At 71.7% G+C, this 55,804-nt stretch carries 53 protein-coding genes (2 of these 53 cut by a window edge); 23 read left to right on the forward strand and 30 right to left on the reverse strand.

Annotation, left to right across the window (positions count from 1 at the left end):
* On the reverse strand, window positions 1–717 hold the start of the coding sequence (locus HGK34_RS02530; RefSeq protein ID WP_201845008.1) for a glycosyl hydrolase family 95 catalytic domain-containing protein. The gene continues 2,502 nt to the left of window position 1, outside the view; 717 of the gene's 3,219 nt are visible here — the first part of the coding sequence; its start codon is at window positions 715–717; its stop codon lies off the left edge, out of view.
* A 253-nt stretch (window positions 718–970) separates the two neighbouring features.
* On the opposite strand from HGK34_RS02530, the gene HGK34_RS02535 reads away from it, so the two are divergent.
* Window positions 971–1,642, forward strand: coding sequence for a FadR/GntR family transcriptional regulator (locus HGK34_RS02535; RefSeq protein WP_201845009.1), 672 nt, complete (start codon window positions 971–973; stop codon window positions 1,640–1,642).
* A 28-nt stretch (window positions 1,643–1,670) separates the two neighbouring features.
* On the opposite strand, the gene HGK34_RS02540 is transcribed toward HGK34_RS02535, so the two are convergent.
* From HGK34_RS02540 to HGK34_RS02570, 7 genes are all read right to left on the reverse strand, one after another.
* A complete protein-coding gene (locus tag HGK34_RS02540) occupies window positions 1,671–2,672 on the reverse strand; it encodes an ABC transporter substrate-binding protein (protein ID WP_201845010.1) in 1,002 nt (333 codons plus the stop codon).
* Window positions 2,673–2,754: 82 nt separating this feature from the next.
* Entirely contained in the window at window positions 2,755–3,783 is a 1,029-nt protein-coding gene (locus HGK34_RS02545) for an ABC transporter permease (protein WP_201845011.1), read from the reverse strand.
* Complete coding sequence (locus HGK34_RS02550) at window positions 3,780–5,306, reverse strand: sugar ABC transporter ATP-binding protein (RefSeq protein ID WP_201845012.1); 1,527 nt, start codon at window positions 5,304–5,306, stop codon at window positions 3,780–3,782. The genes HGK34_RS02545 and HGK34_RS02550 overlap by 4 nt, the downstream gene beginning before the upstream one ends.
* A complete protein-coding gene (locus HGK34_RS02555) occupies window positions 5,303–5,743 on the reverse strand; it encodes an RbsD/FucU family protein (protein WP_201845013.1) in 441 nt (146 codons plus the stop codon). Before HGK34_RS02555 ends, HGK34_RS02550 begins: the two co-directional genes overlap by 4 nt.
* On the reverse strand, window positions 5,737–6,603 hold the full coding sequence (locus HGK34_RS02560; RefSeq protein ID WP_201845014.1) for an amidohydrolase family protein: 867 nt from the start codon (window positions 6,601–6,603) through the stop codon (window positions 5,737–5,739). Before HGK34_RS02560 ends, HGK34_RS02555 begins: the two co-directional genes overlap by 7 nt.
* The gene (locus HGK34_RS02565) at window positions 6,600–7,574 is read right to left on the reverse strand and encodes an aldo/keto reductase (protein ID WP_201845015.1); all 975 of its coding nucleotides are present in this window, start codon (window positions 7,572–7,574) and stop codon (window positions 6,600–6,602) included. Before HGK34_RS02565 ends, HGK34_RS02560 begins: the two co-directional genes overlap by 4 nt.
* Window positions 7,571–8,872 (reverse strand): L-fuconate dehydratase, encoded by a 1,302-nt coding sequence (locus HGK34_RS02570; RefSeq protein ID WP_201845016.1) that lies wholly within the window; start codon window positions 8,870–8,872, stop codon window positions 7,571–7,573. Before HGK34_RS02570 ends, HGK34_RS02565 begins: the two co-directional genes overlap by 4 nt.
* 145 nt (window positions 8,873–9,017) lie before the next feature.
* Here HGK34_RS02570 and HGK34_RS02575 point away from each other — a divergent pair, with 145 nt between their 5' ends.
* Window positions 9,018–9,866: a fumarylacetoacetate hydrolase family protein gene (locus HGK34_RS02575; protein WP_201845017.1), complete on the forward strand. Its 849-nt coding sequence runs from the start codon at window positions 9,018–9,020 to the stop codon at window positions 9,864–9,866.
* Between the two features lie 102 nt (window positions 9,867–9,968).
* The gene (locus HGK34_RS02580; RefSeq protein ID WP_201845018.1) at window positions 9,969–10,727 is read left to right on the forward strand and encodes an SDR family NAD(P)-dependent oxidoreductase; all 759 of its coding nucleotides are present in this window, start codon (window positions 9,969–9,971) and stop codon (window positions 10,725–10,727) included.
* Between the two features lie 55 nt (window positions 10,728–10,782).
* Here the strand turns inward: HGK34_RS02580 and HGK34_RS02585 are convergent, their stop codons facing one another.
* Window positions 10,783–11,481 (reverse strand): MBL fold metallo-hydrolase, encoded by a 699-nt coding sequence (locus tag HGK34_RS02585; protein WP_201845019.1) that lies wholly within the window; start codon window positions 11,479–11,481, stop codon window positions 10,783–10,785.
* On the reverse strand, window positions 11,478–13,133 hold the full coding sequence (locus HGK34_RS02590) for an FAD-dependent monooxygenase (RefSeq protein WP_201845020.1): 1,656 nt from the start codon (window positions 13,131–13,133) through the stop codon (window positions 11,478–11,480). The genes HGK34_RS02585 and HGK34_RS02590 overlap by 4 nt, the downstream gene beginning before the upstream one ends.
* 113 nt (window positions 13,134–13,246) lie before the next feature.
* Here HGK34_RS02590 and HGK34_RS02595 point away from each other — a divergent pair, with 113 nt between their 5' ends.
* The gene (locus HGK34_RS02595; RefSeq protein WP_201845021.1) at window positions 13,247–13,843 is read left to right on the forward strand and encodes a TetR/AcrR family transcriptional regulator; all 597 of its coding nucleotides are present in this window, start codon (window positions 13,247–13,249) and stop codon (window positions 13,841–13,843) included.
* On the opposite strand, the gene HGK34_RS02600 is transcribed toward HGK34_RS02595, so the two are convergent.
* The 3 genes from HGK34_RS02600 to HGK34_RS02610 all read right to left on the reverse strand — a co-directional run bounded on the left by HGK34_RS02600 (window position 13,795) and on the right by HGK34_RS02610 (window position 16,953).
* Complete coding sequence (locus HGK34_RS02600; protein WP_201845022.1) at window positions 13,795–15,615, reverse strand: GNAT family N-acetyltransferase; 1,821 nt, start codon at window positions 15,613–15,615, stop codon at window positions 13,795–13,797. The genes HGK34_RS02595 and HGK34_RS02600 overlap by 49 nt on opposite strands.
* 138 nt (window positions 15,616–15,753) lie before the next feature.
* Window positions 15,754–16,320, reverse strand: a complete 567-nt coding sequence (locus tag HGK34_RS02605; protein ID WP_201845023.1) for a dihydrofolate reductase family protein — start codon at window positions 16,318–16,320, stop codon at window positions 15,754–15,756.
* A 72-nt stretch (window positions 16,321–16,392) separates the two neighbouring features.
* Entirely contained in the window at window positions 16,393–16,953 is a 561-nt protein-coding gene (locus tag HGK34_RS02610) for a TetR/AcrR family transcriptional regulator (protein ID WP_201845024.1), read from the reverse strand.
* A gap of 129 nt (window positions 16,954–17,082) precedes the next feature.
* Between HGK34_RS02610 and HGK34_RS02615 the strand changes: the two genes are divergently transcribed.
* Complete coding sequence (locus tag HGK34_RS02615; protein ID WP_201845025.1) at window positions 17,083–17,925, forward strand: alpha/beta fold hydrolase; 843 nt, start codon at window positions 17,083–17,085, stop codon at window positions 17,923–17,925.
* A 209-nt stretch (window positions 17,926–18,134) separates the two neighbouring features.
* Here HGK34_RS02615 and HGK34_RS02620 read toward each other — a convergent pair whose 3' ends face one another.
* Window positions 18,135–19,043, reverse strand: a complete 909-nt coding sequence (locus HGK34_RS02620; RefSeq protein WP_201845026.1) for a M15 family metallopeptidase — start codon at window positions 19,041–19,043, stop codon at window positions 18,135–18,137.
* A gap of 49 nt (window positions 19,044–19,092) precedes the next feature.
* On the opposite strand from HGK34_RS02620, the gene HGK34_RS02625 reads away from it, so the two are divergent.
* The gene (locus HGK34_RS02625) at window positions 19,093–19,653 is read left to right on the forward strand and encodes an RNA polymerase sigma factor (RefSeq protein ID WP_201845027.1); all 561 of its coding nucleotides are present in this window, start codon (window positions 19,093–19,095) and stop codon (window positions 19,651–19,653) included.
* Window position 19,654: 1 nt separating this feature from the next.
* Window positions 19,655–20,512, forward strand: coding sequence for a hypothetical protein (locus HGK34_RS02630; RefSeq protein WP_201845028.1), 858 nt, complete (start codon window positions 19,655–19,657; stop codon window positions 20,510–20,512).
* 46 nt (window positions 20,513–20,558) lie between these two features.
* On the opposite strand, the gene HGK34_RS02635 is transcribed toward HGK34_RS02630, so the two are convergent.
* The 3 genes from HGK34_RS02635 to HGK34_RS02645 form a co-directional block, all read right to left on the reverse strand.
* Window positions 20,559–21,941 carry an L-serine ammonia-lyase gene (locus tag HGK34_RS02635; RefSeq protein ID WP_201845029.1) on the reverse strand — a complete coding sequence of 461 codons (1,383 nt, stop codon included), beginning with the start codon at window positions 21,939–21,941 and terminating at the stop codon, window positions 20,559–20,561.
* Complete coding sequence (locus HGK34_RS02640) at window positions 21,938–23,392, reverse strand: MFS transporter (RefSeq protein ID WP_201845030.1); 1,455 nt, start codon at window positions 23,390–23,392, stop codon at window positions 21,938–21,940. The genes HGK34_RS02635 and HGK34_RS02640 overlap by 4 nt, the downstream gene beginning before the upstream one ends.
* A gap of 74 nt (window positions 23,393–23,466) precedes the next feature.
* Entirely contained in the window at window positions 23,467–24,894 is a 1,428-nt protein-coding gene (locus HGK34_RS02645; protein WP_201845031.1) for an amidase, read from the reverse strand.
* Between the two features lie 83 nt (window positions 24,895–24,977).
* Here HGK34_RS02645 and HGK34_RS02650 point away from each other — a divergent pair, with 83 nt between their 5' ends.
* Window positions 24,978–25,601, forward strand: coding sequence for a TetR/AcrR family transcriptional regulator (locus HGK34_RS02650; protein WP_201845032.1), 624 nt, complete (start codon window positions 24,978–24,980; stop codon window positions 25,599–25,601).
* Window positions 25,598–26,461 carry an alpha/beta fold hydrolase gene (locus HGK34_RS02655; protein ID WP_201845033.1) on the forward strand — a complete coding sequence of 288 codons (864 nt, stop codon included), beginning with the start codon at window positions 25,598–25,600 and terminating at the stop codon, window positions 26,459–26,461. The genes HGK34_RS02650 and HGK34_RS02655 overlap by 4 nt, the downstream gene beginning before the upstream one ends.
* 7 nt (window positions 26,462–26,468) lie before the next feature.
* Here the strand turns inward: HGK34_RS02655 and HGK34_RS02660 are convergent, their stop codons facing one another.
* Window positions 26,469–27,497 carry a LacI family DNA-binding transcriptional regulator gene (locus HGK34_RS02660; RefSeq protein ID WP_244666338.1) on the reverse strand — a complete coding sequence of 343 codons (1,029 nt, stop codon included), beginning with the start codon at window positions 27,495–27,497 and terminating at the stop codon, window positions 26,469–26,471.
* 145 nt (window positions 27,498–27,642) lie between these two features.
* Between HGK34_RS02660 and HGK34_RS02665 the strand changes: the two genes are divergently transcribed.
* Genes HGK34_RS02665 through HGK34_RS02675 form a run of 3 tightly spaced genes read left to right on the forward strand, consistent with a single transcriptional unit; the run spans window position 27,643 to window position 30,578 of the window.
* Window positions 27,643–28,734 (forward strand): substrate-binding domain-containing protein, encoded by a 1,092-nt coding sequence (locus HGK34_RS02665; RefSeq protein WP_201845156.1) that lies wholly within the window; start codon window positions 27,643–27,645, stop codon window positions 28,732–28,734.
* 6 nt (window positions 28,735–28,740) lie between these two features.
* Entirely contained in the window at window positions 28,741–29,772 is a 1,032-nt protein-coding gene (locus HGK34_RS02670; RefSeq protein WP_201845034.1) for an ABC transporter permease, read from the forward strand.
* Window positions 29,769–30,578: an ATP-binding cassette domain-containing protein gene (locus HGK34_RS02675; RefSeq protein ID WP_201845035.1), complete on the forward strand. Its 810-nt coding sequence runs from the start codon at window positions 29,769–29,771 to the stop codon at window positions 30,576–30,578. Before HGK34_RS02670 ends, HGK34_RS02675 begins: the two co-directional genes overlap by 4 nt.
* Window positions 30,579–30,665: 87 nt before the next feature.
* Here the strand turns inward: HGK34_RS02675 and HGK34_RS02680 are convergent, their stop codons facing one another.
* Window positions 30,666–31,001, reverse strand: a complete 336-nt coding sequence (locus HGK34_RS02680; protein WP_201845036.1) for a branched-chain amino acid transporter permease — start codon at window positions 30,999–31,001, stop codon at window positions 30,666–30,668.
* Window positions 30,994–31,725: an AzlC family ABC transporter permease gene (locus HGK34_RS02685; RefSeq protein ID WP_201845037.1), complete on the reverse strand. Its 732-nt coding sequence runs from the start codon at window positions 31,723–31,725 to the stop codon at window positions 30,994–30,996. The genes HGK34_RS02680 and HGK34_RS02685 overlap by 8 nt, the downstream gene beginning before the upstream one ends.
* A 64-nt stretch (window positions 31,726–31,789) precedes the next feature.
* Between HGK34_RS02685 and HGK34_RS02690 the strand changes: the two genes are divergently transcribed.
* Both HGK34_RS02690 and HGK34_RS02695 read left to right on the forward strand, forming a co-directional pair.
* Window positions 31,790–32,242 (forward strand): Lrp/AsnC family transcriptional regulator, encoded by a 453-nt coding sequence (locus HGK34_RS02690; protein WP_201845038.1) that lies wholly within the window; start codon window positions 31,790–31,792, stop codon window positions 32,240–32,242.
* Window positions 32,243–32,271: 29 nt separating this feature from the next.
* The gene (locus tag HGK34_RS02695; RefSeq protein ID WP_201845039.1) at window positions 32,272–32,946 is read left to right on the forward strand and encodes a cation efflux transmembrane domain-containing protein; all 675 of its coding nucleotides are present in this window, start codon (window positions 32,272–32,274) and stop codon (window positions 32,944–32,946) included.
* Window positions 32,947–33,030: 84 nt separating this feature from the next.
* Here HGK34_RS02695 and HGK34_RS02700 read toward each other — a convergent pair whose 3' ends face one another.
* The 9 genes from HGK34_RS02700 to HGK34_RS02740 form a co-directional block, all read right to left on the reverse strand.
* Window positions 33,031–33,294 carry a DUF6510 family protein gene (locus HGK34_RS02700; protein WP_201845040.1) on the reverse strand — a complete coding sequence of 88 codons (264 nt, stop codon included), beginning with the start codon at window positions 33,292–33,294 and terminating at the stop codon, window positions 33,031–33,033.
* 1 nt (window position 33,295) lies between these two features.
* Window positions 33,296–34,057 carry an FAD-binding oxidoreductase gene (locus HGK34_RS02705; RefSeq protein ID WP_201845041.1) on the reverse strand — a complete coding sequence of 254 codons (762 nt, stop codon included), beginning with the start codon at window positions 34,055–34,057 and terminating at the stop codon, window positions 33,296–33,298.
* A complete protein-coding gene (locus tag HGK34_RS02710; RefSeq protein WP_201845042.1) occupies window positions 34,054–34,647 on the reverse strand; it encodes a molybdopterin-dependent oxidoreductase in 594 nt (197 codons plus the stop codon). The genes HGK34_RS02705 and HGK34_RS02710 overlap by 4 nt, the downstream gene beginning before the upstream one ends.
* 220 nt (window positions 34,648–34,867) lie before the next feature.
* Window positions 34,868–36,373, reverse strand: coding sequence for a family 43 glycosylhydrolase (locus HGK34_RS02715; protein WP_201845043.1), 1,506 nt, complete (start codon window positions 36,371–36,373; stop codon window positions 34,868–34,870).
* The gene (locus HGK34_RS02720; protein ID WP_201845044.1) at window positions 36,370–38,631 is read right to left on the reverse strand and encodes an RICIN domain-containing protein; all 2,262 of its coding nucleotides are present in this window, start codon (window positions 38,629–38,631) and stop codon (window positions 36,370–36,372) included. Before HGK34_RS02720 ends, HGK34_RS02715 begins: the two co-directional genes overlap by 4 nt.
* Window positions 38,632–38,810: 179 nt before the next feature.
* A complete protein-coding gene (locus tag HGK34_RS02725; protein ID WP_201845045.1) occupies window positions 38,811–40,172 on the reverse strand; it encodes an ABC transporter substrate-binding protein in 1,362 nt (453 codons plus the stop codon).
* Window positions 40,173–40,239: 67 nt separating this feature from the next.
* Window positions 40,240–41,139, reverse strand: coding sequence for a carbohydrate ABC transporter permease (locus tag HGK34_RS02730; RefSeq protein ID WP_201845046.1), 900 nt, complete (start codon window positions 41,137–41,139; stop codon window positions 40,240–40,242).
* A complete protein-coding gene (locus HGK34_RS02735; RefSeq protein WP_201845047.1) occupies window positions 41,139–42,065 on the reverse strand; it encodes a carbohydrate ABC transporter permease in 927 nt (308 codons plus the stop codon). The genes HGK34_RS02730 and HGK34_RS02735 overlap by 1 nt, the downstream gene beginning before the upstream one ends.
* On the reverse strand, window positions 42,062–44,215 hold the full coding sequence (locus tag HGK34_RS02740; protein ID WP_201845048.1) for a beta-galactosidase: 2,154 nt from the start codon (window positions 44,213–44,215) through the stop codon (window positions 42,062–42,064). Before HGK34_RS02740 ends, HGK34_RS02735 begins: the two co-directional genes overlap by 4 nt.
* 181 nt (window positions 44,216–44,396) lie before the next feature.
* Here HGK34_RS02740 and HGK34_RS02745 point away from each other — a divergent pair, with 181 nt between their 5' ends.
* Window positions 44,397–45,449 carry a LacI family DNA-binding transcriptional regulator gene (locus tag HGK34_RS02745; protein ID WP_201845049.1) on the forward strand — a complete coding sequence of 351 codons (1,053 nt, stop codon included), beginning with the start codon at window positions 44,397–44,399 and terminating at the stop codon, window positions 45,447–45,449.
* Window positions 45,450–45,465: 16 nt separating this feature from the next.
* On the opposite strand, the gene HGK34_RS02750 is transcribed toward HGK34_RS02745, so the two are convergent.
* Complete coding sequence (locus tag HGK34_RS02750) at window positions 45,466–46,227, reverse strand: GntR family transcriptional regulator (RefSeq protein ID WP_201845050.1); 762 nt, start codon at window positions 46,225–46,227, stop codon at window positions 45,466–45,468.
* Between the two features lie 206 nt (window positions 46,228–46,433).
* Between HGK34_RS02750 and HGK34_RS02755 the strand changes: the two genes are divergently transcribed.
* The 8 genes from HGK34_RS02755 to HGK34_RS02790 form a co-directional block, all read left to right on the forward strand.
* Window positions 46,434–47,525: a transaldolase family protein gene (locus HGK34_RS02755; RefSeq protein ID WP_201845051.1), complete on the forward strand. Its 1,092-nt coding sequence runs from the start codon at window positions 46,434–46,436 to the stop codon at window positions 47,523–47,525.
* A gap of 157 nt (window positions 47,526–47,682) precedes the next feature.
* Window positions 47,683–48,651, forward strand: a complete 969-nt coding sequence (iolC, locus tag HGK34_RS02760) for a 5-dehydro-2-deoxygluconokinase (RefSeq protein ID WP_201845052.1) — start codon at window positions 47,683–47,685, stop codon at window positions 48,649–48,651.
* A complete protein-coding gene (locus tag HGK34_RS02765; RefSeq protein ID WP_201845053.1) occupies window positions 48,638–49,549 on the forward strand; it encodes a Cgl0159 family (beta/alpha)8-fold protein in 912 nt (303 codons plus the stop codon). Before iolC ends, HGK34_RS02765 begins: the two co-directional genes overlap by 14 nt.
* 24 nt (window positions 49,550–49,573) lie before the next feature.
* Window positions 49,574–51,124 carry a CoA-acylating methylmalonate-semialdehyde dehydrogenase gene (locus HGK34_RS02770; protein ID WP_280517830.1) on the forward strand — a complete coding sequence of 517 codons (1,551 nt, stop codon included), beginning with the start codon at window positions 49,574–49,576 and terminating at the stop codon, window positions 51,122–51,124.
* A 143-nt stretch (window positions 51,125–51,267) separates the two neighbouring features.
* Window positions 51,268–52,179: a 5-deoxy-glucuronate isomerase gene (gene iolB, locus HGK34_RS02775; RefSeq protein ID WP_201845054.1), complete on the forward strand. Its 912-nt coding sequence runs from the start codon at window positions 51,268–51,270 to the stop codon at window positions 52,177–52,179.
* Between the two features lie 20 nt (window positions 52,180–52,199).
* The gene (gene iolD, locus HGK34_RS02780) at window positions 52,200–54,083 is read left to right on the forward strand and encodes a 3D-(3,5/4)-trihydroxycyclohexane-1,2-dione acylhydrolase (decyclizing) (protein ID WP_201845158.1); all 1,884 of its coding nucleotides are present in this window, start codon (window positions 52,200–52,202) and stop codon (window positions 54,081–54,083) included.
* Between the two features lie 56 nt (window positions 54,084–54,139).
* Window positions 54,140–55,198: a Gfo/Idh/MocA family protein gene (locus HGK34_RS02785; RefSeq protein WP_307815701.1), complete on the forward strand. Its 1,059-nt coding sequence runs from the start codon at window positions 54,140–54,142 to the stop codon at window positions 55,196–55,198.
* 50 nt (window positions 55,199–55,248) lie between these two features.
* Window positions 55,249–55,804, forward strand: the 5' portion of a protein-coding gene (locus HGK34_RS02790) for a sugar phosphate isomerase/epimerase family protein (protein WP_201845055.1). The gene runs 323 nt beyond the window's last position; only the first 556 of its 879 coding nucleotides appear in the window; its start codon is at window positions 55,249–55,251; its stop codon lies beyond the right edge, outside the window.

Below are 55,804 nucleotides of genomic sequence, written 5' to 3' on the forward strand. Positions count from 1 at the left end.
GAAGTCCGATCGCGGCGACGAATAGCGCAGGGTGAACGACACCTCGCCGGGTTGATCCGCACCCAGCCGCCCGACGATCACGTCGCCGGGGTTGCTGGCGAAGTACTCACGGGTGTGGTGGACACCGTTGTGGGTGTAGCTCACCGCCGCCACGCCCTCGGCGATGTCCAGCTCGCGGCGGTACCCGGAGTACGGCGTCTGGTCCGCCATGTCGAGATGCAGGTCGCCGAACGTCTGGTACGCACCGAACGCGGTCTTGGGCTGGCCGAGCTTGCCCACGACCCAGGTCGGACTCGCCGAGCCGTTCTGGTCGATCGCGGCGACGACCTCGTCGATGGCCCCGGGCCGGGGCGAGGTCCAGTTGCCGAAGTTGTAGCCGGACGCCCCCGGGCCACCGGTCCACAGGGACTTCTCGTTGAACTGCAGCCGCTCCGACGCCACACCCCCGAACACCATCGCTCCCAGCGCACCGTTGCCGATGGGCAGGGCCTGGGTCTCCCAGTCGGTCGCGGGCTCGTCGTACCAGAGCGTGTCGGGGTCGGCGTCCGCCTGCGCGGCGACCTCGGCGGCCTGCGCGGGCAGCACGACCATCGGGGTGCCGAGCAGAAGGGCCAGTGCTGCCGCGGCCGCGGACCGCCCGGCGCGGCGTGGTGGCAGGGTGCCCGAGCGGGTGGGGCGTGTGGCGCGCGGGGCGCACGACCGTACTTCGTCAGTCATCTTCGGCCTCCGAGTCAGGGACGTCGTCGTCCTCGTCACGCCGCCCGTGCACGCGGGCGACGCTCGCAGGCATTCAAGCAACGTGTTCGGAGCTTTGTCAATGAAACACCCGATGTCTAAGGTGTTCCGTGAGCAACTTTCCGCAGACATCTCCCATGATGGGACCGATCAGAGCACTTCTTCCCTCACATAGATCGGATGTCTGGAGGCCAGGTGATCTGATGTCTCGCGCGGAAGGAGATACGATCCGACCATGGCCGTCACCGACGAAGCGATCCTGCGCATCAAGGGGATGATCCTGGCGGGCGACCTCGCCCCCGGGGATCGACTCCCTCCCGAGAAGGAACTGAGTGAGCGGCTCGGACTGTCGCGCTCGTCGTTGCGCGAGGCGGTCAAGGCACTCGACCTGATCCGCGTGCTGGACGTCCGCCGCGGCGACGGCACGTACGTCACCAGCCTCGAGCCCCGGCTGCTGCTCGAGGCGATGTCGTTCGTCGTCGATCTGCACGACGACCAGTCGGTGCTCGAGATCTTCGCGGTCCGCCGGATCCTCGAGCCCGCGGCGTCCGCGCTCGCCGCGCGGCACGCCGATGCGGAGGCCCTGACGCGCCTCCGCGGGCTCGTCGCGGGCGTCGACGACGGCGCCGACGTGGAGAACCTGGTCGATCACGACCTCGAGTTCCATCGGGGCATCGCGGAGGCGACGGGCAACACGTACCTCGCGAGCCTCATCGACTCCCTCTCGAGCCACACGGTCCGCGCGCGGATCTGGCGCGGTATCACGCAGGAGAACGCGGTGGACCGCACGCTGCGGGAGCATCACGCGATCCTGGACGCGATCGCGGCGGGCGACGCCGACCTCGCGTCCGCCCTCACGATCGTGCACGTCTCAGGGGTGGAGCAGTGGCTCCGCGGCGCTCTCTGAGCCGCCGCGGAGCCCCCGGGTCCGCCTTCTACTCGTAGAGCACGGCCTGGATCTCGTCGTCGTCGATGTTCGACGTGTCGTACCAGTAGAAGCCGGTGTCGATGGTCTCGGGCAGTTCCTTGCCGTCGATCGCCTCCACGGCTGCCTTGACCGTCTCGTAGCCGATGCCGACGGGGTTCTGCGTGATCGCGCCGAGCATGAGACCGTCGCGGATGGCATCCATCTGCGCCTGGCCGGAGTCGAAGCCTACGACGGCGAGCGTCGCGGGATCGATGCCGAGCTCCTTGACCGCCTGCACGACGCCGATCGCCGAGCCCTCGTTCGAGCCGTAGATGCCCTTGAGGTCGGGGTTGGCCGAGAGGATCGCCTTCGCGAGGTCGGCCGACTTGGCCTGGTCACCGCCGCCGTACTGGATGTCGACGATCTCGATTCCGGGCTCGTTCGCGTCCATGTAGTCGACGAAGCCGTCGCGGCGCTGCTGGCCGGTGACCGAGGTCTGGTCGTGCACGACCATCGCGACCTTGCCCTCGTGCCCGACGGCGTCGGCGAGGTGCTCGGCGGCCGCGGCGGCCGCGGCGAGGTTGTCGGTGGCCGCGGTGGTCAGCGGGATGTCGCTGTCCACTCCCGAGTCGAACGCGATGACCGGAACCCCCTGGTCGTTCGCCTGCTGCAGGAGCGGGCCCGCCGCCTGGCTGTCGAGCGCCGCGAAGCCGATCGCGGCGGGGCTCTTGTCGAGGGCGGTCTGCAGCATCTGGATCTGCTGCTCGACGTCGGCCTCGGTGTCGGGCCCCTCGAACGTGATCTCGACGTCGTACTCGTCGGCCGCCTGCTCGGCCCCGGTCTTCACGGCCTGCCAGAACTGGTGCTGGAAGCCCTTCGAGACGAGCGCGACGTACGGCTTGTCGCCGCCCGAGGCGGCGGTCTCGCCGCCGGTGTCGCTCGCGCAGCCCGCGAGGGCGAGCGCGGCGACGGCCAGGCCGGCGACGGCGCCGGTGGCGCGCTGGGGGAACTTCGTGTGCTTGTGGAACATGGTCACACCCTTGTGAATCTCGCTGTGTCGTGGATTGATGGGTCTGGATCGGTCGGGTCCGGGCCTCGGGGAGCCCGGACGTCTAGGCCCGCCGGCGTCGCAGCATGTCGAGGTAGACGGCGATGAGGATCACGACGCCGACCGCGACGGACTGCCATTCCTGCGGGACGGAGATGATGCGCAGGCCGTTCGTCAGCGTGGCCATGATGAGCGCGCCGATGACGGTGCCGACGATGGACCCCTTGCCGCCCTGCAGCGACGTGCCACCGATGACGACCGCGGCGATCGCCTCCAGTTCGAGGCCCATCCCTCCTGTCGGCTGCGCCGAGGAGAGGCGGGAGGCGGAGAGCACGCCTGCGAGCCCGACGAACAGGCCCGACAGCGTGTAGATGGTGAGCTTCCAGCGCCGCACGTTGACGCCCGAGAGCGCCGTGGCGGCCTCGTTCGAGCCGATCGAGAACGCGTAGCGGCCCACGATGGTCCTGGACAGGAGCAGCGCGGCGGCGACGATCATGACGACGAAGATCGCCACGCCCATCGGGAAGCGCAGGCCCGGGACGATCGACAGGTTCATGATGTCCTGGAACTCGGGGGTGTCGTTGAAGTAGATCGGCTTCGTGCCCGAGATGACGAGCGACAGGCCCGCGGCGATGAGCATCATCCCGAGCGTCGCGATGAACGGCGGGATGCCGAGCACCGAGACGTTGACACCGTTGATGAGGCCGAGCAGGGCGCCGAACAGGACGGTCGCCGCGACGCCCGCCCACAGGGGCCACCCCCAGTAGGTGAGGAACACCCCGGCCATCACGCCGCAGAACACCATGCCCGTGCCGATGGACAGGTCGATGCCACCGGTGATGATCACGAACGTCGTGCCGAGGGCCAGGATGCCGGTCACCGTCGCCGCGGTCAGGATCGAGACGAGGTTGTTCGCGGTGAAGAAGTGCGAGCTCGCGAACGAGAAGAAGACGACGATGACGATGAGGCTGGCGGCCGCGAGCAGCTGTTGCAGCGACCCGCGCAGGCGGGCGAAACGCGCGGGGCCGGCATCGAGCGCGGAACCGGCCGCGGCGGAGCCGTTCTCGCTGGTCGTCAGGCTGGTGGGGCTCATAGCAGGGTTCCTTCGGCGCTGAAGCGGGTGGCGTGGTCCATGACGATCTCCTGGGTGGCGTCGGCGTTGTCGAGCACGGCGGTGAGTCGTCCCTCCGCCATGACCGCGATCCGGTTCGCGAGGCGGAGCACCTCGGGCAGCTCGGAGGAGATCATGACGACCGCCTTGCCCTGGTCGGCGAGCTCGCGCAGCAGCACGTAGATCTCCTCCTTCGCGCCGACGTCGATCCCGCGCGTCGGCTCGTCGAAGATCAGCACGTCGCAGTCCTTCGCGAGCCACTTGGCGATGACGACCTTCTGCTGGTTCCCGCCGGACAGGTTGCGCACGAGCTGCCCGGTGGACGGGGTCTTGATCCGCAGCTTCCGCACGTACTCCTGGCCGGTGGCTTCGATGCGCCCGCCGCGCACGAAGCCGAGCGCGCCGACGTAGTCCCTGAGGGAGGCGAGCACGACGTTCTCGCGGACGCTACGTTCCAGGAGCACGCCGAGATGCTTGCGGTCCTCCGAGAGATAGCCGATGCCCAGGCGCGCGGCGTCCGCGGGGTTCCGGATGTCCGCCTCACGCCCGTGCACCGTGATGACTCCCGACTCGCGCCGGTCCGCACCGACGATCGCGCGCGCGACCTCGGTGCGTCCCGCGCCCATCAGGCCGGCGAACCCGAGGATCTCGCCGGCGTGCACGTCGAAGCCGACGTCACGCAGCAGGTGTTTCGTCGACAGGCCCCGCACGGAGAGGACGGGTTCCGCGCCGGACGGGACCGGCGCGGGCCGTTGCTCGCCGCCCAGTTCGCGGCCGACCATCAGCGAGATCACCTCGCGCTGGTCGGTCGCCGCCGTGTCGAGCGTGTCGATGTAGCGGCCGTCGCGCAGCACGGTGATGCGGTCGGAGATCCGGGAGAGCTCCTCCATGCGGTGGGAGATGTAGATCACGCCCGTCTCGGGCGACCGGAACCGGTCGATGAGCTCGAACAGCACGTCGACCTCGGCGTCGTTGAGCGCCGCCGTCGGCTCGTCCATGATCAGGACCTTCGCGTCGAACGAGAGCGCCTTCGCGATCTCCACCATCTGCTGGCGGGCGACGGTCAGGCGGGAGACGGGCTCGGCCGGGTCGAGGGCGAGGCCCAGATGGTCGAACAGGTCACGGGCGCGCCGGTTGAGAGCGCGGTCGTCCAGGAACACACCGGCCGACCGCCGCTCACGGCCGATGAAGATGTTCTGCGCGACCGTGAGGTCGGGCATCAGGTTGAACTCCTGGTGGATGATGCTGATGCCCAGCTCCTGCGCGTGGCGCGGCCCCTCGATCGCGAGCTCGCGGCCGTTCAGGCGGAACGTGCCGGCGTCGGGCGTGTGGATGCCGGCCAGGAGCTTCATGAGGGTGGACTTGCCGGCGCCGTTCTCACCGACGAGCGCGAGGACCTCGCCGTGGCGCAGGTCCAGCCGCACGTCGTCGAGCGCCTGCACACCCGGGAAACCCTTGCTCACGCCGTCGAGCTCGAGCAGCGGCGTGGCGGCCACGGCGCTCATCGCGCGGCCTCCCGCGGCGTGTACTCGTTCACCACGCCCTTGCGGAGGATCAGGTTCCCGTAGGGGCGCAGCTCGCCCGTGCGGACGACGAGCCCGGCGCGGGCCGCCCGCTCGTAGAACGCGTGGCGTTCGAGTTCGCCGATACGCTCGACCGTGGCTTCGGCGGCGGCCACCAGGTCCCTCTGCACCGGGGTCGTCTCGCCGCCCTCGGCGGCCATCAGCAGCACCGACTCGCCGTCGTAGCCGTCCAGCGGGACGACGGTGCGGATCGCGGCGACGACGTCGGCGGCCGCAAGGCCGGGTGTCTCGACGAGGTTCCGGGCGAGCCGCCTGGACGGGAAGTTCGCGTCGGCCACGACCAGTTCGTCGCCGTGCCCGAGGTGGTCGAGCGCGGCGAGGAGATCGCCGACGAGGACCGGGGAGATTCCGCTCAGCACTGGTTTCTCTTCCTTGAGATCTCGTTGAGTCCGTAGATGTGCTCGGCGTTGCCGCCGAGGACGGCGTCCCGCTCGCCGGGGGCGAGCCGGTCCAGGCAGGCTCGCATCACGTCCCAGGTGTGCCGGTACCCGCCGTGAGGAACCGACATCGGCCAGTCCCCGCCATACATGACGCGATCCGCCCCGAACGCCTCGAGCGCGACGTCCAGCAGCAGGCCGACGCCGGCCTCCGTGAACGGCACGCCCGGCAGGTGCAGGCCGGAGAACTTCACGACGGCGTTCGGCGCGGCGGCGAGGCGATCGAGCTGGGCCCGCCACTCACCGAGGCCGTGGCCGCCGGCCGGTGGTTTGCCGAGGTGGTCGAGCACGACGGTGAGCTCCGGGAGGTCCCGTGCCAGGCGCGCGGCCGCGTCCAGGTGACGCGGCCAGGCGTCCGGCACGTCGAAGGTCAGGCCCTGGGCGGCGACCCGGCCCAGCGACGCGCGCACGTCGGGCAGATCGAGGAAGTCGTCACGGGGGTCGTCGTGCACGAGATGACGGACGCCGCGCAGCAGCGGCTCCCCCTCGAGAGCCACGAGCGCCGCGGCGGCGCCGGGTTCGCTGTCCAGCGGCACCCAGCCGACGACGCCCGCGACCCAGTGGTGCGCCCGGGCGACCTCGAGCATGAATTCGGTGTCGCTCGTGGTGTCGTCGGCCTGCACGAGCACGGCGGCGTCGACGCCGGCGGCGGTCAGCTCGACCTCGGCGTCGCCCGGGCCGAAGCTGCGGTGGAGCGGCCCCAGCTCGGGCGTGATCCACGCGTAGTCGCTGCGCGGGAGGTCCCAGAGGTGCAGGTGCGAGTCGATCACCCGGCCGGTCATGGGATCAGTCCTTCGTCGCGGAGGCCCGACCAGAGCTCCTCGGGGATCGTGGCGTGGCTCCGCTCGGCGTTCTGCCGGACCGAGCCGGCGCGGGCCGACCCGACCACGACCGATCGAACGGCGGGGTGGCGCAGCGGGTACCGGAGGGCGGCGGTGGGCAGCGGCACGCCGTGGCGGCGGCAGGCCGCCGCGAGGTCGCGGGCTCGGCGCAGGACGTCGTCGGGCACCTCGCCGTAGTCGTAGTGGGCGCCGGCTGCTGGTTCGTCGGTGGCGAGGAGGCCGGAGTTGTAGGGTGCCGCGGCGACGACGCCGACGCCGCGCTCGGTGCACAGCGGCAGGAGTTCGGCGAGGGCGGGCTGTTCGAGCAGGGTGTAGCGGCCCGCGATCATGACGAGGTCGAGGTCGCCCTCGCGCACCGCCCGTACGGCGGTGCCGACGTCGTTGGTGCCGATGCCGATCGCGTCGACCACGCCCTCCTCGCGGAGCCGTGCGAGTGCGGGCAGGCCTTCGGCGAGTCCGCGGTCGAGGTCGTAGGCGTCGGGGTCGTGGAGGTAGGCGATGTCGATCCGGCCGAGCCCGAGGCGCCGGCACGAGTCCTCGATGCTGCGGCGGATCCCGGCCTCGCTCGGGTCGAAGCGGCGCACCATGTCGTCCGGCACCGCGAACCCGTGGGCGAGGTCGTCGCCGCCGGTGAACCGGGGGTTCGGGTCGAGCGCGCGGCCGACCTTCGTCGAGACGACGACCTCGTCGCGCGGCCGGGCCCGCAGGAAGGCGCCCAGCCGGCGTTCGGACAGGCCGAGCCCGTAGTGGGGTGCGGTGTCGTAGTAGCGGATGCCGCTCTCCCACGCGGCCTCGAGTGCGGCGGCGGCCGCGTCGTCGGACACCTCGCGGTACAGGTTGCCGATCGGCGCGGCGCCGAAGCCGACCGGGCCCAGCCGTTCGGGTGCGGTCACGGCGGGAGCGCGCGTCATGCCCGCGCCTCGACGTCCGCCCCGGCCCAGGTGTGGGCGGCGATCGACGCGGGTCGCATCTCGGTTCCCGCGCCCGCCGCCATGGGGGTGACGTACCGGCCGCGCACGACCTCGGTGGGCGTGACGAAGTGCTCGTGGAGATGGTCGACGTACTCGATCATCCGGCCGTCCATGGTGCCCGACACGGCGACGTAGTCGAACATCGACAGGTGCTGGACGGCCTCGCAGAGGCCCACGCCGCCGGCGTGCGGGCAGACCGGCACCCCGAACTTCGCGGCCAGCAGGAGGTTCGCGATGTTCTCGTTCACGCCGCCCACGCGGGTGGCGTCGATCTGCATGACCTGCATGGCGCCCGCCTGGAGGAGCTGCTTGAACACGATGCGGTTGGCCACGTGCTCGCCGGTGGCGACGGGCACGGGGCTGACGCCCCGGGCGATCGCGGCGTGGCCGAGCACGTCGTCGGGGCTCGTCGGTTCCTCGATCCACGCGGGCCCGAACGGTGCGAGCGCGTTCACCCAGGCGATCGCGTCGGCCACGTCCCAGCGCTGGTTGGCGTCGATCGCGATGGGGAAGTCCGGGCCGACGGCGCGGCGGGCGATCCCGAGCCGGCGCACGTCGTCGTCGAGGTCGGCGCCGACCTTGAGCTTGATCTGCCCGAAACCGTCGGCGACGGCCTCGCGGCAGAGGCGCTCCAGCTTCGCATCGGAGTAGCCGAGCCAGCCGGGTGTCGTCGTGTAGGCGGGATACCCGGTCTCGATCAGGTGCGCGGTGCGCTCCGTGCGGCCGGGTTCGGCGTCGCGGAGGATCGCCAGGGCCTCGTCGGGCGTGAGGGCGTCGGTCAGGTACCGGAAGTCGACGAGCGACACGAGTTCCTCGGGGTCGAGGCTCGCGAGGTGGAGCCAGAGCGGCCGGCCCGCACGCTTGGCCCGCAGGTCCCACAGGGCGTCGACGACGGCGCCGATGGCCATGTGCATCACGCCCTTCTCGGGACCGAGCCAGCGCAGCTGGGAGTCGTGGGTGAGGCGTCGCGACGCCGCCCCCATGTCGGCGAGGAGTTCCTCGACGTCGAGCCCGACCAGGTGGGCGCGCAGGGCGTCGATGGCCGCGACCTGGACGTCGTTGCCGCGGCCGATCGTGAACACGAACGCGTGTCCCTCCAGGCCGTCGGCGGCGTCGGTGCGAATCGTGACGTAGGCCGCCGAGTAGTCGGGGTCGGGGTTCATCGCGTCCGACCCGTCGAGTTCGAGGGAGGTCGGGAAGCGGATGTCCCGGGTGTCAACGCTGACGATCGTGCTCATGGCGTCCTTTCGTGGGCGGGCCGAGCATAGACATCAGATGTCTTGAGCGTCAAGGACTCGATCCTGTGCAAGAATCTTCAGGAATCGGCGCACCGGTCTCTGAAGAGTTCAGATGTTCGCCGCCCACTCGATGGAGAGGAAGAGCATGAGATTCGCCCGCCTCGGCAGCCCCGGAACCGAGACTCCCGTCGTGTTCGACGGCGATCAGGCGTACGACCTGAGCGGCCTGACGGCTGACGTCGACGGCACATTCCTCGCGTCCGACGGCGTCGCGCGCAGCCGGTCGGCACTCGCGGCCGGCACACTGCCGCTGCTGCCCGAGGCCGCCGCGATGCGGATCGGCGCGCCGATCGCGCGGCCCTCCGCCGTCTACTGCATCGGCATGAACTACGCGGCGCACGCCGCCGAGTCCGGCTCGGAACCGCCGACGGACCTCGTGATGTTCATGAAGGCACCGAACACGGTGGTCGGCCCGTTCGACGACGTCGCCATCCCGCCTGGCAGCACGAAGACCGACTGGGAGGTCGAGCTGGGCATCGTCATCGGGCACCGCGCGAGCTACCTGCCCTCGCTCGCCGAGGCCCGGAGGCACATCGCCGGGTACGTCCTGGCGAACGACCTCTCCGAACGCGACTGGCAGATCGCCGTCTCCGGCGGCCAGTGGTCGAAGGGCAAGAGCGCCCCCGGGTTCTGCCCGACCGGACCGTGGTTCGTCCCGGCCGGCGACGTCCACGCCGACGACGTGCGGCTCCGGAGCTTCGTGAACGGCGAGCCCCGGCAGGACTCCCGCACCAGTGACCTGATCTTCGGCATCGACCGGATCGTGTACGAGCTCAGCCAGGTGCTCACCCTCGAGCCCGGCGACCTCGTCCTCACCGGAACCCCCGAGGGCGTCGCGCTGTCCGGCCGCTTCCCCTACCTCGCTCCGGGCGACGTCGTCGAGCTCGAGATCGAGGGGCTCGGCCGCCAACGGCAGCGCGTCGTCGCCGCGTGAGAGCGGGGGCGGACACATCGCGCTCGGTCCGGACACGACCCGCGCTCGGCACCGCCGCACGCCTCACTCGGACAAGCCTCACTCGGAAAGGAACCTCCTCCCATGAACCAGGACCTCACCGGACTCGTCGCGATCGTCACCGGCGGCGCGTCCGGCATCGGCGCCGCGATCGCCGCACGGCTGCGTGCCGGCGGCGCGGCCGTCGCCGTCTTCGACCTGCGGCCCGACACCGCCCCGCACGCCGACCTCGCCCTCGCCGTCGACGTCGCCGACGACGCGAGCGTGCGTGCCGGGGTCGAGCGCGTGGCCGCCGAGTTCGGTCGCATCGACATCCTCGTGAACAACGCGGGAATCGGCGCGCAGGGCACCGTCGAGACCAACACCGACGACGACTGGCACCGCGTGCTCGACGTGAACGTCGTCAGCATGGCCCGCGTCAGCCGCGCGGCACTCCCCCACCTACGCCGGTCGCCCTCGGCCTCGATCGTGAACACGTCCTCGATCGCCGCGACAGCCGGGCTCCCCCAGCGCGCCCTCTACAGCGCGAGCAAGGGCGCCGTCGCCGCACTCACCCGCGCGATGGCCGCCGACCACCTGCGCGAGGGCATCCGCGTCAACGCCGTCAACCCCGGCACCGCCGACACTCCCTGGGTAGGCCGCCTGCTCGACTCGGCGCCCGATCCTGACGCGGAACGTGCCGCCCTGGAGGCCCGGCAGCCGCACGGCCGGCTGGTGGCCGCAGGCGAGGTGGCCGACGCCGTCGCCTACCTCACGAGCCCGGCCTCCGGTTCGACGACCGGCGTCGCGCTCGCCGTCGACGGCGGGATGCAGGAACTGCGGCTCCGGCCCTCGACGGCGTGACCTCCCGGCCGGGCCACGGCGGGACGGGCCGCGGCACGGGCCGGGAGCCCTGGGGTCAGCGGCGCGCGATCCGACCGAAGCCTCGCACCGAGTCCGCGGACACGGGACGACCGTGCCCCGGCAGCAACCTGCCCGGCTCCCGCGCCAGCACGGCGCGCACGCTCCTGGCGAGCTGGGCGGTGTCCTGGGCGAAGAACGGCAGCGCCGGGCGGTCACGCACCAGCATGCCGCCGGCCAGGAGGTCACCGACCAGGACATCGCGGCCGGTCCGGTGCAGCAGGCTGACGGAGCCCGGCGTGTGCCCGGGGGTATGCAGCACCGTCAGCGGCGCGCCGTGCTCCCCGAGATCGAAGCCGTCCTCCAGGACGACGTCCGGCCGGAACGCCGGGAAGGCCGGGCTCATGGTCCGGCGCAGCAGGCGCCCGAAGGGCCGCAGCGGCTCGTAGAAGTCGGAGCGACCACCCGCGGCCCAGTCAACCTCCTCCTGGTGCACGGCCACCGGCACGCCCAGCAGCCGGCGCAGTTCGGCGGCGCCTCCGGCATGGTCGGGGTGGCAGTGCGTGAGGACGATCAGGGAGATCTCCTCCCGTTCGACGCCGGCCCGCGCCAGGCCGCGCAGCAGCCGCCGCCCGCTTCCGGCGGGCCCGGCGTCCACCAGCACGGTCCGGTCACCCCGGACGGCGTAGGCGGTGGACTGGAGCAGGTCGACGGCAACCGTGCCCTCCGAGCCCCGTGCGTGCCGGCGCCCCCTCATGACCGGCCCGCCGGGGAAGGAGCACCCGCGCCGGCGTGCCCGGCCGGGACAGGGTCGAGGTACAGGGCGAGGCAGTCCTGGATCCGAGCGGGATCGGGCGGCCCGGCGTATCCGATGTGCCGGTCCGGCCGGATCAGGTAGGCCGTGATGCCGCGCCCGTAGAGCGGGGCGGCGATGCGTTCGCGGTCGAGCAGCACCGGGAGCCCCGAGGGCGCCGTGGTGCTCGCGACGTCCCAGGAGGTCGTCAGCAGTCGCACCGCGACCGCGCCGGGCCGGTGACGTTCGGTCAGGGCAGCCAGCTCGCGGGCCGGTCGTTGCAGACCAGCCCGGTCGTCCCCGGCGAGCAGCAGCGTGTGCCGGTCGCTCGGCAGCGTGTCGTGCAGGCGCACGGCCCGGTTGGTGACGCCGTCGAACAGCTCCGGGTCGGGCAGCCGGTCCCCCGCCCGCAGGTGCCGGACGCGCCCGCGGACCGCGAGGGTGCCCCGGTAGCTGTGGGCGAGCTGCGAGAGCCGGCGCGCCATCGTCCGCCGCAGGGGCGGGGTGGCGCGCAGCACCTTCATGACGGCGTCGCGCACGTGCCGGCGAGGGTCCTGGCGCAGGAGCATGGCCTGGGCCCCGAGGTGGGTGAAGGCCACGACCCGCTCGGCCACACGGTGCCGTTCGGCCTCGTAGCTGTCCAGCAGGCTCTCCGGCGCGGTTCCGGCGATCACGGCCGCCAGCTTCCAGCCGAGGTTGACCGCGTCCCCGACCCCGAGGTTCAGGCCCTGGCCACCGAACGGGGTGTGCACATGACCGGCGTCGCCGGCCAGGAACACCCGCCCCCGGCGGTAGCCGACGGCCTGCCGGTGGGCGAGGTTGAAGGTCCAGAACTGGTCGACCGACCGGATCGTCCCCCGGATGCCGGTGCGCGCCAGGGCGTGCTGGGCGTCGGCGAGGTCAGGCTCGATCAGTGCGCCGTCCCCGTCGCGGCGCTGCGTGTAGGCCAGCCGGTAGCGTCGCTCGCCGGGCAGCGGGAAGACGCCGTAGATGCCGTCCTTGTCGCCGCTGAAGGTCATCTCGTTGCGGGGCAGGGGCCAGTCGACGACCGCGTCGCCCAGCACCCAGTCGTCGGCGTAGGCGGCGCCCACGAAGTCCTTGCCGATCAGTGAGCGCACGGTGCTCCTGGCACCGTCGCAGCCCACCACCCAGTCCGCCGCGATGCTCTCGGTGGCGCCGTCGGGCGTGGTGACCGACGCGACCACCCCGTCGGCGGTCTGCTCGAGGGCGGTGCAGGCGGTGTCGCGCTCGACGTGGACGCCCGTCTCGGCGAGCCGGTCGATGAGGAGGTGCTCGGTACGAGCCTGCGGGATGTCCACCATGTGCGGGTAGGCGGTGTCGGCGAGGTCGCGGAAGTCCACGGCGATGCGGTCCCGGTAGCCGGTGCGCAGGGTGAGGACGTCGACCCGCTGGCCCTCGGCCAGTACCGGGCTCGCCACGCCCAGGTCCCGGAAGTGTTCCAGGGTGCGGGCGTGCAGGGCCGCGGACTTGGTGAGCTCCAGCACTCCGGCGTGCTTGTCGATGATGCGGCAGGCGATTCCGTGGCGGCGCAGCTGGATGGCCAGGACGAGTCCGGTGGGTCCTGCCCCGACGATCAGCACCTGGGTGTGCGGCATGGGCGGCCGCCTCCTTCTGTTCGATGCGATAAAAAGCGAGTGCTCACTCTTTTTAGTCGAGCGTCGCCGCGTGCGTCAAGAGCGAACGCTCGCTTTTTGTATAGGCTGTCCGCATGCCCAGGGTCAGTTCGGAGTACCTCGCCGCCCGACGCCGCCACATCCTGGCCGCAGCAGCCAGACGCTTCGTCCGCGACGGCTTCCACCAGACGTCGATCCAGGACGTCATCGACGAGGCGGGGCTCTCCCCCGGTGGCGTGTACCGCTACTTCCGCAGCAAGGACGACATCATCGTCGCCATCTCCCTCGAGGCGATCGGCGCGGTGCAGGAGGTGGTCCAGGACGCGGTGCGCACCCACCGACCGCTTGCCGAGCTCGTGGCCGCGCTGCCACAGGCGATCGCCGAACTCGACCAGGCCGACGACCGCATGCGGCTGGCGGTGCAGGCGTGGGGCGAGGCGCTGCGCAACCCGACCCTGGGCGAGGCCATGCGGGAGGGTGCCGCCACGGTGGTCGCGGTGCTGCGCGAACGGATCCTGGTGGGACAGCAGGACGGCGACGTCGCCGCCCAGGTCGACCCCGACGCCGCGGCCCACGCCCTGCTCTCCCTGATCCAGGGCTTCATCCTGCAGCGCGCCTGGAACCCCGAGCTGTCGGCCGACGTCTACGGCTGCGGGGCCGGCGCCGTCGTCGCCGGCATGCTTGCGGCCTGACCGCGGGATCCGGCGATGGTCCGGACGATGCCGACCATGTCGAGACCACCGTCGCCGCGCCGCACCGCTTCCTCGTACAGGGCCCGGCACAGCTCGCTGAGAGGTGCCGCCGCACCGGCGTCGGCGGCGGCGTCGACGATGAGCCGCGCATTCATGTGCACGTCGGAGATCGCCGCCTGCGCGTCGAGATCACCGGAGACGAGCTTGGCGGTCTTCACACGGGAGATCGGGGACGACATCTGGCCCGCATCGAGGATGCCTCGCAGCTGGTGCGGGTCCAGCTCGTGCCTCTGCGCGAACTGGAACGCCTCGGCGAGGCCGGTCACCAGGGCGATGAGGAACACGTTGACGGCGAGCTTCATCGTGATCCCGGAGGGCACGGGCCCGCAGACCACGGCCTGCGAGCACAGGGGGTCGAGCAGCGGGACGACCCGCCGCACGACATCGGGGTCCCCGGCCACCATCGCGACCAGCCTGCCCTCCTGCGCGGGCAGCCGGGAGCCGGAGACCGGGGCCTCGACATAGTTCCCGCCGGCGTGTTCCACCTCGCGGGCGAGAGCCGTGGAGTACTCCGGGGACAGGGTTCCCGTGTTCACGATCGTGCGGGCGGCGACGAGCGCGGCCAGCCCCCCGGGCTCGCCGCGCAGGACCTGGTCGACGGCGGCCTCGTCGCGAAGCATCACCAGGACCGTCTCGCACTCGGCGAAGACGTCGGTGACACTGCCGGCCACACGGACGTCCGCGGGGAGGCCGTCCCCGGCCTGCCTGGGCGTGCGGTTCCAGACGGTCAGCGGCGTACCACCGGCAGCGAGCCGCCGGGCCATGGGAAGCCCCATGATGCCCAGGCCGATGAAGCCGACCCGGGCCGGCGCGGCTCCGGAGTCCGCGCGCAGGGACTTCTCGAACCAGTGGTGCGCGTACGGCTCGTCGTTGAACGAGGTGACCTCGCGGTACCCGGCAGCGCGATACAGGCCGATCGCCTCGGTCAGGGATCGGTTGGTCTCCAGCCGGACGGCATCGGCCCCGAGCGCGGCGGCCGCGTCCTCGGCCGCCGCGAGGAGCCGGCGCCCGATCCCCAGGCCGCGCACCTCGGGCGAGACCCAGAGCCGGCGGATCGCCGCGGGCGAGCCACCGTCCGCGGCGACACCGATGCAGCCGACGGCGCGATCGTGCAGCGTCGCCAGCAGGAACTGCCCGGAGGGCGGGCGCATCGCCTGGTCGGCGGCGGGAAGGGACAGCTCGGGCCGGAACCCGCCCTCGAACCGCTCGTCGAGCGTGCGGTAGTACGCCTCGATCGCGCGCCGCGCCTCGGCCGCGCCCGGGTCGGCCGGGGCGATCGCGACCGCCGAGGCCGTGAACAGGCGCCGCACCGTCGTGGTCGCCTCCGCGAGTTCGTCCCGCTGGCGCTCGTCGAGCGGCTCGAGGATCGACTCGACCAGGTCGTCCGAGAGCGCGTCCAGGACGGACAGCTCGGCGAGGCCCTCCGGGGTGAGCACCGCACGGCGTACGCGGCTGTCCCGCGCCGAGGCGGACACGGTGACGAGCCCCTCCTTCTCCAGGGCGCGAAGCTGTCGGCTCACGTAGCCCGAGTCAAGGCCGAGCCGCGTTCTCAGCTCACGGACCTCGACGCCGGCGGCGCCGATCTCCCACAGCAGCCTGTCGAGGCCGAGGGGCCGGTCGCGCGCGAGGTAGCGGTCTTCCAGCACACCCAGCCTCTCCGTCACGACGCGGTTGAAGGCACGAACGGTCTGGATCTGGCTCTTCGGGTTCACGATCTCTGACTATAGTCAGAAATATCTCCGGCGTAACCCCTGGAACCGGGTGAAGCAAGCACGCGCCCGACGATTCCGGCCACACGCGCGGCATCACCGAGCCGGGCATGCGGGCGGATCGGAGCCGGGTCCAGGACGTCAGCGCGTCCCGTACACGAGGCGCACCACGCCGTCGGAGAAGGTGTCGACGCCGTCCAGGATCAGGTTCAGCCGCAGGCCTTCGGGCATCGCTGCCGTCCCGCCGCCGACCGCGACCGGACTGACGAAGAGCTGCACCTCGTCCACGAGACCGGCGCGCAGTGCGTGCGCGGCGAGCCCCGCTCCCCCGATGGTGACCACGCCCTCGGTGCGCTCGACCAGTTCCCGCACCGCCGCCGGGTCGAAGGAGTGCTCGAGCCGGGTCCGAGGGGTATCGACACCTGGCAGGGTCGTGGAGTAGACGACCTTGTCGTACCCCCGCCAGATCTCCGCGTACTCCCGCTCGACGGGCGCAGCCGGCGCCTCCCCGAGCGTGTCGGTGACGTCCTGCCAGACCTTCAGCACCTCGTACATCCGGCGTCCGAGCAGCGACACGCGCGTCTCGCGCTCGAGCTCGTTGACCGCGGCGTGCACCTCCGGCGAGGGCCGCGCCCAGTCGAACACGCCGTCGGCATCGGCCGTGTAGCCGTCGAGCGAGGTGATGGCGGCATACCTGAGTGTTCCCATGCAGGACCGACGACGCCGGCAGCAGGAACTCATCGGCGCGCGGGCACCTCTGGACGCCGGTGCGCGGCGAGGTCACCGCATCGCGGCATCGATCAAGGTCTCCGCGGCAACACGCGCCTGCCGGGCGGCATCGGGCACACCGGCGATCGCCGCGGTGGTCTGGGCACCCTCGGCCAGGATCGCGAGCTGCGGTGCGAGCTGCGGCGGGGCCCCGAGCGCCTCCACCAGGCCGGCCACATAGGCCTGGAACGCCGACTTCTGCTCGCGCACGGCGCCGGCCACGGCGTCCGAGCTCGCACTCAGCTCGCCGTGCGTGTTGATGAACGCGCAGCCACGGAACTCCGGCTCCCGGAACCAGGCGTCGAGGAAGTCGAAGATGGCCAGGATCCTCTCCCGCGCCGTCGTCGCGCGCAGCGCGGCCGCCGCCAGGCCCGCGTCCCAGATCTCGGTGCGGTACCGCAGTACCGCCACGATCAGCTCGTCCTTCGAGGCGAAGAGCGAGTAGATGCGCTTGAGCGAAACCCCCGCGGCGCTGCGGACCGCATCCATGCCCACCGCCTGCACCCCGCGCGTGTAGAACAGCTCGTCCGCCGCCCGGACGACCTTCTCCCGGGCCGTCGCCTCGTCGATCATGCGCCCCTCTCCCTCATCGGTTTCCACTGTCCTGCCGCTACCGCTTGCGCGGAGAACGATCGTTCTCTACGATAGCAAACACGGGCGGAGAACGACCGTTCTCCGCCGGGAGCCTGGAAGGGAACGATCATGGGATACGTCAGCGTCGGCACCGAGAACAGCACCACGACCGAGATCTACTACGAGGACCACGGGACCGGGCAGCCGGTCGTCCTCATCCACGGCTACCCGCTGGACGGCAACAGCTGGGAGCTCCAGGCGCGCGAGCTGATCGCCGCCGGCTACCGCGTCATCACCTACGACCGCCGCGGCTTCGGCCAGTCGAGCAAGGTCGGTACGGGGTACGACTACGACACGTTCGCCGCCGACCTGAACACGCTGCTGGAGACGCTCGACCTGCGCGACGTCATCCTGGTCGGCTTCTCCATGGGCACCGGGGAGCTGGCCCGGTACGTGAAGAACCACGGCCACGAGCGCGTCGCGAAGCTCGCGTTCCTCGCCTCGCTGGAGCCGTTCCTCGTGGCGGCGGACGACAACCCGACCGGCGTGCCCCAGTCCGTGTTCGACGACATCTCCGCCGCCGCCCGGGCCGACCGGTACGCGTGGTACACGCAGTTCTTCAGCAACTTCTACAACCTCGACGAGACGCTCGGCTCGCGGATCAGCCAGGAGGCGGTCACCGCCAGCTGGAACACCGCGACGAGCAGCGCTCCGGTGGCCGCCTACGCGGTCGTTCCCACCTGGATCGAGGACTTCCGGGACGACGTCGCGGCCGTGCGCGCCTCGGGCAAGCCCGCGATGATCCTGCACGGCACCGCGGACAACATCCTCCCGATCGACGCCACCGGCCGCCCGTTCCACGAGGCGTTCCCCGAGGCGACGTACGTCGAGGTCGAGGGCGCCCCGCACGGCCTGCTGGTCACCCACGCCGCGGAGGTCAACGAGGCGCTCCTGAGCTTCGTCCGGTCCTGAGCTACCGGCACCGTCCGCGACCGGCACCGTCCGCGACCGGCAGGGCCCGCGCGCCACGAGCGCGCGGGCCCTCGCGCGGCGCGCCCGGTGGCCGCCCGCCTGCGTCCGGGCACCGGCGAGCGGACCGTAGCGGCCGGACGGGAGCCGCCGGGCACCGGCGCCCGAACCCGGCGGCAGAACCCGGCGGCGCCCTGACGACGCTTCGAGCCTCAGCGTGCGTACCCGCCGCCGGGGACGTCGAACGCCTCCTCCAGGGTGGTCGTGCCGGTGTCGCGCAGGTGGGCGGCGAGCTCCCCGCCCACCCAGCGCAGGTGCCACGGCTCCGGCGCGTAGCCCGTGGTCTCCACGTTCGAGGGCAGGTAGCGTACGAGGAACCCGTGCTCGGCGGCGTGCGCGGCGACCCAGCGCCCCTCGGGCGTCTCGGCGAAACACCCCTCGAAGTCGCACCCGGGCCTGCTGGAGCCGCCGACGTCGATCGCGAGGCCCGTCTGGTGCTCGCTGTGCCCCGGACGGGCGGACACCGCATCCGCCTCGTCCGCCCCGAGCTGCGCCACCCACGCGTCGTACACGGCCGCCTGCTTGGCATACCCGCGGTAGGCGCTGCGCAGCGTCAGGTGCACCCCGTCGGCGTCCGCGGCGTCCAGCAGCGCCGCGACATCCCCCGCGGCATCAGGCCGTACGAGGTAGCCGCGGACCGTCGTCAGGTCGGGCTCGTAGTCGAGCGGGTCGAGAGCCGTGCGCTTGTTGACCACCACCCACCTGCTCGCGGGGTCGGCGGTCGAGTGCTCGGAGAGGTCGAGGGCGCCGGCCTGCTCCCGGCCGGCACCCCCGACGGCGCCCCCCACGGCGCCGGCGTCGTCCGCGGCCGGAGCGTCCGGGGACGACGGCGACGACGGCGACGACGGCGACGACGGCGCGAGGGTCCCGTCCTGTCCCGGCGGGTCACCGCCGGCAGCCCTGGCCGTGGCGTCGGTACAGCCGCCCAGGAGCAGCGTCGCGGCGAGCGCCGCGACCGCAGGGCCGGTCTGTCGGGTACGGGTGAGGAAGGCGATCACGTCTGCGGCAGTGTGCGTCCCGGGGAGGCCGATGACAGCGACGAGCTGTGACGTGGGCGACATCAGGGACGTGTCATGAGCAGGTCGCCGCCGGACACTCTGGGGCAGAACCATGTATCCCGCCATCCCGGAGCCCGTCCTGGCCACGAACACCGGGGCGTGGCGTGTCGGCCCCGTTCCGCTCACGCCCGCCGACACCGAGGAACTCTTCGCCGCGCACGCGCACGGCGTCTACCGCTATGCCCGCGCGCGGCTTCCCGTCGCCGAGGCGGAGGACGTCGTGGCCGAGGTCTTCGCCATCGCGTGGCGCAAGGGTGAGCTGCCGGACAACCCACGAGCGTGGCTGTTGAGCGTGGCTCGCCGCGTGATGGCGAACCAGCTGCGCGCACAGCACCGCCGGACGGCCCTGGCCGAGCGGGCGCGCACCCATCCGTCACCTCCCGGGCACGACGACACCCGCCTGGTCGGTGAGCTCGACGAGCTGCGCCGGGCGCTGGACCTGCTGCGGCCTGCGGACCGTGAGGTGATCGCGCTGCTCGCGGCCGCGGAGCTGTCGACGGCGGAGGTCGCCCGGGTCCTCGGCTGCTCGACGGCGACGGCGGCCACCCGGGTGCACCGGGCACGGCGGCGCCTGCGCGCCGCGTACGGACGGCTGAACGAGGAGGGATCCTGACATGGACCAGGACGCACTGACCCGGGCCCGCCTCGCCCTGCGCGGCGTCGATCCGGAGATCGACCTGGCGCGGGTGTTCGCCGAGTCGCGGACGCGCACACCTGCCGCGGACCTGCGCGAGGACTCCCCGCCGCAGGCTCCGGTCGAGATCGTGCTGCGAGGTGGCGGACAGGAGGCCCGTGCCGACCGCTCCGGCACGCGTATCTGGCGCGTCCTCGGCTGGAGCGCCGGGGCCGCGGCCGCCACCGCACTGGTGGTGGGCCTCGCCGTGGACGCGGCCTGCCCGCCCGCCCCGGACGTCGTTCCCGGGTCGCCCTCGGCCACGAGCCGGTCGGGCGCCTCGTCCGAGGCGCCGCCTGCCGGGCTCACGACGGGTGAGGTGCTCAGCCGCGCAGCGAAGGCGACGTCCGGCACGGGGTGCACCGTGCAGACCCGGTCCACGCTGGACGGCGAGTCGCTGCTGCGGTCCGACGAGGCCGGGCCGTCCACGGTGAGTGCTCCGAAGAACGCGCTGGACGAGCATCCCCTGGCCGTGCTGCAGAAGGTGTCGGTCCGGGCCGTGTTCGACCTGCCGATGCTCGATGCCGCGGACAGCCACCTCGACGGCCTCCTCATGGACGAGCTCGACGGACGGCCCGTCCTGCGCGTCCGGATCACGCCCACGGCTCCGTCGCCGGCGGGAGGCGACGTGACGCGGCTCGACCTGCTGATCGACCCGGATACCTGGCTGCCCCGCCGGGCCGAGGTATCGGCCGGCTCGGCCCAGGCCGACTACCTGGTCCGGAGCGACTTCGCCTGGACGGGATGCACCGTCCCGGATCCGGCCGTGCCCCACGATGCCGCCACGGCCCGGCCCTGACCGCGCGGCGGCGCCTCACGGCGTGGCGCTCCCGCGAGAGCTGCGCTCAGCACTCCACGACGTTGACGACGAGACCTCCCTGGCTCGTCTCCTTGTACTTCGCCGACATGTCCGCCCCGGTCTGGCGCATCGTCTCGATCACGGTGTCGAGCGACACGCGATGCGTCCCGTCTCCGCGCAGGGCGAGCTGGGCCGCGGTCGCCGCCGTGGAGGCCGCGACCGCGTTGCGCTCGATGCAGGGGATCTGCACGAGCCCGCCGACGGGATCGCAGGTGAGCCCCAGATGGTGCTCCATCGCGATCTCGGCCGCGTTCTCCACCTGCGCGGGACTGCCGCCCATGACCGCGGTGAGGCCTCCGGCGGCCATCGCGCAGGCGCTTCCGACCTCCGCCTGGCATCCGCCCTCCGCGCCCGAGATCGAGGCGTTCGCCTTGATCAGCGACCCCAGTGCGGTCGCGGTGAGCAGGAAGGTCCGCAGGCCGTCGCGAGGGTCGGCGTCGGCGCACACGAGGTCCGCCCAGTACCGGGCCACGGCGGGCAGGACGCCGGCGGCACCGTTCGTGGGTGCGGTGACGACCCTGCCTCCGGACGCGTTCTCCTCGTTCACGGCCAGAGCGAAGGTTCCGAGCCACTCGCCGGGGAGCGCCGCGGCGGACGCACCGCTCGTGAGCTCGCCGTGCATCGCGGCCGCGCGCCGCGCGACCCCGAGCGGGCCGGGCAGCACCCCTCGAGCGCTCAGTCCCGCGTCGATGCACTCGTTCATGGTCCGCCACAGCTCGTCGAGCCCGGCGTCGACGGCGCCGCGCGGCCGCCGCGCCTCCTCGTTGGCCCGGGCGATCTCGGCGATCGACAGCCCGTGTCGCGTGCAGTGCTCGAGCAGAGCGCTCGCACTGGCGAACTCGAAGGGATCGGCGGGCGACGTGGCGGCCTCCTCACGCTCACCCTCGCGCCGGATGAAGCCTCCGCCGATCGAGTAGTAGGTCTCGGTCGCGAGAGCCGCCCCGGAGCCGTCGAGCGCGACGAACGTCATGGCGTTGGGATGCCCGGGGAGGCGGGTGCCGGGCTCCAACGTGATGTCCTTCCTGGCGAAGGCGACGGGATGCCGGCCCGCGAGCGCGAGCTCCGTCCCTTCCGGCCAGTGCTGCCAGGCGTCGCGCACCGCGTCCGGATCGACGGTCTCGGGAGACGATCCCCGGAGTCCGGCGACGACCGCGTCAGGAGTCCCGTGGCCGACTCCGGTGGAGGCGAGCGAACCGAACAGCCGGCACCGGACGCCGGCGACCCGTGCCAGCAGGCCGGCGTCCGCGACGCGGTCGGTGAAGCTCCGCGCGGCGCGCATGGGACCGACGGTGTGCGAGCTCGAGGGGCCCACCCCGACGGAGAACAGCTCGAACACGGAGACGTACGCCGACGGGCGCCGCGCGGTCATGCCCGCACCGCCGTCGGCGCGTTCCGGTGGGCGTCCTTCGGCAGCAGCATCGCCGTCGCGGCCCCGCCGAGGGCGATGCACATCACCAGCAGGTAGGCGACGCGGAACCCTTCGGTGCCCGGCATGCCGGACCCGGTGGGATCGCTCGCCGGGACGATGGAGGCGACCACCTGGGTTGCGAGTGCCCCGCCGACGGCACGGCCGATCGTCACGAACGCGGTGGCCACGCCGACCTCGTGCTCGGGCGTGCCGGTCGCGGCCGCGGAGAAGGCGACGGTCGACGCCGATCCCGCACCGACGCCGGCGCACACCAGTGCCCACACGATCGCGGCCGGGGCCGGAGAAACGGCGGCGACGAGCGCCCCGGTGGCCAGGACGAGCATCCCCGCCACGCCCACCGCCCGGACGCCGAGGCGTGCGGCGGCGCGGCCCGCGAGCGGGGACGCGACGAACCCGGCGCCGAAGGCGGCCGCCAGGAAGAAGCCCGTCTGCGTGGCGCCCGCGCCGAGTCCGGACTCCTCGACGGACCGTGAGATCTGCTGGGGTACGAGAAACACCAGGGAGGCATACCCGGCGCCGATTCCGACGCCGACGGCCACGGAGCCGCCCACGGCACGCGATCTGAGGGTGTCGAGGTCGATCATGGGTTGCGCGACGCGGCGTTCGACGAGCACCCAGCCGGAGACGAGCGCGCCGGCAACGACGAACAGCGCGAGAGTCGCGGGCGCGAGCCACCCCGCGGACGACGTGCTCGCCAACCAGGCGACGGTGGCCAGGAGCGCGAGCGCGAGGGTGCTCGCTCCTGCCCAGTCGACGCGGGTCGGACCCTCCGGCTCGCGCGTACCCAGCCGCACGCGGGAGGCGAAGAACACCACCGAGCCGACGACGACGACCGCCGTCGGGATCCCGAAGAGCACCGTCCGCGACGTCGCCTCGATGATCGGTCCGGCGACCAGCACGCCGAGGCCGGCACCGGCGACCGTGAGTGCGACCAGGCCGCCGCTCGCCGTCTTGATCCCCTCGTCCGAGTACAGGCCTCGCACCACGACGAAGGCGGCCGGCAGCACGCCGAGTGCGAAGCCCTGGAGCGCCTGGCCGAGGACGAACAGCGGGAAGCCGGGTGCGAGGGCGCTGACGAGGCCGCCCGCCGTGACGATGCTCACGAGCACCGCCAGGGTCCGCCGGGCACCGTGGACGTCGGCGAACCGCCCGGCGAGCGGCGTGACGACAACGGTCACGAGGGGCGGCGCGACCTGCGCGAGGGCGCCGGTCGCGGCGTCGACCCCGAACGCTCGTTGTAGGTGCGGCAGGGCAGGCAGGAGGAAGCTCTCCAGCGCCGCACCGGCGAGCACGACCAGGGCGAGCCCGGTGACGGCGGTGCGCCGGCCGCGGGCGGCGAGCGGTGCGGCACCGGGTGCGGCATCGGGTGCGGCATCGGTCGGTGGCGTCATACGGTGATCCTTCGTTCGGTGTGGTTCCGCCGGTGCGTTCCGGCGTGGTCCACGGCGTCCGGGCGCGGGCGCCGTCACGGGGTGCGGTCCCGCCACGGACGCTCGTTCTCCAGGACGCCGGCCACGGCGAGCAGCAGATCGTCACGCCCCCATGTGGCGGTGAGCATGACGCCGAGCGGGACGCCGTCGTCGGTCCAGCCGAGCGGGAGGCTGATCGCGGGGAAGCCCGTGGCGTTCGCGATGATCGTGTTGCCCGTGAACCGGGTCATTGCCTCCAGCTCGGCGGCGGGGTCCGCGTCGTTCCGGAGCGCTCCGACGGGGACGGGTGGCTGGGTGACGGTCGGGGCGATGACGATGTCGGCGTCCCCGAAGCGTTCCGCCCAGGCCGCGGCACGGGCCTGAACCGTGAGGATCGAGGCCGCCAGCTCCCCGGAGTCCGTGGCCCGGGCCCGTTCTCGCAGATGGCGCACGATCGGCCGCAGCCGGTGCTCGGCCTCGTCGCCCCCGGGCAGCGGCTTGGCCGCCGCGAGAGCGCCGAACATGCGCGAGAAGCCCGAGACGAGATCCTCGTCGACGGGCTGGGTCCGGTGGTGGACGCGGTGGCCGAGCCCCGCGAGGGCGCGTCCTGCGTCCGCACAGGCGCGCGTGATCCGCTCGTCCACCTCACCCCCGGAGATCGATCCTTCCGCGACCACCACCACGAGACGTTCGGCCCGCTCGTCGCACGCCCCGAGGAAGCCGCCGCGGCGAGCGGGATGGACCGTGCCCACGGGTGCTGCCACGGCCATCGCGTCGAGCAGCGCCGCCGCGTCACGGACTGTGCGGGCGAGCGGCCCCTTGGTGGTCAGGCCGAGGCCGTCCGCGCCGATGAGCCCGCCGGTCAGCAGGCCGCGGCTCGGTTTGAGGCCGACGACGCCGCAGGCGCCGGCCGGCGACCGCAGCGATCCGGCCGTGTCGCTGCCCTGGCTGACCGGCACGATCCCGGCGGCGACGGCGACGGCCGCTCCGCCGCTGGAGCCCGCGGCGGAAAGGGCGGGCGCGTACGGGCTCCGGCTCGGCGCGGAGACCTCGGGCTCCGTGTAGCAGGCGGCACCGAGCTCCGGGACGGTCGTCTTCCCGACGGAGACGAGACCGGCCGAGCGCAGCGTCGCCACGATGGTGTCGTCCACCGCGGGGATCCAGTCGGCGAAGAGCGCGGAGCCCATGGTGGTACGGATCCCGCGCGTGGGCTCGAGGTCCTTGATCGCCGTCGGCACGCCGGCGAGCGGGCCGGCCGTCCCGTCGTCGATCGCACGTTGCGCGGCCGCCGCCGCGGCGAGCGCCTGCTCGGGATTCAGCGTCGTGAAGGCGCCGAGGGTGTCTGCCGAGGCGCGGTCGAGGGCTTGGGCGACGACCTCGACGACCCCGAGCTCGCGTCGCTCGAAGGCAGCGCGCAGCTCGAGTGCCGTGAGGTCGCGGGGTGCGGGGTCACGGGGTGCGGGGTCGTGAGGTGCGGGCTTCACCGGGGTCCGATCTCTGCGGGTTCGCAACGCGGCGGACTCCTGCCGCGCTGGTAATTCGTTACACGTAACGATATAGTCCAGGGATGGTAGCGCACCCCACGGGCAGGACAAGAGCGGGGCGGAAATCCTCCGTCGACCACGACCGGCTGCTCCAGGCAGCCACGACCATCGCCGACGACCACGGACTCGACGCCGTCACCTTTCGCGCCCTCGCCGACCGGCTCGGCGTCTCCCCCATGGCCGTGCACCGGGCCAGCGGTGGCATCGACGCCCTGCGTCACGCGATGATCGCGGAGCTCGTGGAGGACGCCGTCGCCGGGCTGGAGTGGCCGCGGGACTGGCAGGGCGTCGTGTCGGTGTTCGCGCACGGCCTGCGGGACCTGCTGCTGCGGCACCCGCTCGTCCTCGAGGCGCACCGGCAGGCGTCGCTCGACGCCCCTGGCGCCGACGACGCGGCCCACCACGTCGTCGAGGCCCTCGCCTCCGCCGGCCTCGACCCGGAGACCGCCGCGTACGGCTACGCAGCGGTGCACGACTTCGTCACCGGGCACATCGCCATCCGGCTCGGCCGCGGCGAGCTCGAACTGCTGGCCGCGCCCGCGGCCCGCCGCGACGCGTCGGTCTTCATCGACCACCACGACTACGACCGCCGCTTCGAGGTGGGCCTCCGCCTGCTGATCGCCGGCATCGAGGCGACGGCCGGATGACCGCCCAGCCCGCCACGCGCTCGCTCACCGCACCGCACGGGCGGACGATCACCTGGTGCGAGTTCGGCGACCCGCAGGGGATCCCGGTGCTCGCAGCCCACGGGTCACCCGGTTCACGGCTCCAGCTCATGCCGCTGCACGACGCCGCCCGTGACGCCGGCGTGCGGGTCGTCGTCCCTGACCGGCCCGGCTTCGGCGGCACGTCGACGGCACCGGACCACGGCTTCCACTCCTGGGACGACGATGCGATCACGCTGCTCGACGCGCTCGGGATCACGCGCGTGACCCTCCTGGGGTTCTCCGGCGGCGGCGGATACGCCCTGGCGCTCGCCTCCCGCCGGCCCGCACGCGTCGCGCGTGTCGTGCTCGTGTGCGGCATGGTGCCCGGCGCACCGGCAGCCGCGCTGTCCGGCCGGATCGGCGTCGTCACGCTGCTGTACCGCGTCAGCCGCTGGGCCCCGGCACTCGCCGCCGCGATGCTGGAAGGGCGCGGCCCGTTCGCCCGCGTCCGCGAGGCGAACCTCTCCGCGTGGCCCGAGGCGGACCGCATCATCATGACGGACCCGGACGCGAGGAAGCTCACCGCGGCCGACGCCGAGGCAGGCCTCGCCCAGGGTGCCCGGGCAGGCATCGAGGACCTCGGCCGCTACCACCGGCCCCTCCCCTCCGGACTCGGCGCCGTCCGGCAGCCCGTCACCCTGGTGCACGGCACCGCGGACGGCAACGTCCCGATCGGCGTGGCCCGCTGGGCAGCGTCCCGGCTGCCGTCGGCGACCCTGGTCGAGATCGCCGGCGCCGGGCACTACTTCGCCGTGACGTCCCCGAGGACGGTCGTCACCGCGCTCCTGCCCGAGACCTGAGCCCGCCTCACGCCCCGGGGCAGGGGATCTCGCCCGAACCGCGGACCACGAGCTGGGTGGGGACGACGATCCGGCGCGCGGGGCTCACGTCGCCGTCGATCCTCGCGAAGACGCGTTCGGCCGCGAGCCTGCCGACCCGGTCGGGATCCTGCGCGATCGCGGACACCCGCGGCTTGACGAGATCGCCCGCCTCGACGTCGTCGAATCCCACCAGCGCGATGTCGTACTCGAGACCCAGCTGCTGCAGCGCCCGGATCGCTCCCAGCGTGACCAGGTTCTGGCTGGAGAAGATGGCCGTGGGCGGGTTCGGCAGAGCGAGCAGGTGCCGGGTCACCGCGGTGGCGCTCGCGTCGTCGTGCAGGTCGAGCACGACCAGCGCGGGGTCCGGCGCGATCCCGGCGGACGCCAGTTCGTCGAGGTAGCCCGCTCGCCGGTGGCGGGCGGTCAGTATGCGCTCGAGGTCGCCGAGGAACGCGATTCGCCGGTGCCCGTGTGCGACCAGGTGGCGCACCGCATCACGGGCACCGTCGTAGTTGGAGGTGACGACGCTGTCGACGTCGATCCCGGCCGGTTCGCGGTCGATGCAGACCAGCGGGGTACCGCGGTCCAGGTGCACCCGCAGGTAGGACTGGTCGTCCTGGACGGGCGTCACCACGTAGCCGTCGACCCGCCGCCGCGAGAGCGCCGCGATCGCCCGCCGCTCGGCCGCCGGGTCCTCCTCGAGGCTGGTCGCGAAGACGGCGTAGTCCCGCTCGGCGGCCACGCGTTCGATCGCACGGTGCACGTGCGCGGCGAACGGGTTCGCCACGCTGGAGACCAGCAGGCCGATCGTGTGGGACCGCCCGTCGGCGCGCCGGAGGTTCCCGGCGTGCATGTCGGGCTCGTAGTGCAGTTCGGCAGCGGCCCGCCGCACCCTCTCGGTGGTCCCGGCGGCGACGTTGGGCTCGCCGTTGACCACCCGCGAGACGGTCTTGATGCCGACGCCCGCGAGCTGCGCGACGTCGCGCATGGTGGGACGGCGGGCAGTCGGGGGCATGGAAGTGTCGTCTGACATCGATGTCACGAAAACGTCTCTCCTCGGTCTCGTCGGTTGACCCTATCGCGTCATCCAGGGTAGACATTGTCCTGACAACGTTGTCGGGCGTGAAGCCCCTGGACATAGGAGTTCGACGATGACCCTCATGATCTCGAAGACCGGAAACGGACGCCGGTGGCGGCGCGGCGCGGCGCTGACAGGCACCCTCACGGTCGCGGCCCTCGCCCTGGCGGCGTGCGGCGGCGGGAGCGGCAGCACCGACGGCGACGCCGTCGGCGTCTCCCTGATCGTCAAGACCACCACCAACCCGTTCTTCGTCGCCATGCAGGACGGCGCCGAGGAAGCCGCCGCGAAGCACGGCGTCTCGCTCACCATGGCCGCCGGCCGCGAGGACGGGGACGAGGACACCCAGATCCAGGCGATCGAGAACTCGATCGCCCGCGGTGACGCGGGCATCCTCATCACGCCGAACGGCCCCTCCGTCGTCGACGCGATCGCCTCGGCGCGGGACGCCGGACTGTACGTGATCGCCCTCGACACGCCGCCCGACCCGGCCGACGCCGTGGACATCACGTTCGCCACGGACAACCGGCTGGCAGGGCAGAAGATCGGCCAGTGGACGGCGGGGGCGCTCGACGGCGAGAAGGCCACGATCGCCATGCTGGACCTGTTCGCCGACAAGATCGTCACCGTCGACGTCGACCGCGACCAGGGCTTCCTGGAGGGGCTGGGGGTCGACGTCGCCGACCCGGGCGCCAACGGCGACGAGGCGGCCACCGGCGACTACTCGGGCGGCACGTACGAGATCGTGGGCCACGAGGCCACCGACGGGGCCGAGGACGGCGGCCGCACCGCGATGGAGAACCTGCTCGCGAAGAACCCCGACATCAATGTCGTGTACACGATCAACGAGCCCGCGGCCTACGGCGCCTTCCAGGCGCTCGAGGCGGCGGGAAAGACCGCGGACGACGTCCTGGTCGTGTCGGTCGACGGCGGCTGCGCGGGTGTGCAGAACGTCAGCGACGGCGTCATCGACGCCACGAGCCAGCAGTACCCGGTGAAGATGGCCGAGCTCGGCGTCGAGGCCATCGCACAGCTCGCCGCCGACGGCACCGCGCCGGAGACGACCGAGGGGCTGGACTTCTTCAACACCGGCGTCGAACTGGTCACCGACGAGCCCGTCGACGGGGTCGAGTCGATCGACGCGGCCGGTGCCGCCGACATCTGCTGGGGCTGATCGCCGATGAGCGCAACCACCACCGCGCCCCAGGCCGACCCGGCGGCGGAGTTCCTCGACCGGCGCGGCCCGCTCGAGCGCGCCCGTGGCGTGCTGCACCGCTATCCCGCCCTGAGCCCGGCGATCGTCCTCGTCCTGTCCGTCATCGTGTTCGGGCTCCTCAACGAGCGCTTCCTGGCACCGGCGAACCTGTCGCTGATCACGCAGCAGGTCGCGGTGGTGGGAACGCTCGCGGTGGCACAGACCCTCATCATCCTCACCGCGGGTATCGACCTGTCGGTGGGGTCGGTCATGGTCCTCGCCTCGATGGTGATGGCCCAGCTCGCGAGCAGTGCCGGAGTGCCGCCGGCACTCGCCCTGCTCCTCGGGCTCGTCGTCGGGATGGCCTGCGGCGGCCTGAACGGGTTCCTGGTGACCCGGTTCAGGCTGCCGCCGTTCATCGCGACACTCGGCACGTTCAACGTCTTCACCGCACTGGCGCTGCTGTACTCGCACGGGGCCACGGTCCGCGGCGGCGACATGCCTGCCGCGCTCACCTGGACGGGCAGCACGTTCTCGCTGGGCGGAGTGCGCGTCTCCACGGGCGTGCTCCTGATGCTCGCCGCCTACCTCGCCGTGGCGTTCGCCCTGTCCCGCACCGCCTGGGGCAAGCACGTCTACGCCGTCGGCGACGACAAGGAAGCCGCCAGGCTGTCCGGGATCAGCGTCAACCGCGTGCTGGTGAGCGTCTACCTCACCGCCGGGGCGATCCTCGCCCTGGCGTCGTGGATCCAGATCGGGCGGGCCAACGCCGCGAGCCCGAACGTGGGCGTGGACATGAACCTGGACTCGATCACCGCTGTCGTGATCGGCGGCACGAGCCTGTTCGGCGGGCGCGGCACGGTCTGGGGGACGCTGCTCGGCGCGCTGATCGTCGGGGTCTTCCGCAACGGGCTGTCCCTCGCGGGGCTCGACGTGCTCTATCAGACCCTGGCCGTGGGCATCCTCGTGATCGTCGCGGTCTCGCTCGACCAGTGGATCAGGAAGGTGCGCAAGTGACCACCACCGACACCCCCTCCACGGAGGACCGCCCGGCCGCCGCCCCCGACACGACCCCGGTCCTGCGGGCACGCGGGCTGGTCAAGACGTACGGCCACGTCGTCGGGCTCGACGGCGTCGACCTCGACCTGTTCCCCGGCGAGGTCCTCGCGATCATCGGCGACAACGGCGCCGGCAAGTCGACGTTGATCAAGTGCCTCACCGGGGCGGAGATCCCGGACCAGGGCGAGATCCTGCTCGACGGCGAACGCGTCCACTTCAGGCGTCCGCAGGACGCGCGCGCCGCCGGGATCGAGACCGTCTACCAGACGCTCGCGGTCGCGCCGTCGCTGGACATCGCCTCGAACCTGTACCTCGGCCGCGAGGTGCGGCGCCCGGGCCCCCTCGGGTCCGTGCTGCGCCTCACCGACCGGGCCGGGATGCGTGAGGCAGCCAGGCGCCACCTCACGGACCTCGGCATCTCGACGCTGCAGGACGTCACCGTGCCCGTGGAGAATCTCTCCGGAGGCCAGCGGCAGGCCGTCGCGGTCGCCCGGGCCGCGGCGTTCGGCTCCAAGGTGGTCGTCCTGGACGAGCCGACGGCGGCGCTCGGCGTGCGGGAGTCCGGCCAGGTCCTCCAGCTCGTGAGAACCCTGCGCGACAAGGGCGTGCCGGTGATCATCATCAGCCACAACATGCCGCACGTGTTCGAGATCGCCGACCGGATCCACGTCCAGCGCCTCGGCCGGCGCGCCGCGACGATCACGCCCCGGTCGCACACCATGACCGAGGCCGTCGCCCTCATGACCGGGGCCGCCGAGGCGTGAGCGGTCCGGAGCGCCGAGGCCGCGCGCGGACTCCCACCGCGCGCGGCCCCGGCGGCCCGTCCGCCCCGCGGCCCGGCGCCCGAGGTGTCAGGTCCGGGCCACGAGAAGGGACTGGAGGACCACGTTGACGACCGTGCCCGCGAAGATGCTGAGCAGGAGGTTCCGCCGCCAGAGGTGCAGGCCGACGGTGACCGCCAGCGCGAGACAGGTGGGCCCCAGGCTCCGCCAGTCCTCGGCGACGACGCCGTGCACGGTGTAGACGGCCAGGATGAGCATGATGCCCACGGGCATCCGCTCGCCCAGGTACGTCACGAGCACGCTGTCGCGCAACGGCGCGAGGAGCGCGAACGGGACGGCGCGCAGGGCCCAGGTGACGGCACCCGCGACGAGGATACCGGTCAGGAGGTACCGGGGGTCAGCCACGTGACGCCCTCCGCCGCCCGGCCAGGCCGTAGGAGGCGAGCAGGGCGACGACGAACAGGCTCATCCCGATGAGCAGCATGTTCGCGGGTGAGATCAACAGTCCCGCGAGAGCGCAGACCAGGCCGAGGATCGGCAGCGGGATCGATGCGCGGACCCGGTACGCCTCGATCGTCAGGACCGCGAACAGGGCCGTGACGGCGAACTCCAGGCCGACCACCCAGGGCGGGATCAGCGCCCCGAGACCGGCGCCGAGCGTGACGCTCGCCACCCAGGACACCTGGATCGTGGCCTGAACGGTGAGGATCCGGGCCCGGCTCCACCCTTCGGACTCGGCGGGTGCGGTCAGCGCGTAGGCCTCGTCGGTCAGGGCGAACGTGCTGTACGCCTTCCAGCCGTAGCCACCGACCCGGTGCAGCGGGAACGAGAGGGCGTAGAAGACGTGCCGGAAGTTGACCAGCAGCGCGGTCACGGCGATCTGCGCGAACGGCGCGGCCGCGGCCAGCAGGCCGACCATGAGGAATTCCAGCGAGCCGGCGAGGATCAGTGCCGCGATGGCCGGCGCCCACCACCAGTCCAGCCCGGAGTGGACCACGAGGACCCCGAGGGCGAGGCCCAGCGGCATGAGCGCGGTGCTCGCCAGCAGTCCCGTCCGCCGGCCTGCGGCCACCTCGGCCGGCCTTCCGGACGCGGCGGAATCGGTGACGACGGCGGCGGGCTCTGGCATGTCGGCAACATTACCGAGATCCATCCCCGCTCCGATTGCGGATCGATGCGCCTAGAATGCCTTCGTGAGCAACGAAACTCGTCTCGATGATCTGGATCATGCGATCATTGCCGAACTCGAGGACGACGCGCGGCTGAGCAACACCGAACTCGCGCGCCGCGTCGCGCTGACCCCCGCACCCTGCCTGCGCCGCGTGCAGCGCCTGGAGCGGGCGGGCGTGATCCGCGGCTACCACGCCGACATCGACCCGAAGGCCTCGGGCCGCAGCTTCGAGGTGATCGTCGCCATCGACCTGACCATCAACGACGGGCAGACCTTCGTCGACTTCGAGGCCGCCGCGTCCGCCCTTCCGGAGGTCACCGAGCTGCGGCGCATGTTCGGGCAGCCCGACTACTACCTGCGCGTCCTGGTCTCCGACCACGAGGACTACGAGGCCCACCTGCTCAACTCCCTCTCCCGGCTCCCGACGATCAGCCGCATCACCTCCCACCAGACGATGCGACGGGTCAAGGGATGACCCGGGCCCGGTCTCGAGGGAGCCGGCGCATGACCGCCGCCGTCCCCGCCCGCGTGCTGGTGCTGCGGCGGCGTATCCGCTGGGTCGTGGCCGTCACCATCACGTACAACGTCGTCGAGGCGATCGTCGCCCTGAGCGCCGGGAGCGTCGCGTCCTCGGCGGCGCTGGTCGGGTTCGGCCTGGACTCGGTCGTCGAGGTGCTGTCGGCCGCGGCGGTCGCCTGGCAGTTCGCCGCACCCGACCCGGAGGCCCGCGAGAGGACCGCACTGCGGGTCATCGCGGTCTCGTTCTTCGCCCTGGCGGCCTATGTCGCCGTGGATGCCGCACTCGCCCTGACCGGTCTGCGCGAGCCGGAGCACAGCCCCGTCGGCATCGCGCTCGCCGCCGTCAGCCTGCTCGTGATGCCGTTCCTGAGCTGGTTCGAGCGCCGTACCGGCCGCGAGCTCGGCTCGGCCAGCGCGGTCGCCGACTCCCGGCAGACCCTGATCTGCTCCTACCTGTCCGCCGCGCTGCTCGCGGGCCTCCTGCTCAACAGCCTGCTGGGCTGGACCTGGGCCGACTCGGTGGCCGCCCTGGTGATCGCCGGGTTCGCGGTCAAGGAGGGCGCCGAGGCCTGGCAGGGCGACTCCTGCACCGTGCCGGTCGCGGCCCTGACCGGTGAGCTGGAGCACGACCACGACGAGGACGGCCCGCAAACCCGCTGAGCGGGTACCGGCCACGGACCTACCGCGCCGCTCGCGCACGACGAACCGTGCGGACCGCCGCTCCCGGCCGGCCGGTCACCGGCGTCAGGGACGGCGACGCAGTTCGATCGTGCTCATCCCTGACAGGCTCAGGAAGACGCGGTCGCCGGCCTCCACGATCGTGGCCAGCACGTGGTCGCACGACGCGCACCGGACGACCAGACCGGGCGCGTCGGGATAGACCATGGCCTCGGCGAGCACCGACACGGCCCCACATCCGGCGCATCGCGCGGACGCGGCGGTCACGTCGCCCTGGAACACGTCCGAGAGTGCCCCCGCGAGCGCGTTGCCGTCGAGGTGAGAAGACATGTCAGAGACCTCCGAAGCGTTCGGTGCGGATGTCCGCCGCCGCGTGCCCGAGCTCCTGCAGCCAGGTCGCGATCGTCTCCACGAAGCGCGTCGAACCGCAGACGTAGAGGCGCGGCCGGTGCGAGGCCGGGATCGTGGCGGCCGCGAGCGCCCCCTTGTCGAGGCGGCCCACGGGTCCGGCCCAGCCCTCCGGGGCCGCGCGGGTGTAGACGACGTCGAGCTCGAAGGAGGGTCCGGTCAGGGCGGCGAGCTCGTCGGAGAAGAAGGCGTCCTCGGGCCGCCGGACCGAGTAGAGCAGCCGGAAGAACGTGCCGTCCCCGGTCGCGCCGTGCGCGGCCGCCATGGCATAGAGCGGGACGACGCCGGATCCGCCCGCGACGAGCTGCACGGGGCGGTCGTCCTGTCCCGGGCGCCAGACGAAGAACGCACCCAGCGGGCCGTGGACCTCGAGCTGGTCGCCGCTGCGCAGCTCCCGGGTGAGGAACGGCGACACCTCGCCGTCGGGCACCTCGTCGACGGCGAGCACCACCACTCCCCCGGGTGTCGCGGAGGCGATGGAGTACGACCTGGTCGCCTGGTACCCGTCCGGAGCGGTGAGGCGGACGTCGAGGTGGGCGCCGGCCTCGCTGCCCGGCCAGGTGGGGACGTCGAGCGTGAGGCGCACGGCCGTGGGGGTCTCGCGGCGCACGTCGGTGACTGTCGCCGCGTGCCAGGCGGCTCGCGGGCGGGCGGCGCCGGGCGGCGCCAGGGGCTGTGCGCTCACCAGTAGCGTTCTTCCTTCCACGGGTCGCCGTAGAAGTGGTAGCCGTTCTGCTCCCAGAACCCGGGTTCGTCGTCGGGCATCATCGTCAGGCCGCGGATCCACTTCGCGCTCTTCCAGAAGTACAGGTGCGGCACGAGCAGGCGGGCGGGGCCGCCGTGTTCGGGGTCGAGCGGCTCGCCGTCGGCCTCCGTGGCGATCCAAGCCTTGCCGTCCAGGAGGTCCTCCAGGGGAAGGTTGGTGGTGTAGCCGCCGTAGGAGTGCGCCATGACGAAGTCGTGCCCGGACTCGACGTTCTCGAACAGCCGGTCGAGGCTGACGCCGCGCCAGGCCATGTCGAGCCTGGTCCAGTGGGTGACGCAGTGGATGTCGACGGTGACGTCCTCCACGCCGAGCGCCAGGAGCTGGTCCCAGTTCCACCGGTGGTCGGCGCCGGTCTCGTCGCTGATGGTCAGTTCCCATTCCGCGGTGCCGACGCGGGGCGTGGGGCCGGCGCTGAGGACCGGCCAGTCGTTCACGAGGGTCTGGCCGGGTGGGAGACGCGGGTTGTCGTCCCGGCGCCGGCCGGAGAAACCGCGGGTGACGAACGACATGAGGTGACTCCGATCGACGAGCGGGCACGCGTACCCGGCCCGATCGATTGTAGGGCGCTCGCCCGCCAGGGGGAATGGACCGTTTCGGGGAGTCACGCTTCCGGCACGCCACCGTGCGCCCCCGTCCCCGGTGCTGCGTTGTTCCGGAGGTTCTGTGTGATGGGCGCCTGCCTCTCGTGCGGGCATCCGCCCCGCTCGCACGAGAGGTGGGCCGGAGGTGTCAGTCGACGATCCGGAATGTGGCGTCCTGACGGTCGAGGGCTGTGGTGATCGGGTCGATGCGGAGTTTGTAGTCGTAGTGGCGGATGTACCGGTCGGGGAAGTTGTATGACCGGAACGCGGACCACGAGGAGTCGGCGAGCCCGGAGACCTGCGCGAAGGTCGCGTCCTGCGCGAAGGTCGCCGACCCGTCGTTCGGTTCGAGCTTCAGCACGTAGTCGTAGTGCCGCAGGTAGTAGCCCGGGTAGTTCTCCGACTCGAACGAGACGTACTGCGAGCCGTCGTCGGCCAGGCCCTGGACCAGACGGAACTCGCCGTCGAGCGCCGGGCTGACGTCGGGGTCGATCCGTGCGGCGAAGTCCGCGTGCCGCACGTAGCGGTCCGGGAAGTTGTAGGACTGCAGGCGCCGCACCGGCACCGCGCCGGGGTTGCCGTTCTCCCCGGACGGGCCGGCCAGCACCGTCGAGGTCGAGACGGGGACGCCGAGGTTCGGCGTGCCGTCCGGGTTCCAGGAGATCCGCTGCGCCCGGCTGGTCCGCGTGGTGCCGCACCCGTCCGACGACGAGGAGTTGGCGTGGTAGATGATCCAGTCCTCGGTCCCGTCCGGCGAGCTGAAGAACGAGTGGTGGCCCGGCCCGTACACACCGTTGGCGTCGCTGCGCTGGAACAGCGGGGTGGGCTTCTTCGTCCACGAGCTCCTGTCCAGCGGATCCGTTCCGGTCAGTTCCAGCATGCCGATCTTGTAGTCCGGCGTCCCGCAGTAGCTGGCCGAGTAGGTCAGGAACGTGCGGCCGTCGTGGTGCAGCACGTACGGGCCTTCGTTGACCGGGTTGCCCTGTGTCTCCCACGAGTACTCGGGCTCGGAGATCAGCGTCCCGACCGACTCGGCGGTCCACGGGTTGGTCAGCCGCGTGATGTAGAGGCTCTGCTTCTCCCCGGTGGAGAAGCTGCCGTTGTTCGGGAAGGCGGAGTACACGAAGTAGTCGGTCCCGCCGACGGTCATGACGCTGCCGTCGATCGCCCAGCCGTCGTCGGGCATGAGGTCGAGCTTGCCCTTGTAGGTGTACGGGCCCATCGGGTCCGTGCCCGCGCTCTCCAGGACGTGCTGGCGCTGCCCGCCGCAGCAGGAGCTCGGCCCGGCGGAGTAGTACAGGTACCAGTGCCCGCCGCGCAGGTGCAGGCTCGGGGCCCACATGTTCGACGTCGCGTTCGGCTGCGACATCTGGAACACCTGGGTCTCGGCGGCGCTGCTCAGGCCGGCGAGCGTGGACGACCGGCGCAGGTAGATGCTGCCCGTCCACGTCGTGGCCGCGTAGTAGTAGTTGCCCTCGTAGTAGCCCAGCCACGGGTCGGCACTGTTGGGCGCGCCCACGACGGGGTTCCGGAAGGTCGAGCCGGGTGCCGCCGTGGCAGCGGGGACCGGCGTCGCGATGCCGCCCAGCACCAGTGCGGCCAGGGCGACGAGAAGCAGGGTGAGGGATCCCCGCCGACGGCGTCGTGGTGTCATGTCTGCGCTCTCCTCGTGGACGACTGGACGCGCTGCCAGGCCTGGTTGCTCCCGCCGTGACAGGTCCATTGCTGGACCTTGGCGCCGTCGGCCGTCGAGAACCCGTTCACGTCCAGGCACTTGCCGCTGTTGCGGTTGACCACCTGGACGGACCCGCCCGAGAGGTCCTGGACCTGCCACTGCTGGTTGGTTCCTCCGGTGCAGGTCCACTGCTGCACCCTGCCGCCGTCGGCGGTCGAGAACCCGTCCACGTCGAGGCACCTGCCGCTGTTGCCGTTGACGATCTGGACGTATCCGCCGGCGACCTCCTCGACCTGCCATGCCTGGTTGCTCCCGCCGTGACACGCCCACTGCTGGACCTTGGCGCCGTCGGCGGTCGAGGACCCGTCCACGTCCAGACACTTGCCGCTGTTGCCGTTGACCAGGCTTTCGGGGCGCTGCTCGACGAGCGTCCAGTCCTGGGAGCCGTCGGTCGCCGCCGACTGGAGCGTGAGCTGCGCCCCGGCGCTCGCCCCGGTCAGGTACAGGCCGGGATCGGCGGCCGCGCGCAGCCGGGTGTACCCGTCGCCCGTCGTGACGAGGTCCCAGATCCCGGACTCGGTGTCGTCCACCCATTGGCCGATCCGCTGACCGGCCGACGCCGTGCCGGTCCAGATGGCCGCCGCGCGCCCGCCGGACTTGTTGAGCAGGGTCACGGCCCCGTCGGCCTTGGTGAGCACGTGCCAGAACTGCGTGTCGCCGTCGGCCGCCGACCCCGCCGCCTCCAGGACCACGTCGGGAACGTCGCCGTTGCCGAGGTTGGCGTCGTTGCTGTGCGAGCCCGTGCCGATGACCTGGCCGGTCTTCCGGTTGACGAGCTGGTAGTACGCGCCGGCGGAGCGCCCGAGGTCGACGTCGCCGTACCGGATGACGGCGTCGGCGTTCGGGCCGCCCCAGGTGCCCTGGAGGATGTGGACGCGGCCCGTACCCTCGACGTACTGCAGCGTCCGGCTGTACCCGGCGCCCACCGTGGTCTGGTACTCCGTCCACGTGCCGGTGCTCGACCCGGTGCGGTTGACCCAGACGCTCCCGCTGCCGCTCGCGTTGTACGCGATCCGCCCGTCGGGCAGGGGGATCAGCACCGGGCTGCCGCCCGTGGCCAGCCGGTGCGAGCCGCTGCTGACCGCGAGGGTGTCGACCCCCGTCCCGTCGACGTCGCCGTCGGCGAAGAACCGCAGCGGGTCGCTCGCGGTCTTGAACCGGGTGTTCGTCCCACCGCCCCAGTACTCGAAGGTGAGCAGCCATCTGCCGTCGGACGTCGGGGCGATCGTGGTCATGCCCGGTCGGCCACCGCCGATCAGCGTCTTCCCGCCCGCGGTCGTCGTCGTGCCGGGAACGTCGACGACCGGGTCGCTCCATGGCGCGCTCGTCCCGTCCCACGTGCGGTGGGCGAGGATCTGGCCGTGCGAGTCGGTGGCGGTGTCGTTGTCCGGGTCGAGCTGCGCGACGCCGGTGGCGGGGTCGTAGCCGACGTAGTCGTTCTCGTCGGAGTAGTACACGACGAGCTGCCCGTCGCGGACCATCACGTACGGCTCCCAGACGGGGTCGACCTGGTCATAGGTGTTCGCGTCGGCGACGTTGACACCGGTGGCGCCGGCGGAGCCGCCCTGCCAGCCGCCCCGGGCGACGATGTCGAGCACGTCCCAGCTCGCGCCCTCGTCCGTACTGGCGAACAGTGCGATCGCGAGGTTCTCGCGGTCGCCGTCGTTGGTCGGCACCCAGTTCGGGTCTGCCGCCTTGTGCTCCAGGTAGTACTGGTCGTCGCCGGAGACCACACTGGCCAGCAGCAGGGTCCCGGCGCTCAGGGTCCCCACGTCCTGCGGCAGCACGTAGAGGTAGGGGCTGGTCCAGTTGCTCGTGTAGGGCGCGAACTTCGGATCGGAGGACAGGTAGGCCGGGGCGGGCACCTCGGTCAGCGCCTGCCAGGTGGTGCCGTCGTCGTCGCTGACGTGGATGGGCATCGTCTGGCCGTCGGCGCTGCCCGACGGCGCGACGGTCGACCGCTCGAAGGCCGCGACCAGGCGTCCGCTCGGGAGCTGGGCCGCCTTCGGGTACACGGCGCAGTTGCCCCGGCCCTTGAGGCACGCCTCGGACGAGGGCAGCTCGTAGAGCGTCTGCGGGGTCGGGACGTAGGCCTGGGCGGCGAGCGCCGGGATGCCCGTGAGAGCGGCCGCGACCAGGAGTGCGGTGATGGTTCTGCGTGATCTCGTTCGAGTCATGTCCCCTCCGTCGGGGTGATCGGGATCGAGTCGCCGAGGCGTGGGAGCACGCTCGGCCGGGCCGGTCGTCGCCGTCGGCGGCCGGCCCGGGGACGGCCGCCGGTGGCCGTCCCGCCGCGGGGTCGTGGTACCCCGCGCACCGCCCGGACCGGTCACGGGGACCGGTCCGGGCGGAGGTCTCACTTGTTGACGGTGAACCCCTGGGCGTTGCCGTAGGAGACGAGCTTGTCCTGCCAGGCGAGCAGGCCGTCGTTGAGGTCACCGCGTTCGGTGTAGGACTGCCCCACCGTGTCGGGGAAGACGCTGTTCGCGTAAACCTGGTAGGGCAGGTACTGCCAGTCGGTGGAGACGTTCTCGGAGGCCTGCACCAGGACCTCGTTGATCTTCTGCCCGCCGAAGTAGTCGGGTGCGGCACCCAGGAAGTCGGGGTCGTTGAGCTGGGCCGTGGTGGACGGGAAGCCGCCGGACTCCAGGAACACGTTCACGCTGTCCTCGGAGCTGTTGAGCCAGCGCACGAACGCGGCGGCGAGCGCCGGGTTCTCCGACTGCTTGACGACCGCCTGCGAGCTGCCGCCGTTCTCGGCCGTGACCGGGTCGCCGTCGTAGGACGGGATCGGGGCCACGCGCCACTTGCCGGCCCCCTCGGGGACGGAGCCCTCGAGGATGCCCGGCATCCAGGCGCCGGTGACGATGGTGGCGAGGCTGTCGTTGCCCAGGGCCTTCCACCAGTCGTCGGACCAGGTGGGGATGTCGGCCAGGAGTCCGGGTTCGAGGAGCTGGTTCCACATGTCGGCCCAGCGCCGGGTGCCCTCGTCCTGCAGGTCGAGGGACACGGTGGTGCCGTCGACGGTGTAGGGGTGCCCGCCGGCCTGCCAGATGAGGGGCTGGGCGAACCCGGGGTCGCCGGCGTCGTTGGTGATGTACACCGACGGGTCGGCGTCGTGCAGCTCGCGGGCGGCGGCGATGTACTCGTCCCAGGTGGTGGGCACGTCGATGCCGTGCTCGTCGAAGAGGTCCTTGTTGTACATCAGGATCAGCGGGCCGGAGTCCTGCGGCAGGCCGTACAGGCCGCCCTCGACCGTGGACTGGGCCCAGGTGGAGGCCGTGAACTGGTCCTCGAGGCTGTCCAGGCCGAAGCCGTTCAGGTCGACCAGGCTGTCGGAGATCGCGAACTGCTGGAGGGCGTAGTACTCGATCTGCGCGACGTCGGGGGCGCCGGAGCCGGCGGCGATGGCGTTCTGCAGCTTCGTGTACTCGTCGGTGGCGGTGCCGGCGTTGACCACGTCGACCGTGACGTTCGGGTACTCGGCCATGAACGCCTCGGCCTGGGCCTCGCCGGACGGCGTCCACGTCCAGTAGGTCAGTTCACCGCCCTCCTCGAGCGCGGCGTCCAGGTCGGCGAGCGATGCCTGGGGGTCGGACGAGCCGGCGTCGGCGCCTGAGGTGGCGCCGCCGCAGGCGCTGAGCAGGCCTGCGGCGAGCAGACTCGTCGCCAGGGCTGCGACGGTCCGGCGGGCTGCCGGACGGATGGTGCGGGACATGATGACTCCTTGTTTCACTTCGTCGTGCCGGGCGACTGCGGTGACGCCCGTGTGGTCGCGCAGCGGTCTACTGCTTGACGCTCCCGGCGCTGAGGCCTGACTGCCAGTAGCGCTGCAGGAAGAGGAAGATGGCGATGATCGGCACGATCGCGACGAGCGAGCCGGTGATCACCAGGTTGAAGATGGGCTCGGCGGCGACGCCGGCGGCCTGGGCGCTCCACTGGTTGAGCCCGACGGTCAGGGGGAACCACTTCGGGTCGCTGAGCATGATCAGCGGCAGGAAGTAGTTGTTCCAGGTGGCCACGATCGTGAAGAGCGCGACGGTGACGATGCCGGGCAGCAGCAGCCGCACGGAGATGGTGAAGAACGTGCGCATCTCCGACGCGCCGTCGAGCCGTGCGGCCTCCAGGAGCTCGGTGGGCACCGAGTCGATCGTGTAGACCCAGATGAGGTAGAGGCCGAAGGGGCTGATGAGGGAGGGGATGATGATGGACCAGGGGGTGTTGGTCAGGCCCATCTGGCTGAACAGCAGGAACGTGGGCACGGCGAGTGCCGTGCCGGGCACGGCCACGGCACCGAGCACGACGGCGAAGTAGCCGGCGCGCCCCGGGAAGCGGAACTTGGCCAGCCCGTAGCCGGCGAGGGTGGCCAGCAGGGTGGCGCCGCCGGCGCCGACCACGACGTACAGCATGGTGTTGCCGAGCCAGCGCAGGTAGATCCCGTCGTCGTAGGTGAACGTCCGGGCGATGTTGTCCCACAGGGCGAAGGAGTCGCCGAAGGCGAGGCCGAAGGAGGAGAAGAGGTCGGCCTGGGTCTTGGTGGCGTTGACGAACAGCCACACGAGCGGCACCAGGGCGTAGAGCAGGAACAGGCACATCAGCAGGGTCAGGGCCGTCGACCTCGGTGGCCGGGTGACCGAGAAGGGCCTGCGGGCCCGCGGGTGGATGACACGTCGGTTGCGGACCATCAGCGGTCCTCCTTCCGGGAACCGCGCAGCTGCACCACGTAGGCGATCGCCGCGGTGATGACGCCCATGATGATCGCGATGGTGGCGGAGTAGTTGTACTGCTGGCCGGCGAACGAGAGCGAGTAGGCGTACATGTTCGGCGTGTAGGAGCTGGTGATGACGTTGCTGGCGAGGGGCTGCAGCACGTTCGGCTCGTTGAAGAGCTGGAAGCTGCCGATGATCGAGAAGATCGTGGCGATGACGATCGCGCCACGGGCCGCGGGGAGCTTGATCGCCTTGACGACCTGCCAGCCTCGTGCGCCGTCGATCTCGGCCGCCTCGTACAGGTCGGTGGGGATCGTCTTCAGCGCCGAGTAGAAGATCACCATGTTGTAGCCGACGAACTCCCAGGTGACGATGTTGCCGATGGAGACGAGCATCCACTGCGGGGCGAACGGCGCCAGGACGCTGCTGCCCAGCCAGTCGTTGATGCTCGCGGTGAGGCCGAAGTTGTCGCCGTAGATGAAGCCCCACATCAGCACGGCGACCACGGCGGGCACCGCGTAGGGCAGGAAGATCACGATGCGGAAGAACCCGGTCGCGTACAGGCGGGCGCTGTCGATCGCCAGGGCCGCGGTCAGGGCCAGCAGCAGCATGATGGGCACCTGCACCAGCAGGAACAGCAGCACGCGGCCGAAGCTCGCCCAGAAGGCGGGGTCGTGGAAGGCCAGGACGTAGTTGTCCAGGCCGACGAAGGCGTTACCGCCCACGAGCTGGTTCTGGAAGAGGCTCAGCCACAGGGCGTATCCCAGCGGTGCGATGAAGGCGATGACGAACACCACGGCGAACGGCCAGGTGAACTGCCAGCCGGTCCAGCGGCGTCGCTGCCTCCTGATCGCCGGCACCGAGGTTCGTGTCACGCCGGGGCTGCGGGTGAGGGTGGTCATCGGGCACCTCCTGCGGTCGCGCCGGTCGTGGCGTCGCCTGTCGCGACCTCGTCGGACACAAGGACACGACAGCCCCAGGGCTCCAGCGTCAGTTCCTTGCCGGCCGGGAAGTGGTCCCGGGTGGCCGGCTCGACGACGTCGTCCGGGAGCGTCGTGGTCGTGGCCTCCCAGCTCCAGTTGAACAGGAAGCGGAGACGCCGTCCGTCCGGCACGGTGCCGGAGGAGATCGTGACCGGCAGCTCCGACGGCTTGTCCGTGTCGGCCCCGGCCGGTCCGGCGGCGAAGTGGATCACCGCGCGGGCGAGCTCGCGGTCGGGGACGCAGCCCACCGTCGTCACCTGCCCGGCGCCGTGAGCGTGAGTGGTCACCGCCGCGAAGTCGCCGAAGCGGGGGTGGTCGTAGCCGGCGAGCGTGGTGGTGCCGTCGGCGGGGCGCAGGCCCTCGACCCAGTACCGGCCGGACGCACCGTCCGCGGCCGGCAGCCGGGGCGAGCCGGTCACGGGGACCGGGTCCTCGAGGTTGGAGTACTCCTCGTAGGAGACACCCGCCGCGGCGTCGAGGCCGGGCGGTGCGACGGCGACGCGGGCGCGTGCCTCGTGGTCGGCGTAGCCGGTGCGCACACCCAGCACCAGGTGGCCGCCGTGGGCGGCGTAGTCCCGCAGCAGGTCGAGCTCGGCGTCGGTCGTGACGTAGAGGCCGGCCGCGACGAGCACGGGGAAGCGGCGCGCGAGTTCGGCGCCGCCCAGCTCGGCGGCCTGTTCCAGGTGCAGGATGCGGGCCTGGCGGCCGGTCTCGACGACGGCGGCGTGGAAGGCGTCGAAGGTGTGCTCGAAGGACTCCTCGTCCGGTGTCCCGTCGATCGTGAACGGCGGCATGTACTGCTGCGCGTACCGGCTCGGGTTGGACCACAGCAGCGCCACGTCGGCGTCGGGCTCGTACCCGTCCAGCAGCGGCGAGATCTGCCGCAGCTCGGCGCCGATCGCGGACACCTCGTCGTAGACGCGGCCGGGTACCAGGCTGTGCGGCAGCACGCCGCCCCAGTAGGTCTCGGCGCCGTACGGCAGCGTGTGCCAGTGCCAGTACTCGATCATGGCCGCGCCGCGGGAGACGAACGCCATCGCGGCCTGCTTGAGCTGGCCCGGGTAGGGCGGGAAGTTGGTCGACGAGTCGTCGATCGCCTGCGCGTTGGTCTCGGTGACCAGGAACCGCGCCTGCTTCGAGGAGTAGAGCCGGTCGGCCTGCCGGAACAGCCCGGCCACACCGGTCGTGGTCCAGTAGTTGAGCTGGCGCTTGTCCAGGGAGGCGTCCAGGCGGTCCTGCATGCCGTAGTACGGGTTGCCGGAGGTGACGTCGAGCGCGGCGAACAGGCCGCGGTCGTCCAGCCCGCGGCGCGGGTACTGCAGGCACGTGGTCACGAACTGCTCGGGGCGGGCGTACTCCCCCACGAGCTGTGCCTGCCAGGCGATGAACTCCGTGGTCTGGGCTGCCTGGAACCGCCGCCAGGCCAGGTCGTACTGGGGGAAGGAGTTGCCGTCGGGACGCCACAGCTCGCTCCAGTCCGCGAGACGGTGGGACCAGTAGGTCAGGCCCCACTCGCGGTTGAGGGTGTCGACGTCGCCGTACTGCCGCTTGAGCCCGCGCACGAACCGCGTGAACACGCTGTGGTTGTGGAAGAGCTCGAGGCCGGGCTCGTTGTCGACCTGGTAGCCGATGACCGCGGGGTGGTCCGCGTAGCGGGCGACGATGCGCCGGACGACGCGCTCGGCGTAGAACCGGAACGTCGGGTTGGTGTAGTCCACCTCCTGGCGCGCGCCCCACGGAACGGGCTCGCCCGAGCGGCGTTCGGCCGCGATCTCGGGGTGGGCCGTCTGGAGCCAGGGCGGGACGGCGTAGGTGGGGGTGCCGAGCACGACGGCGATGCCGCGCTCGTGCGCCGCGTCCAGGACCGGGGCCAGCCACTCGAGGTCGAACCGCCCGTCCTCCGGCTCCCATGTGGACCAGACCGACTCGCCGACGCGGATCACCGTGATCGACGCCTTCGCCATCAGGTCCAGGTCCTCGAGCATCCGGTCCCGCTGGTGGTACTCGGGGTAGTAGGCGACGCCGAACAGGGCTCCGGTGGGGAGCGAGGGGGCGGGGCGTGGGTGCATCGGTCAGGTACTCCGTTGTCTCTGCTGTCGTCGGTGACGTGAAAGCGACTCTAGGACCGGATGTTACCGGTAACAAGTGCTCGTGATCCGATTGTTACCGGTAACATGATGCTGGGTCAAGCGATCGCCGACGGCGCTACGCTGATCCGACCGACACCGATCCCGCCTGAAGGAGCGTGCGATGGCCTCTCCCACCACCGTGGACGTCTCGCCGCGCGACGACGGCAAGCCGGCCACCATCTACGACGTCGCCAAGGCCGCGGGCGTCTCCCACCAGACCGTGGCGCGCTACCTCCGGGGCTATCAGGGCATCCGCCCGGCCACCCGGGAACGGGTCGTGGCGGCGCTCGAGGAGCTCGACTACCGACCGAACCTCACCGCGCGATCACTGACGACGGGGCGGTCGCACCGGATCGGCGCCCTGACGCACGAGATCGACAAGCACGGTCCGAGCAACATCGCCCAGGGGGCAGCGGCCGCCGCCCGCCGGGCCGGGTACGTGCTGGACATCTTCACCCTCGACATGGGCGATCCCGGCTCGATCCGCGACACCCTCGACCTGCTCCGTCAGCACGACCTCGCCGGGATCCTGGCGCTGACCTCCACCGACGAGATGTCCGCGGCCATCGAGGCGGCACGGTTCACCGTGCCTGTCTACCTCGGCGGCGAGCCGGACGACACCGCCACGGAACACTCCGAGCTGACCGGCGTCGGCTTCCCGGCCCTCGTGGACCATCTGGCCGAGCTCGGCCACTCCTCCTTCCTGCACGTCGCCGGGCCGGCCACCTGGCCCGCGGCGCGCAACCGCACCCAGGCCTACCAGGAAGCCCTCGCGGCCCGCGGACTGCACTCGGCGGGGATCGTGGCCGGGGACTGGACCGCACGGTCGGGGCACGACGCCGTCGCCGCGCTCGGCCCCCACCTCGACGCGAGCGCCATCGTCGCCGCGAACGACCAGATGGCACTCGGCGCCATGCTCGCCCTCCGGCGCCAGGGCCTCGATGTGCCGCGCGACATCAGCGTGACCGGCGTCGACGACATCCCCGACGCGGCCTACTTCGCTCCCCCGCTGACCACCCTCCGCATCGACTTCGCCGCCCAGGGACGCGACATCGTCGGCGCCCTCCTGGCCCAGATCGACGGGCGGCAGCCCGAGCGATCCGTCACGCCCCACTCCGAACTGGTGGTCAGGGAGTCCACCGGGCGCGCCCGGGCCGACACGCCGCGCCCCTGACCAGAACGTCGAACGCTCAGCGGTCCACGAGGGTCATCTCGAACGAGTAGAGGTCAGGGCGGTAGCAGTGCTGTCCCCACTCGACGGCGCGACCGGCGTTGTCGAACGCCGTGCGCGTCATCGTCAGGACCGCCGCACCCTTGGGGATATCGAGCAGCCCGGCCTCCACACCGGTGGCGTCCCGCGCGCCGATGCGCTGCTTCGCCACCCGCATGGTCACCCCCCTGGCCCGGAGCAACTGGTACAGACCGTACTTGGCCAGATCGTCGGCATCGAGATCGCGATACTGCTCCGGCAGGGTGTTGTCGAGGATCGCGATGGGCACACCGTCCGCGGAACGCACCCGGCGAATGCGCAGCACCGGTCGCCCCTTCTCTATGCCGAGCTCCTCGGCCGCCTTCTCGTCCGCCTTCCCGACCTCCATCGACACGATCTGGGTCGTCGGCTCCTGGCCGGACCGTTCGAGGTCCTCGTACAGGCTCGTGAGCTCCACGCTCCGGGTGACCTTGCCGTGTACCACCTGCGTGCCGATTCCCCGCCGGCGCACCAGCAGGCCCTTGTCGACGAGCTCCTGGATGGCCCGGCGGATCGTGGGCCGGGACAGCCCGAGACGGCTGCCGAGCGCCACCTCGTTCTCCAGTCGCGACCCGGCGGGCAACGTGCCGTCCTGGATGGCGGCCTCGAGCCGGCTCGAGATCTGGAAGTAGAGCGGAACAGGTCCCGACCGGTCGAGATCGACGAACAGGTCGACCGGGAGTGCCTGCTGCCGGTCCGCCATGGTGCTCCCTCCCGCCGCGACCCTCGCGACACGATGTCTAGACATTATCAGCACTTTCCATCGGCGAGGAATGTCAGGTCGTGTGACGAACCTCAGCCCCAGACCAGGTTGTATTGTCCAGACATACTATCTACGCTTGCCGGAGTGTCACGCGACGACGCGTGCCGCGCCAACGGCGCACCGACCAGAGACCATCGGAGAAGCCCATGCCTGACACACCCACGACCACTTCCGAGACCCTGCCACTGCGCATCGCCGCCGACACCACCCCCACCAGCCTCTGGAACGACTCGGCGGACCCGCGGCAGCTCGCCCGCTCGATCGAGTTCGGAGCGGTCGGCGCCACGTGCAACCCCGTGATCGCCCTGGCCGCCATCAAGAGCGACCTGGAGACCTGGAGCCCGCGCATCACCCAGCTCGCCAAGGAGCACCCCGCCGCCGGCGAGTCGGAGCTCGGCTGGATGGTGGTCGAGGAACTCTCCGTCCAGGCAGCACGGCTCCTCGAGCCGGCCTTCCGAGCCAGCGGAGGCCGCGACGGCCGCCTCTCCATCCAGACCGATCCGCGACTCCACCGCGACGAGGCCGCCCTGGTGGAGCAGGCCGTGCGCTTCTCCGGGCTCGCCGAGAACATCATCGTCAAGATCCCGGCGACGGCCGTCGGCATCCGCGCCATCGAAGAGGCGACCTTCCACGGCGTGAGCATCAACGCGACCGTGTCGTTCACGGTGCCCCAGGCGCTCGCCGTCGCCGAGGCCATCGAGCGCGGCCTCGACCGACGTCGCGCCGCCGGGCTCCCCGAGCGCGAGTTCGGCTCGGTCGTGACCATCATGGGCGGGCGGCTGGACGACTGGCTCAAGGCTTGGGTCAAGGAGCACGGTGTGCTGATCGACCCCGGGCATCTCGAGTGGGCCGGCGTCGCCGCACTGAAGCGGGCGCACGCGCTGTTCGAGGAGCGCGGATACCGGTCGCGCATCCTCTCCGCGGCGTTCCGCAACCACATGCAGTGGTCCGAACTCCTGGGCGGCGACCTCGTCATCTCCCCGCCGTTCGAGTGGCAGGAGCGGATCAACGCCAACGGGATCGCCGTCGAGAACCGCATCGACCGCCCGGTCGACTCGCACATCGTCGAGACCCTGCTCGAACGCGTCCCGGAGTTCGGCCGCGCCTACGAGCCGGACGGCATGACCGTCGAGGAGTTCGCCGGCTTCGGCGCGACCCGGCGCACCCTGCGCCAGTTCCTCGAGGCGGACGCGGCGCTCGACTCGCTCGTGCGCGACATCCTCGTGCCGGCGCCCTGAGCAGCACGGAGGTCGCATCCAGACCGGCCGCGTCGGCTCGAGTGGCGAGCCGCGGAACGCCCCTCCACACCGAGCCCGATGGCCTATTGTCATTTTGTTAGGACATGGATATCATGAATGCCACGGCCCTCCGATCGAGAGAGTTCTACACCGTCGTATGAACACCACACCCAGGATCTTCGACGTCATCGCGGTCGGCCGCGTCGGCGTCGACATCTACCCGCTCCAGGACGGCGTGGGCCTCGAGGACGTCGAGACGTTCGGCAAGTACCTCGGCGGCAGCGCCACCAACGTGGCAATCGCCGCGGCCCGCCACGACCACCGCACCGCCGTCATCACCCGTACCGGCGACGATCCCTTCGGCCGGTTCGTCAAACGCGAGCTCGTCCGCCTCGGAGTCTCCGACACGTTCGTCGGCGTCGAACCCGACCTGCTCACGCCGGTGACGTTCTGCGAGATCTTCCCGCCCGACGACTTCCCACTGTACTTCTACCGGAAGCCCAAGGCCCCGGACCTGACCATCACCGCGACCTCGCTCGATCTCGACGCGATCCGCGACGCACGGGTCTTCTGGGCGACCGTCACCGGCCTGTCGGCCGAGCCCAGCCGCTCGGCCCACCACGTCGCCTGGTCCGCCCGCAACCGTCGGCGCCACACGGTGCTCGACCTCGACTACCGGCCGATGTTCTGGACCTCGCCCGCCGAGGCGACCCGCGAGGTCCAGCGCGCGCTCCCGCACGTGACGGTCGCCGTCGGCAACCGCGAGGAGTGCGAGATCGCGGTCGGCGAGACGGACCCGCACCGCTCCGCCGACGCACTGCTCGACCACGGGGTCGAACTCGCCGTCGTGAAGCAGGGACCGAAGGGCGTGCTCGCCAAGACCCGCGACGACTCGGTCGAGGTCCCGCCGTTCCCCGTGAACGTCGTCAACGGCCTGGGCGCCGGTGACGGGTTCGGCGGTGCGCTGTGCCACGGACTGCTCGAAGGCTGGGACCTGGAACCGATGCTGCGGTTCGCCAACGTCGCCGGCGCCATCGTCGCCTCGCGACGCGAGTGCTCCACCGCCATGCCCACCACCGCCGAGGTCAAGGCCGCACTCGAAGGAGCCGGAAATGCCGCGCACTGAACGTTTCCTGTCCCCCGAGCGCTTCGCCCGGCTCCGCGACCTACGCGCCCGCGAGCCGCACCGGGTCGCCGAGGCACTCGCCGCCCGGACCCGCCGACCGGTCCTGTCCGACGCCGGCCGCCTCTTCATCGTGGCCGCCGACCATCCGGCCCGCGGGTCGCTCGCCGTCGGCAAGGAGTCGATGGCCATGGCCGACCGGTACGACCTGCTCGACCGTCTCACGCTCGCGCTCTCGCGGCCCGGCGTCGACGGCGTGCTGGGCACGCCCGACATCATCGACGACCTCGCCCTGCTCGGCGCGCTCGACGGCAAGGTCGTGGTGGGCTCGATGAACCGGGGCGGCCTCCGCGGCGCCTCCTTCGAGTACGACGACCGATTCACCGGCTACGACATCCCGGCGATCGTCCGCGACCGGCTGGACTTCGCCAAGACCCTGCTGCGCGTGAACCTCACCGACACCGCGACCGCCGACACCCTCGAGGCGAACGCGCGCGCGGTCTCGGCCGCCGCGCGGGCGCGCCTGCCGATCATGGTCGAACCGTTCCTCAGCGAGTGGCGAGGTGGCGCGGCCACGAACATGCTCGACCCCGACTCGGTGATCGCGTCCGTCGGGATCGCCACGGGGCTCGGCAACAGCTCCGCCTACACCTGGATGAAGCTGCCCGTGGTCGACCAGATGGAGCGAGTCATGGAAGCCACCACCCTGCCGACACTGCTGCTCGGCGGCGATCGCACCGCCGACCCCGACGCCACCTATGCCACGTGGGAGAAGGCACTCGCCCTGCCCGGCGTACGAGGCCTCGTCGTCGGCCGCACCCTGATCTACCCACCCGACGGGGACGTCGTCGCGGCCGTCGACACCGCCGCCTCCCTCGTACACGTCCAGCCAGCAGCCTGACCCCACGGAAGGTCGAGAACAGCCATGAACCACAGCACCGAGAACCTGCCGGTCGCCGACCCGTTCGTCGAGGAAGGCGGCCTGCCCGTCGTCGGACACTGGATCGACGGGAAATACCACGCGTCGCGCAGCGGGCGCACCGCGCCCGTCTACGACCCCGCCCTGGGCAAGCAGACCAAGGAGGTCGCGCTCGCGGACGAGGCCGAGATCGCCGCCGCGATCGCCTCCGCGGCCCGTGCCTTCCCCGCCTGGGCGGGCATGTCCATGACCAAGCGGCAGGCCATCGTGTTCCGCTTCCGCGAGCTGCTCAACGAGCGTAAGCACGAGCTCGCCGAGATCATCACGAGCGAGCACGGCAAGGTCGTGTCGGACGCGGCCGGCGAGGTGCAGCGCGGGCTCGAGGTCGTGGAGCTCGCCACCGGGTTCCCCCACATCATCAAGGGCGAGTTCTCCGAGAACGTCTCCACCGGCATCGACGTGTACTCGACCAGGCAGCCGCTCGGCGTGGTCGGCGTCGTCAGCCCGTTCAACTTCCCCGCGATGGTGCCGATGTGGTTCTTCCCCATCGCGATCGCCGCGGGCAACACCGTGGTCCTCAAGCCGAGCGAGAAGGACCCGTCGGCCTCGATCTGGATGGCCGAGCTCTGGAAGGAAGCCGGCCTGCCCGACGGCGTGTTCACCGTGCTCCAGGGCGACAAGGTGGCCGTCGACGGCCTGCTCACCCACCCCGAGGTGAAGTCGATCTCGTTCGTGGGCTCCACCCCGATCGCGAAGTACATCTACGAGACCGCCGCGCGGCACGGCAAGCGTGTCCAGGCCCTCGGCGGCGCGAAGAACCACATGCTCGTGCTCCCCGACGCCGATCTCGACCTCGTGGCCGACCAGGCGATCAACTCGGGTTACGGCTCTGCCGGCGAGCGCTGCATGGCGATCAGCGTCGTGCTTGCCGTCGAGCCCGTCGCCGACGCCCTGATCGAGAAGATCACGGAGCGGATCGCGAAGCTCCGCGTCGGTGACGGCCGCCGCGAGCCCGACATGGGACCGCTGGTCACGGCACAGCACCGCGACAAGGTGTCCTCCTACATCGACATCGCCGCGCAGGACGGGGCCAAGGTCGTCGTCGACGGCCGCGGGATCGAGGTCGACGGCGCCGACGACGGCTTCTGGCTCGGCCCCACGCTGCTGGACGACGTGCCCACCACCAGCCGGGCCTACACCGAGGAGATCTTCGGACCGGTGCTGTCGGTGGTGCGCGTGGCGACCTTCCAGGACGGGGTCGACCTCATCAACTCGGGTGAGTTCGGCAACGGCACGGCGATCTTCACCAACGACGGCGGGGCCGCACGGCGGTTCCAGAACGAGATCCAGGTCGGCATGATCGGGATCAACGTCCCGATCCCGGTGCCCGTCGCCTACTACTCGTTCGGCGGCTGGAAGGACTCGCTGTTCGGCGACTCGAAGGCATACGGCATCCAGGGCTTCGACTTCTTCACGCGCCAGAAGGCGATCACCTCGCGCTGGCTCGACCCGGCCACGCACGGCGGCATCGACCTCGGGTTCCCCGAGAACGACTGACGCGGCGCGGCGGGCCGGCTGACCACGGTCGGTCAGGCAACCCCCGCCCGCCACCGCGCGGCGACCGCGCGACTGCAGTACGACGGAAGCAGGACCCACCGACGATCGACGGACGTACCGATCACGAAGGAGTGATGCACGCGATGCACGCGCGCAACGCATGGTTCCACCCGCGCGGCGGGCTCTCCCGGAACGGCTGGGAGAGCGTGGTCGACGCGACGCTCGACGGCTGGGCCCACACCGGCCTGCGAGTGGCCGATCTCGGCGACGGGCGCCCCCGCGGACTGCCCGCCGCCGAGGCCGAGCGGATCGTCGTGCCCCTCTCCGGCGGCTGCGAGATCGCCTGGACCACGACGGACGGCTCCGGCGTCGTGGAGCTCGAAGGGCGGGCCTCCGTCTTCGACGGGCCGACCGACGTCATCTACCTCCCGATCGGTACGACGGCGACGATCGCCGGTTCCGGGCGCGTCGCCGTCGCCGAGGCCCCGGCGACCACCCGGCATCCTCTCCGGGTCATCGGCAGGGACGAGGTGCCCGTCGAGCTCCGCGGCGCCGGGCGGTCCAGCCGGCAGGTGCACAACTTCGGCACTCCGGGCGCCCTGGATGCCTCCAAGCTCATCGTGTGCGAAGTGATCACGCCGGCCGAGAACTGGTCGTCGTACCCGGCGCACAAGCACGACGAGCACGTCGCGGGCCACGAGTCACGACTCGAGGAGATCTACTACTTCGAGACGGCCACCGCGCGTGGCCTCGGCGCGCCCGCCGAGGCGGACCCGTTCGGCATGTTCGCCACCTACTCGTCCCCCGCCGGCGAGATCGACACCACCGCGATCGTGCGCACGGGCGACGTGGCACTGGTGCCCTACGGCTACCACGGGCCGGCCGCCGCGGCTCCCGGCTACGACCTCTACTACCTCAATGTCATGGCCGGGCCCGACGCCGAGCGCGAGTGGCGCATCAGCGACGACCCCGCCCACGGATGGGTCCGCTCGAGCTGGGAGGCTCAGACGCTCGACCCCCGGCTCCCCTACACCGCCTCCCAGGAAGGACGCTGACGACCGTGGAGACCAAGCGGATGACGGTGGCGCAGGCCCTCGTCGAGTTCCTCGCCCGCCAGTGGACCGTCGACGGCGATCTCCGGGAGCGGACGATCCCCGGGATCTTCGGCATCTTCGGGCACGGCAACGTCGCGGGCATCGGGCAGGCGCTGCGCCAGGCGAACGAGCTCGAGCCCGATCTCATGCCGTACTACCAGGCTCGCAACGAGCAGGCCATGGTGCACCAGTCCGTCGGCTACGCCCGCATGCACCGGCGCCGGGCGACCTTCGCGTCGGCGGCGTCCGTGGGTCCGGGTGCCGCCAACATGCTCACCGGCGCCGCGCTCGCCACGAGCAACCGCATGCCCGCCCTGCTGCTGCCGAGCGACACCTTCGCCACCCGCGTGTCCGACCCGGTGCTGCAGCAGCTGGAACTCCCGCACGACATCGGCGTGCAGGTGACCGACGCCTTCCGCCCGCTGTCGCGGTTCTTCGACCGCGTGCAGCGCCCCGAGCAGCTCTACTCGGCCGCGCTGGCGGCGATGCGCGTGCTGACCGACCCTGCCGAGACCGGCGCCGTCACCATCGCGCTGCCCGAGGACGTCCAGGCCGAGGTGCTCGACGTGCCACTGGAGTTCCTCGCACACCGGGAGTGGCACCTCCGTCGGCCACTGCCCGAGCCAGGTCCGCTCGGCCGTGCGGTCGCCGCGATCCGTGCGGCCGAGCGGCCCCTCGTTGTCGCCGGAGGCGGCGTCATCTACTCCGGGGCCGAGGATGCGCTGCGCCGCCTCGTCGAGGCGACCGGAATCCCGGTCGGCACGTCCCAGGCCGGCGGCGGCGCGCTGCCGTGGGACCACCCGCAGTACCTCGGCGGCATCGGCGCGACCGGCACCACCGCCGCGAACCGCCTCGCCGCGGACGCCGATCTCGTCATCGGCATCGGCACCCGGTACAGCGACTTCACCACCGCGAGCCGCACCGTGTTCCAGAACCCGGACGTGACGTTCGTGAACGTCAACGTCACCGGTTTCGACGCCTACAAGCACGGGTCGCAGCTCCCCGTGATCGCCGATGCCCGCGAGACGATCGACGCCCTCGTCCCGGAGCTCACCGGCCACCGCGTCGCGTCGGGGTACGCCGAACGCATCGCCCGCGAGAAACGGGAGTGGGACGACGTCGTCGACGCCTCCTTCGCACCCACCGGCGCCGACCGGCCCGGCCAGGCGGAGATCATCGGAGCGGTGCAGGCCGCGAGCGACCCCACCGACGTGATCGTGCAGGCGGCCGGCTCGCTGCCCGGCGACCTCCACAAGCTCTGGCGCGTTCGTGACCCGCTCGGCTACCACGTCGAGTACGCGTTCTCCTGCATGGGCTACGAGATCGCCGGCGGCCTCGGCGTCCGGCGCGGGGCGCCCGACCGGGACGTGATCGTCATGGTCGGTGATGGCTCGTACCTGATGCTGCACACCGAGCTGGTGACCGCCGTGGCCGAGGGCCTCAAGGTGATCGTCATCATCCTGCAGAACCACGGGTACGCGTCGATCGGGCACCTGTCCGAGACGGTGGGTTCCGACCGCTTCGGCACCCGGTACCGCACCTTCGACGAGCAGGCCCGCAACTTCGAGGGCACGGAGATCCTCCCGGTCGATCTCGCCGCCAACGCGCGGTCGTACGGCATCGACGTCATCGAGGTCTCGCCCGGCCCGGACGCCATCAAGAACCTCGGTGCCGCCGTCGCGACCGCGAAGGCCTCCGACCGCTCGACGGTGATCCACATCGAGTCCGACCCACTCGTCTACGCCCCCGACGGCGAGGGCTGGTGGGACGTTCCCGTGGCACCGGAATCGCGGATCGACGTGACCCGGAGCGCCTACCAGGACTACCTCGTCGACAAGGCGAAGCAGCGACCGCTGCTCGGCTGATCGCGTGCCCCCGCACGACGGCGTGTGAAAGGAAGAAGGACATCGTGACTGACAGCATCAGCACCGGCACGGCCTCCTCGTCCCGCGAAGGAGCGTCCACCAAGAATCAGGCCGAGCTCCGGGTCGGCGTCGTCGGAGCCGGCCTCATGGGCGCCGACCACGTCACCCGCATCACCCACCGCATCAGCGGCGCGGCGGTGACCGCCGTCGTCGAACCGGACCCCGGCCGGGCCGGCGCCGCGGCCGCCACCGCCACCGGCGCCCGCACCTTCGCGCGCCTGGAGGACGCGCTCGACGCGGACGCCCTTGACGCCGTCCTCGTCGCGACCCCCGGCAGATACCACGAGGCGGTCCTGCTACCGGCGCTGGAGGCCGGCCTGCCCGTGCTGTGCGAAAAGCCGCTCGCACCGGACCCCGAGTCGTCCTGGCGGGTGCTCCAGGCCGAGCAGAAGCTCGACCGGCCGCACATCCAGGTCGGCTTCATGCGCCGCTTCGACCCGGAGTACCAGGCCCTCAGGGAGCTGATCGCCTCCGGCGACGCGGGCGAGCTGACGATGCTCCGCTGCGTGCACCGCAACCCCGCCGTCCCCGACTCGTTCACGCAGCAGATGCTCGTCAACGACTCGGTGGTGCACGAGTTCGACGTCGTCCCGTGGCTCGCGGGCAGCGACGTGCGCTCCGTCGAGGTGAAGTACCCGCGCCGCAACCGCCTCTCGCCCGCTCATCTGCGTGAGCCGATCCTCGTGATCATGGAGCTGGCGAACGGCGTGCTCGTCGACGTCGAGCTGAACGTCAGCGTCCAGTTCGGCTACCAGGTCGCCACGGAGGCGGTGTTCGACAGCGGGCTGGCACGCATCGGCCAGCCGTCGGGTCTGCAGACCTGGCGGGACGGCAGGTTCTCGGTGCCCGACCACACGTCGTTCAAGACCCGTTTCGCCACGGCCTTCGAGGCCCAGGTCCAGCGCTGGGTCGACGCCGTCGGGCGCGGCACGATCGACGGGCCGAACGCCTGGGACGGGTACCGCGTCGCGCTCGCGTGCGAGGCCGGGGTGAAGGCCCTCGACGGCGGCGTCGTCCCGGTCGAGATCCCTGAGCGTCCCGCGTTCTACGCCTGAATCCTCCACGCCCGTCTTCCACGCCCGAACCGAGAGAGGGAGCCGCCCCCATGGTGCAGATCGCCCTGGACCCCACCCCGTTCCACCACGACCACGACCTGCTCGACTTCCCCGACGTCGTCGCGCGGGCCGGCTACGACGCGATGCAGCTCACGCCGCACGCGGACTTCACGCCGTTCTTCCGTTACCCGAAGGCCGACGACGGCCTCATGGCCGCGCTGCGCAAGCGTGCGGCCGACGCCGGCGTGGCTCTTCCCGCGATTCTGCCGGTGCACCGCATCTCGTGGCCCGACGAGCCCCAGCGCGAAGCGGCCGTGCGCAACTTCCTGCGGGTGATCGACCTCGCGGTCGAGCTGGAGATTCCGGTCATCAACACGGAGTTCTCCGGCCGCCCGGAGCGTTCGGAGGACTCCGAGGCCGCGTTCTACCGGTCGATGGAGGTCATCCTGCCCCGCATCGAGCGGGAGGGACTGCGCCTGAATTTCGACCCGCACCCCGACGACTTCGTCGAGGACGGGCTCGAGGCATGGCGCGTGCTGCGCGGCCTCAACTCCGCCTCGGTCGGCTTCGTGTACGTGGGCTCGCACACCTTCCACTACGGGAACC

It is taken from the genome of Myceligenerans indicum (assembly GCF_016742955.1).
In the GTDB taxonomy this organism is placed as follows: Bacteria; Actinomycetota; Actinomycetes; order Actinomycetales; family Cellulomonadaceae; genus Myceligenerans; species Myceligenerans indicum.

Coding starts and splice junctions, on each gene's coding strand:
- HGK34_RS02585 (WP_201845019.1), bottom strand. CDS start 11,481: ATGAGGGGGCGCCGGCACGCACGGGGCTCGGAGGGCACGGTTGCCGTC.
- HGK34_RS02665 (WP_201845156.1), top strand. CDS start 27,643: ATGATCTCGAAGACCGGAAACGGACGCCGGTGGCGGCGCGGCGCGGCG.
- HGK34_RS02570 (WP_201845016.1), bottom strand. CDS start 8,872: ATGAGCACGATCGTCAGCGTTGACACCCGGGACATCCGCTTCCCGACC.
- HGK34_RS02615 (WP_201845025.1), top strand. CDS start 17,083: ATGGGATACGTCAGCGTCGGCACCGAGAACAGCACCACGACCGAGATC.
- HGK34_RS02640 (WP_201845030.1), bottom strand. CDS start 23,392: ATGACGCCACCGACCGATGCCGCACCCGATGCCGCACCCGGTGCCGCA.
- HGK34_RS02605 (WP_201845023.1), bottom strand. CDS start 16,320: ATGGGAACACTCAGGTATGCCGCCATCACCTCGCTCGACGGCTACACG.
- HGK34_RS02540 (WP_201845010.1), bottom strand. CDS start 2,672: ATGTTCCACAAGCACACGAAGTTCCCCCAGCGCGCCACCGGCGCCGTC.
- iolB (WP_201845054.1), top strand. CDS start 51,268: ATGCACGCGCGCAACGCATGGTTCCACCCGCGCGGCGGGCTCTCCCGG.
- HGK34_RS02565 (WP_201845015.1), bottom strand. CDS start 7,574: ATGACGCGCGCTCCCGCCGTGACCGCACCCGAACGGCTGGGCCCGGTC.
- HGK34_RS02630 (WP_201845028.1), top strand. CDS start 19,655: ATGGACCAGGACGCACTGACCCGGGCCCGCCTCGCCCTGCGCGGCGTC.
- HGK34_RS02770 (WP_280517830.1), top strand. CDS start 49,574: ATGAACCACAGCACCGAGAACCTGCCGGTCGCCGACCCGTTCGTCGAG.
- HGK34_RS02755 (WP_201845051.1), top strand. CDS start 46,434: ATGCCTGACACACCCACGACCACTTCCGAGACCCTGCCACTGCGCATC.
- HGK34_RS02650 (WP_201845032.1), top strand. CDS start 24,978: ATGGTAGCGCACCCCACGGGCAGGACAAGAGCGGGGCGGAAATCCTCC.
- HGK34_RS02670 (WP_201845034.1), top strand. CDS start 28,741: ATGAGCGCAACCACCACCGCGCCCCAGGCCGACCCGGCGGCGGAGTTC.
- HGK34_RS02715 (WP_201845043.1), bottom strand. CDS start 36,373: ATGACACCACGACGCCGTCGGCGGGGATCCCTCACCCTGCTTCTCGTC.
- HGK34_RS02720 (WP_201845044.1), bottom strand. CDS start 38,631: ATGACTCGAACGAGATCACGCAGAACCATCACCGCACTCCTGGTCGCG.
- HGK34_RS02730 (WP_201845046.1), bottom strand. CDS start 41,139: ATGGTCCGCAACCGACGTGTCATCCACCCGCGGGCCCGCAGGCCCTTC.
- HGK34_RS02620 (WP_201845026.1), bottom strand. CDS start 19,043: ATGTCGCCCACGTCACAGCTCGTCGCTGTCATCGGCCTCCCCGGGACG.
- HGK34_RS02765 (WP_201845053.1), top strand. CDS start 48,638: ATGCCGCGCACTGAACGTTTCCTGTCCCCCGAGCGCTTCGCCCGGCTC.
- HGK34_RS02635 (WP_201845029.1), bottom strand. CDS start 21,941: ATGACCGCGCGGCGCCCGTCGGCGTACGTCTCCGTGTTCGAGCTGTTC.
- HGK34_RS02735 (WP_201845047.1), bottom strand. CDS start 42,065: ATGACCACCCTCACCCGCAGCCCCGGCGTGACACGAACCTCGGTGCCG.
- HGK34_RS02745 (WP_201845049.1), top strand. CDS start 44,397: ATGGCCTCTCCCACCACCGTGGACGTCTCGCCGCGCGACGACGGCAAG.
- iolC (WP_201845052.1), top strand. CDS start 47,683: ATGAACACCACACCCAGGATCTTCGACGTCATCGCGGTCGGCCGCGTC.
- HGK34_RS02710 (WP_201845042.1), bottom strand. CDS start 34,647: ATGTCGTTCGTCACCCGCGGTTTCTCCGGCCGGCGCCGGGACGACAAC.
- HGK34_RS02550 (WP_201845012.1), bottom strand. CDS start 5,306: ATGAGCGCCGTGGCCGCCACGCCGCTGCTCGAGCTCGACGGCGTGAGC.
- HGK34_RS02750 (WP_201845050.1), bottom strand. CDS start 46,227: ATGGCGGACCGGCAGCAGGCACTCCCGGTCGACCTGTTCGTCGATCTC.
- HGK34_RS02625 (WP_201845027.1), top strand. CDS start 19,093: ATGTATCCCGCCATCCCGGAGCCCGTCCTGGCCACGAACACCGGGGCG.
- HGK34_RS02725 (WP_201845045.1), bottom strand. CDS start 40,172: ATGTCCCGCACCATCCGTCCGGCAGCCCGCCGGACCGTCGCAGCCCTG.
- HGK34_RS02660 (WP_244666338.1), bottom strand. CDS start 27,497: ATGCCCCCGACTGCCCGCCGTCCCACCATGCGCGACGTCGCGCAGCTC.
- HGK34_RS02695 (WP_201845039.1), top strand. CDS start 32,272: ATGACCGCCGCCGTCCCCGCCCGCGTGCTGGTGCTGCGGCGGCGTATC.
- HGK34_RS02740 (WP_201845048.1), bottom strand. CDS start 44,215: ATGCACCCACGCCCCGCCCCCTCGCTCCCCACCGGAGCCCTGTTCGGC.
- HGK34_RS02610 (WP_201845024.1), bottom strand. CDS start 16,953: ATGATCGACGAGGCGACGGCCCGGGAGAAGGTCGTCCGGGCGGCGGAC.
- HGK34_RS02590 (WP_201845020.1), bottom strand. CDS start 13,133: ATGCCGCACACCCAGGTGCTGATCGTCGGGGCAGGACCCACCGGACTC.
- iolD (WP_201845158.1), top strand. CDS start 52,200: ATGACGGTGGCGCAGGCCCTCGTCGAGTTCCTCGCCCGCCAGTGGACC.
- HGK34_RS02560 (WP_201845014.1), bottom strand. CDS start 6,603: ATGACCGGCCGGGTGATCGACTCGCACCTGCACCTCTGGGACCTCCCG.
- HGK34_RS02685 (WP_201845037.1), bottom strand. CDS start 31,725: ATGCCAGAGCCCGCCGCCGTCGTCACCGATTCCGCCGCGTCCGGAAGG.
- HGK34_RS02535 (WP_201845009.1), top strand. CDS start 971: ATGGCCGTCACCGACGAAGCGATCCTGCGCATCAAGGGGATGATCCTG.
- HGK34_RS02575 (WP_201845017.1), top strand. CDS start 9,018: ATGAGATTCGCCCGCCTCGGCAGCCCCGGAACCGAGACTCCCGTCGTG.
- HGK34_RS02655 (WP_201845033.1), top strand. CDS start 25,598: ATGACCGCCCAGCCCGCCACGCGCTCGCTCACCGCACCGCACGGGCGG.
- HGK34_RS02595 (WP_201845021.1), top strand. CDS start 13,247: ATGCCCAGGGTCAGTTCGGAGTACCTCGCCGCCCGACGCCGCCACATC.
- HGK34_RS02545 (WP_201845011.1), bottom strand. CDS start 3,783: ATGAGCCCCACCAGCCTGACGACCAGCGAGAACGGCTCCGCCGCGGCC.
- HGK34_RS02700 (WP_201845040.1), bottom strand. CDS start 33,294: ATGTCTTCTCACCTCGACGGCAACGCGCTCGCGGGGGCACTCTCGGAC.
- HGK34_RS02580 (WP_201845018.1), top strand. CDS start 9,969: ATGAACCAGGACCTCACCGGACTCGTCGCGATCGTCACCGGCGGCGCG.